Genomic DNA, 57,671 nt, shown 5'->3' with positions numbered 1-57,671 from the left:
ACTCGCCGGCGTCAGCAGCAATCTGCGCATGCAGCACGACCTGCATGAGCACGTCACCCAGCTCCTCGCGCAGGTGAACCGCGTCGTCCGCCTCGATGCAGTCGAGCGCCTCGTAGGCCTCCTCGATCATGTTCTTGCCAATGCTGCGGTGCGTCTGCTCGCGGTCCCACGGGCAGCCGTCGGGCTGACGCAAGCGCCAGACGGTCTGCACCAGATGCTGCAGCTCGGCCGACGCGTCGACCAGCGTGGACAGATTGCGCGAGCCCTCGGCATTTTGCTGAGCCATGTGCTGCGCCATGGCTATTCCTCCTCCAGGATCACGTGGCGGAACGCGCCGCCCTCGTAGATGCCGTAGCTGTGCGAGCCGTCCTTGGGGATGCTCACGCTACCGGGGTTGAAGAGCCACAGGCCCGGGTGCGCGGCGCTTTCCTCGTTGACCTTGATGTGCGTATGACCGTAGACGAGCGCGGAGCCCTCGGGCAACGCGGGCGCGTGGTCGACGCTGTTGTGCATGCCGGCGCCAAAGACATGGCCGTGCGTCAGGAACAGCTCGCGGCCGGTCTCGTCGAACAGCGTGGCGTAGTCGGCCATGACGGGGAAGTCGAGCACCATCTGGTCGACCTCGGCATCGCAGTTGCCGCGCACCGCGATGATGCGGTCGGCCAGGGCGTTGAGCAGCGGGATTACGCGCTTGGGGGCGTAATCGCGCGGCAAGTCGTTGCGCGGACCGTGGTAGAGCAGGTCGCCCAGCAGCACGATGCGGTCGGGCTGCTCGGATTCGATGTCGGCGACCAGGCGCTCGGCCCAGTATGCCGAGCCGTGGATGTCGGAGGCGATGAGGTATTTCATGGGGAGATCCTTTCGAATGGGGTTGATATGGCTGGGCGCAGGATGTCGCCACCAGCCGCGTTATTCAAATCGCAGTGCCACGGCTTGCGCCGCCTGCATCACGCGCTGGAGCGGCACGTTGTGCTCACGGGCAAGGCGGGCGCAGTCCTCGTACTCGGGTGCCGCACGCTCACTGCCGTCGGGCAGGGTGGCCACCTTGACGGACACCTCGCCCCATGGCGTCGTTACGCGCTCAAAGCGGCGTGGCAGGCAAACGCGCTCCATAACCTGGCGACGGATACCATTGGTCGTGGTTTCCAAAAAGATGATCGTCTGCAGACGCTCGATATCCTCGTGAGCACAGATTACCTGTAGCTGCCAGCTGGGGCGGCCTTTCTTGCAATAGAGGGGCAGCCAATGCACCTCGCGCGCACCCGCCTCGCGCAGGCGGTCGGCAGCGTAGGCGAGCACCTCGGGCGACGCGTCGTCGATGTCGCATTCCAGCTTGACGATGGTTTCGGGTGCATCGGTCTCGCGGGACAGTGGGGATGTGCTATCGCATTGCATACGGTCCGGATCCTTTCCGCGCGGGCTCGTTTTGTTCATCCAAACGCTAGCACATCGCGGGCGGCGCAGGGGCGGCGTCATGGGATAGGTGCGACTTTTGCTGGGCGCAAGTGCTGGCGCGCTCCAACGCCGGCCCGCTCCATTCAAACGTGTACGTCAGCCTCCAAACATGTCATTTTTTGCAGCTTTTGGAGGCTGATGCACATGTTTTGAGAGCGCAAGCGAGGCCGCACCGCGCGCCGCGCAGCCTTTCCAATCGATTTCGACCCCCGGCGTGCCCGGCGTGTTGAGAGCTGCGCCATTACAATGGAGCGGATTCGCTTGACGCAAAGGAGCCGCCATGTCTGCTTGCCCGCTGATCGATTGCCATACCCACACCTCGTTCTCGGACGGTCATGCCTCGTTTGAGGACAACGTTCGCGCCGCTGCTGCGGCCAGCTGCCGCGTCATGGTCTCAACCGATCATCTCGCCCTGCCCGCCAGCATGGACGCCAACTGCGAAGTGCAGGTTACTGAGGGCGACCTGCCGGCGCATCGTCTGGCTTTTGAGGACGCCCGCAAGCTCGCCGCGCAGATCACGCCGGAGCTCGAGCTTATCTATGGCTTTGAATGCGACTGGTACGAAGGTTGCGAGCCTTTGGTTGAGCGCTGGTCCGCGGGTGCCATAGTGCGCTTGGGCAGCGTGCATTGGATTGGCAACCCGGGCGATATCATGGCCGGTGCCGCGGGTACGGCGGGAACGGAAAACGTCGCTCGCCCCGATACGCCCGATTCCCTTTGCGGTTGGATCGACGACGACACCGACCTGCACGTTTGGGAAAACCTGGGCGTGCGCGGCGTGTGGGAGCGCTATGTCGACGACTGGTGCCGCGCCTGCGAAAGCTCGCTCAGCTTTGATGTGATGGCTCACCCTGACCTGGTCATGCGCTTTTCGAAGGAAGGCTTTACGCCCGACTTTGACCCCGCACCGTTTTGGCAGCAGATGGCCGAATGCGCCCACGATACGGGCCGCCGCATTGAGGTCTCGACCGCCGCACCGCGCAAGGGCCTCGACGACTACTATCCCACGACCGGATTGCTGCATTGCTTTGCCCACGCCGAGGTGCCGATAACTTTTGGCTCGGACGCACACCGCGCCTGCGACATCTGCTGGAACATCCGTGAGGCCCAGGCACACGCCTACGACTGCGGCTACCGAACCTTCGGCATCCCCCACCTCACCGGAGAATGGGAGTCCACGCCCCTCGCCTAACCATCCCTTCATAAGTTGCGGTGGAATAGGGATTGTTTTGCCTGATGAAGCGCTTAAACAGTCCCTATTTCACCGCAACTTCCATGACCCCGTTACACCAACAAAGACTGTCCCAAACGACTAGTGGCGGCGGGCGTTGAGTTCGCCGGCCAGCTCGTCGAGGGTAATGCCGTAGCGCTCAAGCGTCACGAGCAAGTGGTAGACCAGGTCGCCAGCCTCGTAGCGGATGTGATCGTGATCGTTATCCTTGCAGGCCATGATCACCTCGCTCGCCTCCTCGGCAAGCTTCTTGAGCAGCTCGTCCTCGACGTCGGTCAGCAGGCGAGCGGTATAGCTCTCCTGCGGCGATGCGTCGCGACGGCCGTGAATCACCTCGGCGAGCCCCGTCAGCGTCTCACCGATATTTCCATCCTGAACGTTTGCGGTGCGCACACCCATAGTTCAATCCTTTCTGGTTGGCCGAGCGTCTAATCGAGCGCCCGCCCTACGCGAGTTTCTTAAAGAAGCAGGTACGGTTGCCGGTATGGCAGGCCGGACCCGGCGAGTCAACCTTGACCAGCAGCGTATCGCTATCGCAGTCGGCCCAAAGCTCCTTGACCTCCTGCATATTGCCGCTCGTCGCGCCCTTGTTCCAGAGCTCCTGGCGACTGCGGCTCCAAAACCACGTGGTACCGGTCTTGAGCGTCAGCCCCACCGACTCCTCGTTCATCCAAGCAACCATAAGCACCTCGCCGGTGTCATACTGCTGAACCACACAAGGAATCAGCCCCTTGGCGTCGTATGTAAGCTTTGAAGGATCGGTTATCTCTTCCATTTCTCTTCCCAAGTTCAAACTTCGCAGGTCGGTGAGGGTTGTCCAGGTGCCCGAGATTCCGAGCGACAAGCCCGACGACGCGTACTTAAGTACGCGAGGAGGGTTGGAGCCGGAAGGTCGGGTGCCTGGGCAAGCCGCAGCATTAGAAGTCCAGCCTCACAGGAATACCTTGAGAGGCCATATACTCTTTGACTTCGCGAATGCTGAACGTCCCAAAGTGAAAGACGCTCGCCGCCAGCACGGCATCGGCCTCGCCCTCAATCACGCCCTCGGCAAAATGCTCGAGCGCGCCCACACCGCCGCTCGCAATCACCGGAATCGGCACCGCGCGCGCCACGGCGCGGGTGAGCGCCAGGTCAAATCCGGCCTTGGTGCCGTCGCGGTCCATACTGGTGAGCAGGATCTCGCCGGCGCCGCGACGAGCCGCCTCCTCGGCCCACGCCACCGCGTCGATGCCCGTGGCGTTGCGGCCGCCCGCCGTGAAGACCTCCCACTTGTCGGCACCAGATGCGCCGGGCAAACCGACGCGCTTGGCATCGATCGCCACGACCACGGCCTGGCTACCAAACGCCGCGGCAGCCTGGCTAATCAGCGACGGGTCGCGCACGGCGGCAGAGTTGAGCGACACCTTGTCGGCACCGGCTGCAACCATGGTGCGCATGCCCGCCAGGTCGCGAAAACCGCCGCCCACGGTATAGGGAATGGCTAGCTCCTCGGCCGCATGCGCCGCCATCTCGATGGTCGTCGCACGGTTGTCGCTCGTGGCGGTCATGTCCAAGAAGACGACCTCGTCCGCACCCTCGCGGTCGTAGGCGCGCGCCAGCTCCACCGGATCGCCCGCATCGCGCAAGCTCACAAAGTTGACGCCCTTGACCACACGGCCGTCCTTGACGTCCAGGCAGGGAATCACACGTTTGGTAAGCATGGGCTACTCCTCCCCTCGGGCGGCGGTCAGCGCCTGTACCAGCGTAAAGTTGCCCTCGTAGAGCGCGCGACCGGTAATGGCACCTTCAATCGCGCCCTCACCCACTGCGGCCAGCGCGCGGATGTCGTCGAGCGTCGAGATGCCACCCGATGCCACGACGGGAAAGCCCGCGACCTCGGCCACATGGCGATACGCCGCCACATCGATGCCCGCCTGCATGCCATCGCGCGCAATGTCGGTATACACCAGATGCTTAAAACCCAGCTCGGAAAGCTGCGCCACGGCGTCGTCGAGCGCCACGCCCGCGCCGTCACGCCAGCCATTCACCTTGACCTGGCCGTCGCGTGCGGCAATATCTGCCACCAACAGCTCGCCAAAGCCTTGGGCCGCCACCTCGGCAAAACCCGGCTCGGTCACGAGCACCGTGCCTAGTGCGATGCGGCGCGCACCGTAGCCGGCCAACTCGTCGATGCGCGCGAGCGAGCGGACGCCGCCGCCCACGTCCACGGACAGACCGTTGACGCCGCAGATGGCCTTAATCGCCGCCGAGTTGGCAGCGCATGTGTCCTCGTCCTCGCCAAAGGCAGCGGACAGGTCGACAACGTGCACCCAGCTTGCGCCCTGCTCGGCAAACGAGCGAGCAACGGCCACGGGGTCGTCGGAATATACCTTGCAGCGACTCCGGTCGCCGCGCTCCAGGCGCACGACCTTGCCGCCGATCAGATCGATTGCGGGAAACAGGATCATCGGCCGGCCTCCTCGACGATGTTGACGAAGTTCTTAAGGATGCGCTGACCCAGCGCGGAGGATTTCTCGGGATGGAACTGGCAACCCCACACGTTGCCATGGCGCACGATGCACGGGAAGCTCCGCGTATAGTGCGTGCGCGCCAGCACATCGGCGGCATCGGAATCGTCGGCCACCGCGTAGCTGTGGGTGAAGTACATGTTGGCACCCTCGGCAAAACCAGTAAGCAGCGGATCGGCCGCACCGGCGGGCGTCATGTGCACCTGGTCCCAGCCCACGTGCGGCACCTTCAGGCGGCTCGACTCCAGGCGCGTGCACGAACCGCGCATAATACCCAGGCCATCGACCCAGAGGGCACCGGCCCGCTCGGAGGCGTTGCCGTCGGCGACCGCGCTCTCGCTCGCAGGAACGCCCTCGTTGCCGCGCTCAAAAAACAACTGAAGGCCCAGGCAGATGCCGAGCAACGGAGTTCCGGCGGCAACGGCGTCGAGCACCGCGTCCGCCTCGCCGCCCTCGCGCATAAAGGCGACCGCGTCGTAAAACGCGCCCACGCCCGGGATGACCAGGCCGTCGGCGTTGCGGATCTGCTCCGGATCGTCCGACGTGCAGGCGGCGGCACCGGCGCGCGCAAGCCCGCGCGCAACGCTCGACAAGTTGCCCTTGTGGTAGTCGACCACCACGATCTTCGGTTCGCCCACGCGACCCCTCCCTTATCTCATCGTCCAAAACCACCACAAAGGGGACAGGCACCTTCGTAGTGGTTTTTGCCTTTGTTGCGGTTACAGCGAGCCCTTGGTGCTGGGGATGCCCTGCACGCGGGGATCGAGCTCGCAGGCGTGGCGCATCGTGCGGCCCACGGCCTTAAAGGCGGCCTCGATAATGTGATGCGAGTTGCCGCCCGCCAGCTCGCGCACGTGCAGCGTGAGCTTGGCATCGCGCGCAAAGGCGTAGAAGAACTCGACGGCCAGCTCGGTATCGAAGCTGCCCACGCGCTCGGTCGGCACGGGCAGCTCGCAGTAGGCCTGCCCGCGGCCCGAAATATCAACAGCAGCCATCACAAGCGTCTCGTCCATGGCGATCGCCGCGTCGGCAAAGCGCGTAATGCCCGCCTTGTCGCCCAGCGCCTGGCAAAACGCCTCGCCCAGCACAATACCCGTGTCCTCGACGGTGTGATGTGCATCGACCTCGACGTCGCCCACCGCGTGCACCGTCAGATCGAACAGACCATGGCGGCCAAAAGCGTTGAGCATGTGGTCGAAATACGGCACGCCGGTCGAGATATCGCACACGCCAGATCCGTCCAGGTCGAGCTTTACGACAATGTCGGTCTCGCCCGTCTTGCGGGTTACCTCGGCATAGCGGTCCATCTACATCTCCTCCTTCACCAGCGCGGCAAACGCTGCCAGCACCTCGTCGTTTTCCTGCGGGGTGCCCACGGTAATGCGCAGGCAGTCCGCGAGCCCCGGCGCGTAGCTAAAGTCGCGCACCAAAATTGAATACTCGTCGCGCAGGCGCTCGCGCACGCGCGTGGCATGCGGCGTGCGCACGAGCACAAAGTTCGCCGCGCTCGGCCACGCCTCCACGGGCAAGCCCTCGGCAGCCATCACGCGCAGAGCGGCCAGCTCGCGCTCACGCTCGGATGCGACCTGCGCCACCACAGGTGCGTAGGCATCGCGGGCACGCACGCAGGCAAGTGCTGCCGCCTGGCTCAGCACGTTGACCGAATAGATCTGGCGAATCGCCGCGAACACGTCGATGACCTCGGGCGCCGCGATCACATAGCCCAGGCGCGTGCCGGCGGCGCCGAACGCCTTGGACAGTGTATGCAGAATCACCAGGTTAGGATGCTCGGCAATAAGGCCTTGCGCCGTAGTTGCCGCGCCAAACGAATCGTCGGCAAACTCCACGTAGGCCTCGTCGACCATGACCATGCCGGGGCACGCATCGCACAGCGCCGCGACAAAGTCGAGCGGCGCCACGTCGCCCGTGGGATTGTTGGGTGAGGTCACGATCGCCAGGTTGCACTCGGGTGCGGCCGCGAACACAGCCGCCTGGTCGAGCTCAAAAGTTGCCGGGTCGCGCCACACGTCGCGCACCTCGGTCTGACAGAGCGACGCAAAGAACGCGTACTCGCTAAAGCACGGCGGGCAGTTGAGCAGGGTCCGCCCCGCGCCGCCAAACGCCAGCAGGAAGTTATAGAGTAGCTCGTCGCCGCCGTTGCCCACGCAGATGTTCTCGCGCGTCACGCCATGCCAGGCAGCAAGCTCGTCGCGCAGGTCGTTGGACATGGGATCGGGATAGCGGTTGAGCGGTGCGGCAGCCAAGGCCGCATCAACCGCCTCGCGCACGCCGGCCGGCACGGGATAGGTGTTCTCGTTGGCCGAAAGATTGATGCGCGTGGGCGTAAAGTTGGGATCGTAGGGCTCGATGCCGGTCAAGTAGGGCTGGACGAGCTCCTTCATGCGGGGCGTCAGCTCGGCCATATTAGGCCTCCTCGCCGGTCGCGCCAGCGGCACCGCCCGCAGCCGCCGCCAGGTCCACGCCCTCAGCAACCGTCGCCACGGCGTCGCCCGGCCAGGCGACCTTGGTCAGGTCGGCCGCAGCCAGTGACTCGGCACTCACGGCATCCTCGCCCTGCTCCAGCACGCGACGACGCAGGGCAGCAGAAAGCGCGTGCGCCCACAGGCCCTCGGCCTCGGCTAGACGCTGTGTGGCGGGAGCGTCAGAGAGCAGGCCCTCGGGCGTATAGCAAATGACGCTCGAGCGCTTAACGAACTCTTCGACCGAAAGCGGGTTGGAGAACATGGCCGTGCCGCCGGTTGGCAGCGTGTGGTTGGGACCGGCAACATAATCGCCGAGCGGCTCGGAGCTCCAAGCGCCCACAAAGATGGCGCCGGCGTTGCGAATGCCGCCGAGCAGGCCCATCGCGTCCTTGCAGTGCAGCTCCAAGTGCTCGGGCGCCACGGTATTCACCGCCTCGACGGCGGCAGCCATGTCGGCGGCCACCACGATGGTGCCCTCATTGTCGAGCGAAGCACGCGTGATCTCGGCACGCGGCGACTGCGCCACCAGGATATCGATGCCTGCCTCGACCTCGCGCGCAAACTGCTCGTCGCAGGTCACCAGATAGCAGGCTGCCAGCGGATCGTGCTCGGCCTGGGCCATCAGGTCGGCCGCGACCACCATGGGCTTGGCCGTGGCATCGGCCAGCACGCAGACTTCGGAGGGGCCAGCGACCATGTCGATACCCACGTCGCCCGAGACAATCTGCTTGGCCGCAGCGACAAAGGCGTTGCCCGGGCCGGTGATCTTGTCGACGCGCGGAATAGTCTCGGTGCCGTACGCCAGCGCGGCCACGGCCTGAGCGCCACCCACCATATAGATCTCGTCCACGCCGCCGAGCTTTGCCGCGGCGAGCGTATACGGGCTGATCAGGCCATCTTTCTGCGGCGGGGTCACCATGACCACGCGCTTGACGCCGGCAACCTTGGCGGGAATGGCATTCATGAGCACCGTGGAGGGATACTGCGCGCGACCGCCCGGCACGTAGATGCCGGCCGCCGCGAGCGGGGTCACCTTAACGCCGAGCATCGTGCCGTCCGCACGCGTGGTAAACCAGCTCTGCTCGACCTCGCGCTGGTGGAACTCACGAATCTGGCGTGCAGCCTTTTCGAGCGCCGCGGCAAAAGCGGGATCGAGGCCTTCGAGCGCGGCATCGATCTGCTCTTGCGGCAGACGGAAGCTCTGCAGCTCAACACCGTCAAAACGCTGACAGTAATCGCGCACCGCGGCATCGCCGTTGGCGCGCACGTCGGCCACGATATCGCGGGCGGCGTCGACGATGTTTTGCGGCAGCACACCCTTGCGGTTGAGCTGGTTGGTAACGAGGCGCTCACCGGGAGCAAGCTTGATGGTCTTCATATCGGTATCCCCTATCGGTCGAGGTTGTGTTCGAAAAACGAGAGGCCGGGCGGCGGCGCCAATCGGCCCGCAGCCCAGACGTTGGGACGCCCGTGCGTGCTCGCGCTATTGTGCCGAGCCCGCAACGGGCTCAAAATGCTTGTCCTTCACGGCCGCCGCCAGGCGATCGGCCAAGTTGCGCACGCGCGGGTCCAGGCGCGCGGCACCCGGGTTGACGAAGAATCGCGCCGTGCAGTCCATAATGCGACCGGTAATAACCAGGTCGTTATCGCGCAGCGTGGCGCCCGTGGCGGTGATGTCCACGATACGGTCGGTCATACCGACAATGGGGCCCAACTCGACGTTACCGTGCAGCGAAACGATGTCGGCGTTCACGCCGCGCTCGGCATACCAGGCGCTCGCGATGCGCGGATACTTGGTGGCCACGCGAAGCGACCCACGGCGGGCATAGTTGCGCTCGGCCTGGCCGGCGCGCCACGCGGGCTCCGCCTCGATAAACGTGCACAGGCCGTAGCCCAGGTCGACCAGCTGCAGCAGGTTGAGGTCTGCCTCGATAAGCGAGTCCCAACCGCAGATGCCGCAGTCGGCACCGCCACAGCCCACAAAAGCGGGCGCGTCGCTGGGACGCACGATGACAAACTCGATATCGCCAACCGCACCCTCGCCGGCACGCATGTCGCGGCCGCGCACGATGAGGTGACGGCCGGGGTCACGCAGCTCAGAGACGTCCAGACCTGCGGCCTCGAGCACGTCGAGCGTGTCGACCTTGAGCGAGCCCTTGGGCACGGCAATGCGCAGCGGACCCTCGACGCCACGGCCCACGGCATGGTCACCATCGGAAGCAGCGTCCTCGGCCGAGGTGTGCGCGGCCTCCAGACGCTCGAGCGAAAAGGCGAAGCCCGCCGCCGGCACCTCGATGCCGCCGCCAAATGCACCGGTAAAGATGGAGTCGTAGCGTCCGCCCGAGCCAACCGGATCGGGCAGGCCGCCGGCATAGGCCTTAAAGACCAGGCCCGTGTAGTAATCAAACGAGTTCATGATGGAGAAGTCGAAAGACAGCACCTGGGCATCCTCGGGAGCCAGGCCCTCGACCAGGGCACGCAGCTCGCGCGTAAGCGGCGCGACAATGCCCGCCGCCGCCAGCAGCGCGTCGACGCGGTCGAGCACCTCGGCACCACCGTGCAGGCGCGGCAGCTCGCTAATGGCGACCTTAACGGCCTCGGACTCGGCGCTTTTCGCCACGCGGGCATCGAGGCCCACAAAGTCGTTGGCGTGCACGCAGCGCAGAGCCTCGGCAGCCAGCTCGCGATCCTCGCACGCCGCGAGCAGCTCCTTAAACGGGCGCACGCTACCTGCGATAATGCGCGCATCGGGCAGCGCCAACTTGCGAACGGCCTCGGCCACCAGCGAGACGATCTCGACATCGCCCGCGGTATCGCCCGCGCCGATGAGCTCAAAACCCAGCTGGGTAAATTGACGCGAACCGCCGGCATTGCGCTGGCATTCGCGAACCACCGGCGCCTCATAGCGCAGGCGCAGCGGCAAGTCGGCCGCGCGCATGCGGGTCGAGACCAAACGCACGATCGGCAACGTATTGTCGGGACGAACCACCAACAAGCGGCCGTCATCGTCAAAAAGCTTAAACGGCGTGTCCGCGATACGGCCGCCCTCCTCGAGCGAGCCCTTGTCCTCGAGCAGCGGCGTCTCAACCGGCAGATAATGATGCTCCCTAAAGCAGCCCTTCACCGTCAGCGCGATCTCCTCGCGCGCCTGAGCCTCCTCGGGCAATATGTCCCGGAATCCCCACGGTGTGGCCGTCATCTGGTGAGCCTCCTCATGCTGTGTTGCATACAGAACAAACGACCGGCATAGCTCCGCCGGTCTTTTGGGTACTTTAGCATACTAGAGTGCTTGCGGGGAAAATCCTTGTCCGCAGCTCACACCGTATTCATTTGGAAACATAGGGGCAGACGCTCAGCTAAATCTGACGATTATCTAGGCCAACCAGAAACCATATCCCGTTTTTCGTCTAAAAACTGGGATGCAGTTTCCGCTGAGGACCTTTTCCGAACTGCTTCTGCAGCGGCTGTTTTGGCTCCGGGACCGCGTCAATCGCATATCTTTATGGCGCCTTTATCCTACACATGTTGTATAACTACCAAATGTGGAATATAACAAAGAGCAAAACATAGGCTGAGCGTTATGGAGGATTGAGGTTGAAAGAGAAGCTATTTCGATGGGTCGTGAAGCACCGCAAACCCATCATCGCGTTCTATGCGGTGGCAGCACTGGTATGCCTGTTCCTGCGCCAGTTTGTAGGCGTTAACTACGACATTACGAGCTATCTGCCCGACGAAGCGGCGTCGACCGTCGCTCTGAATACCATGGGTGATGAGTTTGAGGGTGACATTCCCAACTGTCGCGTTATGGTGCCCAATGTCTCGATCGCTCAGGCGCTCAAATACAAGGACAAAATCAAAAAGGTCGACGGCGTCGAGGAGGTCCTATGGCTTGACGACGCGGCAGATATCGATCAGCCGCTTGCCACGCAAGACAAAGACACCGTTGAGACCTATTACAAAAAGAACAACGCCCTGTTTACGGTGACGGTTAATTCCGAAAAGGAGATCGAGGCAACCGACGCTATTCGAGATATCGTGGGCGACGAGGGCGCCATTACGGGCTCGGCCATGTCTAACGCGCTCGCCACCACATCGACCGAGCAGCAGATCAGCATTATCACGGTCGCTGTCATAGCGATTATCTTCGTGATTCTGGTCATCACGACTACCAGCTGGGCCGAACCCATCCTGGTGCTGCTGGGCCTGGGCGTCTCGGTGTTTATCAACTGGGGCACCAACCTCATCTTTGGCGAGATTAGCTTTGTCACCAACTCTGCGGGCTCCATTTTGCAGGTTGCCATCGCGCTGGACTTCTCGGTCTTTTTGCTGCACCGCTTTAACGAGGAGCGTGGCCGCCACGGCAGCGTTGCCGAAGACATGGTGCAGTCGTGCTGTCTGTCCTCGGTCGCCGTGTTTTCGAGCGGTTGCACGGTCTGCATCGGCTTTATCGCGCTTGCCGCCATGCAGTTTAAGATCGGCCCCGACCTTGGTCTTGCCCTTGCAAAGGGTATCGCCATCAGCCTGGTATCGGTCTTTACCTTTGTTCCTTCGATGTTCGTTCAGTTCGATGGCTTTGTGCAAAAATCGCAGCACAGGCCCTTTGTCCCGCCGCTGGGTAAGTTCGCCCGTCTGGTGCTCAAGGTCTGTATCCCCGCTGCCGTCGTGATCCTCGCCGTGGTTTACCCTGCGCGTGTGGCATCGACCTCCAGCGATATCACGTACTACTACGGCACTTCGCACATTTTTGGTTCGGATACGCGGCTTGGTCAGGATATGGACAAGGTCAAGGAGGTCTTTGGCAACTCCGATACCTACGTTGTGCTCGTTCCCCGTGGAGAGGTGAGCGAGGAGCAGGCACTCTCCAATGAGCTCAAGGCGCTCCCCGAGGTCAAGTCCATCCAGAGCTATGTTGACGTTGCGAGTCCCTATATCCCCACGGACATGGCCGAAAAGGACACGCTCGATCTGGTGGAGGGAGAGCACTACAGCCGTTTGGTGCTCACGGTTACCGCGCCCTACGAGGGTCCGAGTACATTTAAGCTGGTCAAGAAGATTCGTTGTATCGCGGACAAACATTATCCGGGTAAGGCAATGCTCGCCGGCGAGGGCGTGAGCACCACCGACCTTAAGGACACCATCACCGTCGATAAGGGCAAGGTCGACCTCATCGCCGTCGTGGCCGTGTTCGCGGTCTTGCTGCTGGCCACCAAGTCGCTGAGCCTGCCGATCATCTTGGTGCTCGTGATTGAGACCTCGATCTGGGTCAACTTTGCTGCACCGCTCTACACCGGTATGCACGAGTTCTTCCTCGCCTACTTAATTGTGAGCTCCATCCAGCTGGGCGTTGCCGTCGACTACGGCATCCTGATTGCTGACCGCTATCGTGAGGACCGCGTGACCATGCATAAGCGCGAAGCGCTACTCGAGACCATGGAAGCTTGCACGATTCCTGTTTTGACCTCTGGATCGGTTCTGCTAATCAGTGGCTTCCTGATCCATGCGATCTCGAGCCACGGCGTGCTCAAGCAGATCGGCTGGTTCCTGGGCGTCGGCGTGAGCATCTCCCTAGTCGCCGTACTCTTTGCGCTGCCGGGTTTCCTGTATGTGCTCGATGGCCTCATCGGCAAGACCACGCTCAAAGCTCATTTTTTGCCCAAGGATGCCCAGGATCCGGTTTCGGATACCACCGAGGCATCGGCTGCGGACGGCTCCGCTCAGTAACGTTTTACAAAGCAGTTGGAAGGAATACCGCAATGCATACCCATACCACTGATACCGCTTCGAAAGAGCTCAAAGCCCAACGCGATCTTGTACGTCGTCCCCATAAGCGCATCGCTGCGCTCGCTCTTGCCGCCGGTCTGACCGTGGCCCTTACCGTTCCCGGTGCCGTTGTGTTCGCCGACGGCGTAGGGTCGACGAGCGCTGCCTCGGCTACGAGTGAACAGATGGCGACGGACTCCGATAACAGCACGCCGGGATATAAGAAAAACCAGGTCGTATACGTCAAAACCGATGCCAACGGCAATCGCACGGGTGTTTACGTGGTCAATAGCTTCGAGGCCAATAAGGGCGTCAAGATCGACGATGCCGGCACCTATAACAAAGTGACCAACCTATCGACGACTCAAAAACTAACGGACGACAGCGGGTCGGTTGCCGTTACGGGCCAGGGAGTGCAGGACTTTGTCTACCAGGGCGATCTGGACAAGAACACTCAGATGCCGTGGAACGTCACCGTGGCATACCAGCTCGATGGCCGCGATATCGACGCCAAGGATTTGGCGGGCAAGAGCGGCAAGCTCACCATGAAGCTCAAGGTCGAAAAGAATGACGACTATACCGGTGGCGATTATGCCGATAACTACCTGGTTCAGATTACCGGTCAGCTTAAGGATGCCGAGGCACACGATATTGAGGCTGAGGGCGCCACGGTTGCTGCCAACGGCTCCAACACGCAGCTTACCTACATGGTGATTCCCGGCAGCACCGGAGACTACACCATTACGACCGATGTTGAGGATTTTGAGTTTGATGGCTGGCAGATTGTCGGCGTGCCGCTGAATCTTGCCATCGATGTGGACTCGAGCAGCATGGATACGAGCCAGCTCGTGGAGCTCTCCAACGGTATTGCTACGGCCAATAGCGGTGCTGGCCAGGTTGCCGACGGTGTCAAGACGCTCGCGGCCTCGCTTGCCACGGCCAATACCGGTGCCGGCACGCTGTCCAGTGGCGCCGCTGCGCTCGCGGCGGGTACGAGTCAGCTCAACGCGCAGGTCCCCACGCTGGTCGAAGGCGTGAGCAACCTTAATGCCGGTGCCGAGGGGGTTAATGCCGGTGCCGTGCAGCTTAAGGGCGGTGCGTCCGATCTTTCGGCGGGCCTTTCCAAGCTGCAGGGGAGCGCACAGCAGATCTCGGGCGGCATAAGTGGAATTGCCGCTGGGTCCGATACGTACGTCGACGCGCTGACGCTGGGCAAGCAGGCTCAGGAGGCAAACCTTGCCAAGGCGCAGGCTGCGGCCAAGGCGGCCCAGGACGCCGTGACCGCTACGTCGGGCAACGCCTACAGCGCGCTGTACGGGCCGCAGGGTCTTACGGCGGCGCTCAGCGGCGAGGGGCAGTACCTTGCCGGTGCACAGCAGGCGCTCGGCGGGGCAAAGCAGGCCGCGAGCGCCATGGGCAACGATGCGGCAAAGGCTAACGCCGAGAGCGCAAAGGCTGGCGCCGAGAGCACCGTTGCATCTATTGCCGCTGCCAAGGCGGCGGTCGCCGATGCTCAGGACGCGCTGGATAACGCGGCCGATCTCAACTCCGCCAAGGCTGCGGCAGCCAAGCTAAGCGAGGCTACGGCACAGCTGGATGCCGCCACCGCAAGTGCCGGCAGTGCTGCTACCAGCGCGGGTGCCGCCGCCACGGCGGCATCGAGCGCCGATGCGACGGGTCTTACCGCGCTTCTCGATTCTGCATCCAATGCCGTTGCGGGCGCGCAGGGTCTTAACACGCAGGTGTCGCAGGGCCTTAAGGGTGCCGAGTCCATGTTTGGCACGCTTACCGATCAGGTTACGACTTTGGCCCAGGCGGCCGGCGCCCAGGGCGGCGCCCAGGGTGCCGTCACCGCGCTCGATAGCGCCATTCAGGGCTACACCACTGTCCAGGATGGCCAACAGCTGAGCCTGGCCGGAGCCATCGCCTATATGAACAGCGCGATCAACCCGGCAAACCCCACGGCCGTGAACCCCGGTCTTGTCGCCGGTGTTGGCTCTGCAGCAACGGGCGCGGGTCAGCTGAGCGATGGCGCCGCGGCTCTTGCCGCGGGCACCGACCAGCTTGCTGCGGGCACACAGCAGCTCAACGGTGCCACGCCCGCGCTTGCCAACGGCGCATCACAGCTCAACAACGGTGCGGCGCAGCTCAAGACAGGTGCTGCTAGCCTTGCTAGCGGCATGAATCTTCTCTCCTCGGGTGCAGGTACGCTTGCCAGCGGCGCATCCGAGCTCGGCAACGGCATGCAGGAGCTTACCGACCGAACGAGCAATCTCGATACTCAGGTCATCGACACCGTTAAGGACAAGATCGAGGAAATGCTCAACCCCGGCTTTACGCCGACGGACTTTGTCAACGGCGAGCAGGGCGGACATATAAATCGCGTGCAGTTTATCTATATGACGGGCGCGATCAGCAAGTAGGCAGCCGCGCCCTTGTGGCGATTGGCATCGATAGCAAGTTATGAGGGGAGGGGCCGTCGGGCATTGTCTCGGCAGCCCCTCTTTGCTGTCAGCGGCCACTTCGCGTCTTTGCAGAAGCTGTACCGCAAGATTTGTGTTTGGAAGGAGACGCGCTTTCTGCAAGGGGCGGAGCGCGGAAAGCATGTCCCGGATTTGATGCTCGGAACGGGATGAGCTTTCCGGATCGGACCCCAAGCGGAAAGCGCGTCCCGTTTCGGGGCTTCAGAATGGGACGCATCCGGAAACCGCATCCCACTCTGAGCCGAAATTCCGGGATGAGATTTCCGCCGAGGACACCCTGCGCCGACGGCAACGCAAAAAGGGCGCCCGCGCGAATGCGGACGCCCTTGTGTAGGGTCGAGATATCAACCAGCCAAGATATCGGCCCTGCGGCCAGCTCTTAGTAGTCGAACTGGTGGTAGTAGCGGCGGTACTTGAGGTTGTGCTTGGTGACCAGCTCGTAGTTGCGCGCGAGGCGGTCGGTGGTCAGCACGGACAGGATCCAGGGGGACACGATGACGCGGAAGTCGTCGTCCAGGCCCGGGATCGCGTACTCGGCGGTGTCGATGATGACGTAGTCCTCGTCGCCGGTCACGCCGCTGGTGAGGAAGGCGCGGACGCGCTCGTCGAGGGCGCGGCACTCGTCCTCTCCCATGAACAGGAACACCGGGACGCCGGGCTCGAGCAGCTCGAGCGTGCCGTGGAAGAAGTCGTGCGAGGTGATATGGCGGATGCGCTTCCACTGCATCTCCTCGAGCAGGCACATGGAGTACAGGATGGTCTCGCCCCACAGCGCGCCCGAGCCGATGAACATGGTGTAGTCGGCCAGCGCGTACTTCCTGGCGAGCTCCTCGGCGCGCGGCTCGAAGCGCTTGCGGATGTCGAGCATGTCCTTCCAGACGTCCTTCGTCTGCTCGATGAACAGGTCGAACTTGGGGAAGCAGCCGCGGCGGTTGAGCAGGCGCAGGCCGAAGCAGTCGGCGAGGTAGTAGCCCTTCTCGCAGCCGCCGGCGCCGTGGTCGGAGGCCATCATGACGCAGTTCTCGGCGCCCACGGCCTGCCCGATCTTGCCCTCGGGGTTGGTCATGGCGAAGACGCGCACGCCCATCTCCCTCATCTTGCCGACGGCCTCGAGCACCTCGGGGGTGGTGCCGGACTCGGAGGCGGTCAGCACGACGGACCTGTCGGTCATGCGCTTGTGGCCCATGACGTTCCACTCGGCGGCGTGGATCAGGTAGACCTCGAGGTCGCGGTCGCCGAACTTGTTCATGAGGTACTCGAGCTGCATGAACTCGTCCCAGGTGCCGCCGACGCCCATCAGGAAGACGGCGTCGTAGCCCTCCTCGTGCACGCGGTCGGCCAGGGCGGTCATCTTCTTGCCGGCCTCGTAGACGTTCCTGCCGTCCTCGAGGTAGCCCTCCTGGTCGAAGTGCATGATCTCGATCTTCTCGGTCTCCTTCATGTGTGTCCTCCCATCACATGTGCGCAATTCTATACATCGCGCTTCTTGCTGATACCAATTATAGCCATACGATTGCTTGTTATTTAATACCAATCCAAACTCACGGAGATTTGCGGCGAACGGTCGGTTTCCTCGCCCGAGTGGTATTACAACGCCAATAGTTGTCTATTTCGAGCGCTACTGCCAACGGGTTCCCCACAACTCGCCAGCTATAAAAGCGTTGCGCCAGACCCGCCCAAGCGTTTCCGGCGCAACCGCGCAGTTTAGTTATTCGGCTTCCATCTCCGCTGTCACACGGCGATACATCTCGATAACCTGAGTCGTCGCCTTGGACGGATCCTGATAGTAGCGGCCATCACACGTCTCGGCCGAGACATAGCCCGTATAGCCGTGGCGCATGAGTGCCTCGAGGTCGGCACGCATATCACGCTCGCCGTCGCCCCAGGCAAGATGCGTCGTGCCACCGCCCACATCTACAAAGTGGGTGTGAACGATCTTGTCGCCCAAAACCTCAAAGTAGCCGTCGATCGTGTCGCCGGCAACTTCCATGGCGCCAAAGTCGATACAGGCCTTCAGGTTGGGACGATCGACCGCCTCGAGGATGCGCGCGACATCCTGTGCGGTGTTGACCAACACGGACTCCGACGGCTGCAGGGCCTCGAGCGCGACGCGAATACCGCGCGTATCGGCGTAGTCGCACACCGAGCGCAGCATGGCAACGCTGCGGGCCCAGGCGTCCTCAGCCGGCTCGTCCAGATAGGCCCAACCACTCGTCACCAGAATCTGCGGCACGCCCAACTCAACGGCAACGTCGATCACATTCTTAAAGTACGAGAGGATGCGTTTTTGGCCCGCCTCACCGCGCACCGCGACGTTCCACGGCTTGGGGTTGTTCTGCTCGGGGCACACGCACACGATCTTGATACCGTATTGGGCGGCAAGATCACGAATCTTATCCACCGAATCGTGCTCATGGCAATCCACATACAGGTGCATCGAGCCGGTCCACAGCTCGATATTGCGATAGCCGGCCTCACCTGCAGCCTTAAAAAACGTCTCGATGCTGTAGTAACGATGGTTGATGTTCATGAGCGAAAGCTCGGGTACGACCATAGCCCTCCCCTTTCGTACGGAGTTTTAAAAAACAGGGGGCCGCCGCAGATGCGACAAGCCCCCCAAAGATCGACGCAACCGTTAGACGCGATGGAAGCGCGATTCGAACATATTAGGCAAGCACGCCAAAGTAAGCGCCGATGATGCCCACGACCATGGTGCAGAGGATCAGGACCATCGGGTTGATCTTCTTGGAGAGCAGCCAGTAGTAGAGCCAGAAGGCGGCCATACCGAGCATACCGGGCATGATGCCGTCCAGGATGTCCTGGAGAGTTTGGGCGGAGTCGCCCTGACCAATGGCGATGGGCAACGAAGCCCAGAACATGTCCTTGCTCATGGCGCCGACGACCATAACGCCGACAATGCCGACGCAGGCCATGATCTTTTGCATCAGGCCGGTCTTCTGAGCCTCGTCGAGGAAGCCAATGCCTAGCTCATAACCCTTGATAGCGCCAAAGATACGAATCAGGAACGCCGGGATGTTGTAGACGAGCAGGAAGGCGATGGGGCCAAAGACGTTGCCGGCCTGGCACAGGCTGATGCCCACGGCAGCGGCGACGACGCGCAGGGTGGACAGGAAGAAGGAGTCACCCAGGCCGGAAAGCGGACCCATGAGGGCGGCCTTGATGTCGTTGACGCTCTCGGGCTCAACCTCGCCACGAGCGACCTTTTCTTCCATGGCCATCGCGATGCCGCCCACGAAGGGAGCGAGCTGCGGGGTGATGTTGAAGAATGCGCTGTGACGGTGCAAGGCCTCGGCGTAATCATCGGGACGGCCGGCATAGATCTTCTTGAGCATGTTGGCGACCATCAGGCAGAAGGCAATGTTCATCTGCTTGTAGTAGGTCCAGGAGAATTCCATGCCCAGGGCGCCGGTGTTCACGGCGCTCTTAATGAGGTCGGAGCGAGTAATCTGGTTCTCGGAATTAGAAGTCATCGTCCTCATCCCCTTCCACAGAAAGCTGGGACTGGGCGCCACCAAGGCCCAGCAGGTCGTACTTGTCGATGCCGATGATGATTGCGATCAGGGCGACGCCGAGGACGGGCACGTTGGCATAGGAGCACAGCAGGAAGCCCAGGAAGTAGAACGGCACGAGCTGCTTGGTAAGCACCAGACGGCCGAGCATGGCGAAGCCCATGGCAGGCAGGATGTTGGCTGCGACGCCAAAGCCATCGAGGACGAACGTCGGGATGAAGTCGAGCAGGCCCTGAACGGCGTCGGCACCCAGATAGAAGGAGACCGAGCACAGGATAAAGGCCAGGACGACAATCACGAGACCGATAATCCAGTGCATAGCGTAGATACCCTTGAGGTTACCCTTGCTGGCAAAGACGTCGGCACGGTCGACCAGAAGGGGCATACCGGCGTTGACGACGTTCTTAATGGCCAGGCACAGAGTGGCGATGGGCATCGCGAGCGCGATAGCGGCCTCGGTGCTCTGACCCAGCTGAATAGCGAAGGCGCAGGCGAGCACACCGCCAATACACTCATCGGGCGGCACGTAAGCGCCGATGGAGATTGAACCCATGAAGAGCAGCTCGAGGCTCGCACCGATGGCGAGGCCGGACTGCAGGTCCCCGAGGACTATGCCGACGAGCGGGCACAGAACGATCGGGCGGAACGCATAGAGCGTACCGAGCTGATAATCGAGCTTACCGAAGGCAGCGATAAGTCCGATGAGGATCGCTTGAACAAGCATTGTTCCTCCCTTTGATCCCTCTTGGATCCGCGCGGCGATTCCCGACTTGTCAGCGCGCCCTTTTCCATGCCGACAATCGCCCAGACAGATCCAGCTTGTACCGGTGTGCCGTTAACACCTAAACCGGTGCAAATGATTTGATACCAATTATATAGTCATGCGAAAACTATTTAATACCAATCGCTCAACGGGCGTGTACTCCCGGTGAACGGTAGATGGGGGTAACGGGTAAAGCGTTTATCCGGTACGCCCACGAATAGGGGCGGCGCCGTGCGCGCCGCCCGTAGTTCCCAATTAGAGGGCGCTTAGGGCATCGACCTTGGGGTCGTCGGCCAGAGCGCGAATCTCGACCTCGACACCGCGGCCGACGAGCTCGCGAATGTCCTCTTCCTCGGCAGCAGTCACAAAGATCTGGCGGGAGATCTTACGGGCATCGGGACGCTGCTCGTCCTTGGACTTGGTGTTGCCCAGGTTGATGGAGGTGATCTGCGGGCAGCCGTCGACAAGCTGCTTGGCCTCGGCGATGCTGGCGACGCAGATGATCATCTTGTACTTATCGGTAACACCGGAGTTGATGGCCTCGATGGCGTGCTCCATGTCCTTGATGACGAGCTTGACGTTGGCCGGCTTTCCCATCTTGAGCGTAGTCTTCCAGACGGGATCGTTGGCAACCTTGTCGCCAACGCAGAAGATGCAGTCAGAGTCCAAGCCCTGGACCCAAGAGACGGCCACCTGGCCATGAAGCAGACGATGGTCGACGCGAAGCAGTTGAATCATGATTGACCCCCAAAGGTCTCATGCCGGAAACCCGGCCCCATTAATAGCAGGCGGTGACTAGAACTCTTCCTCGTCATCCGCATCGGTCAGCAGGTCGTTGACAAACTTGACGCGCGTGTCGTCAGCCGCGAGGATCTCGCGGATAACCTGATCGGCGGGAGCCTCCTGGTCCGAAAAGAGCAGCTGGATCAGCAGCGGCAGATTCATGTTGGCAACCAGGTAGGTGTTGGGGCGCGTCTGGACGATCTTGGTGAACTCGTTGTTGACGCTGCCGCCAAACAGGTCGGTGCACACGATTATGTCGTCGGCGGGGTCGAAGGTCGCCAGGAGCTTGGCGGCCTCCTCGGCGACGTCGGTGCGGCCGTCGACAAACATCGACAGGTCGTGGACGTTATCGCGCGCGCCCGAGAGCAGCTCGGTGCTCTCTTTGATGCCGGTCGCAAAATGCGCGTGGCTGGCAAAGATGTATTGCCTCATTGCGGTTTCCCCCAAATGAAATTAGTAGTCGAACTGGTGGTAGTAGCGGCGGTACTTGAGGTTGTGCTTGGTGACCAGCTCGTAATTGCGCGCGAGTCGGTCGGTGGTCAGCACGGACAGGATCCACGGCGACACGATGACGCGGAAGTCGTCGTCCAGGCCCGGGATCGCGTACTCGGCGGTGTCGATGATGACGTAGTCCTCGTCGCCGGTCACGCCGCTGGTGAGGAAGGCGCGGACGCGCTCGTCGAGGGCGCGGCACTCGTCCTCTCCCATGAACAGGAACACCGGGACGCCGGGCTCGAGCAGCTCGAGCGTGCCGTGGAAGAAGTCGTGCGAGGTGATATGGCGGATGCGCTTCCACTGCATCTCCTCGAGCAGGCACATGGAGTACAGGATGGTCTCGCCCCACAGCGCGCCCGAGCCGATGAACATGGTGTAGTCGGCCAGCGCGTACTTCCTGGCGAGCTCCTCGGCGCGCGGCTCGAAGCGCTTGCGGATGTCGAGCATGTCCTTCCAGACGTCCTTCGTCTGCTCGATGAACAGGTCGAACTTGGGGAAGCAGCCGCGGCGGTTGAGCAGGCGCAGGCCGAAGCAGTCGGCGAGGTAGTAGCCCTTCTCGCAGCCGCCGGCGCCGTGGTCGGAGGCCATCATGACGCAGTTCTCGGCGCCCACGGCCTGCCCGATCTTGCCCTCGGGGTTGGTCATGGCGAAGACGCGCACGCCCATCTCCCTCATCTTGCCGACGGCCTCGAGCACCTCGGGGGTGGTGCCGGACTCGGAGGCGGTCAGCACGACGGACCTGTCGGTCATGCGCTTGTGGCCCATGACGTTCCACTCGGCGGCGTGGATCAGGTAGACCTCGAGGTCGCGGTCGCCGAACTTGTTCATGAGGTACTCGAGCTGCATGAACTCGTCCCAGGTGCCGCCGACGCCCATCAGGAAGACGGCGTCGTAGCCCTCCTCGTGCACGCGGTCGGCCAGGGCGGTCATCTTCTTGCCGGCCTCGTAGACGTTCCTGCCGTCCTCGAGGTAGCCCTCCTGGTCGAAGTGCATGATCTCGATCTTCTCGGTCTCCTTCATTCCCGCTCCTTTCACGAGCAGTTTGAATTGTCGCACGGAATGAACGGGCTTGCCGCCCCGTCGCACCGCTTAACCTTGTGGACATCTTGGCCCCAAGCTCAACAATTCAAAGGTTCTTAATACCAGTGAACGATTACAGGTTAGCCGTTTTTAATACCGATTTTTTGATTTCGTCCTCCCATCTCGGTAGACGGTCAGTTTTTGCCGCTCATCGGTCAAGCGACATATATCCGTAAAAACGAGCGCCCCCGCCGTGCGCAGGGACGCTCTAGACGCTAATAGTTGTAGGTATATCCGCCGGCGTCGCCGCGGGTAAAAGAATTGGCATGCTCGATTGCCTGCCCACTCGAGTCATAGGTCAGGCCTTCCAGCACGAGCGCCAGATCGCCCGGCTCAAGATTGAGCAAACTCGCATCGCGTGCGCCCAGCGCCTCGATATCGAGTTTCTCTACCGACTGATCTGGCTTGCGTCCCAACATATCGTAGGTCTCGAACAGGCTGAAGACCGAAATGTCCACGCCTTCGATGCCCGGAAACAGCAGGCACGGAATCAGTGTCATCTCGATCGATACGGGCTCACCATCGATGCAGTTGAGGCGGCGCACCGAGTAAAGCAGATCGTCCTCAGCGATGCCAAACAAGTCGGCATAATACGGGCCGGCGTAGCGTTTGGAGCGCGCCAGGATGCGCACCGACGGCGTCGCGCCCGATGCCAGAACCGACTGGCGGAAGCCGCCCTTGCGTTCGTGCTCGTCAAACCACTTATGTCCCACAAAGGCGCCTTTGCCCTGCACGCGACGAATCTGGCCACTTTTGACCAGCTCGTCCATGGCGCTTCGGATTGTCAGGCGTGTCGTGCCAAACTCCTCGGCCAGCTCGTTTTCGGACGGAATCATCGAGCCCGTCGGGTAGTCGCCGCGCTCGATTCGCTCCGCAATGCAGCGGCGAATTTGTTTGTAAACCGGCAAGTCTTCTACTGCATCAGCCATTCGACACCCACCTTCGTCGCAACGCCGTCTGCCTCGCCGTTATCGGCAAAACGATACTTGGTCGGCAGAATCACGGACTTACAATACTCGACAAAGCCATCGGTCTCGTCGCGCTCGTGCGAAGCCTTGTAAAACACCGGCGTGCCCTCCTGAGCATTCAGCAACTTGGCCTCGTCGGCGTTCAGACGGCTGATGGAAATATGCTCCTTGCCGTGCGTCACATGGACATTCCCCTCCTTGAGCAAAACGTCGTAGAGGCTTTCCTGCTCAAAATCGTGATCGGGAAGCGAGGGGCACAAAGACAGATTGACGTAAGCCGTCTCGATCGATGCCGGGGAACCGTTGACCACACGCACGCGCCGAATGCAGAAGAGCGGCATGCCCAGGTCGATCTGGGCTTTTTGGGCAAGATCGATATCGGCATACACGACCTTGGACCAAACCAGGCGCGCGGTCGACTTTGAGCCAACCCTCTCCACCGCCTGCGTATAGTTCCATGTTTCCTGAAAGATGTTCAGCGGTTTGGGAGGACACACATAGGTGCCCGAACCGCGGCGGCTTTCCAAAGTTCCGCACGAAATAAGGCGCATGATCGCAGCACGCAACGCCGTGCGCGACACGCCCAGCTCTTCACAGAGCACACGCTCGGCGGGCAGCCGGTCGCCGCTCTGCAGGTCATAATGTTTGATATACCAAAGAATACCCTCAAAGGCGCGATCTTTGGGCGGAATCGCATATGGTTCACTCGACATGGGCAAGACTCCTCAACCGCTTGATGCTGCAGGAATCATTGCTCCGGACGCCTCATGGCGTCGAAGGCTTCTTTGATCTGCTCCGCAACGTTCCGATACGACCGATATAGGCCGGAGTCTCGCTTGACTTCGCCCGCGGTCACCGGAATCTCAAGCTTCGAAATCTCATCCTTGCCGGTTTGCACGGCAACGATGACACCCATACCAAGGCACATATTACGCTTGGCAGCGTTGTTTTTGGTAGCCTGAGCTGGATTAATCAAAATCTGCTGAGCCAGTTCGCGTTTGCTGAGCTCCGGCACATCCTCGGGATTTCCGGTCTCGGCAATCTCGCACTGCAGCACATCCGCATAGTCAAAAATCTTCGGCTCGCCGCCGCGCTGATGCACGGCCCACTTGCGGCGCGTGGCATCCTGGTAGATAGCCGGCAAAAACGTAAACCGCGGTGGGTCCAAAATCGTATCCGTGATGGTAAACACATCGGGATCAAAGGCATCCTGCGGGTTTTTCTTCTTGAACAGCCCCATATCACCCTCCCGTACTAGCATTAAACAACTCAAGCTGAATATAGCACCAATTTCAAGCCGCCACTTTACCGTATCGGTACGCGGCGTCTATGGCTCGCCCAGCGGAAGAGTTTACGGACGAGGGCCGGGGTGCCTGCCTTGTTTTGAGAAGTTCGCGGAGCCCACTTTTCAAAACAAGGCAGGCACCCCGGCCCCGCCGGCAAATAGCGGACACTCCGCATGCAATCTATGCAAACAAACAAGTACGCTTAGCTACATTCGGTAAGCTCGAGCACGCTGCCCTTAACGATAAGCGCCGGCTCCAGGACGACCTCTTCGGCACGCCTGCCGCCCCTACCGGCAAGACGCTTGGACATGCAGCCAAAAGCATGCTCCGCAAGGACACCAGGATCCTGCTCAATCGCGGTCAGCGCCGGCTCAAAGAGAACGTCGGCCGCCGAGTTGTCATAGCTCACCACCGAGATATCGCCCGGGATGCTCTTCCCCATCTCGTGCAAGCGCTTGAGCAGACCGAGGGCGATGTTATCCGAACTTGCGAACACAGCGGTGGCATCAGTTGCGAGCACCGCCTCCGAGGCCTCATAGGCACTCGGAATGTAGTACTCGCTCTCAAACTCCAAACGTGCGTCGATAGGCAGGCCAACCTCGCGCAGCGCGCGCTCATAGCCGGCAAGTCGCTTACGCCCCGTATTGGAACGGCGCGCGTTAACCAAGCAGGCAATGCAACGGTGGCCCTGCTCGATCAGATAGCGAGTGGCCATGTAGCCACCCATCTCGTGGTCGAACATCACCTTGTCGCACTCGAGCCCCTCAATGGCACGGTCGACCATCACGGCAGGGATAGGCAGATGGCTGACTTCTTCGCGCAGGGCGCGGTCGTCGGAGAACTCGTCGCCTACGACCAGGAAGACGCCATCAACGCCGCGCGTCACCAGCTGGCGCAGCAGCTCCAGATCGTCATCGGCGCTTCCGCCCGAGCTGGTAATGAAGAGCGCATAGCCGTCCTCGCGGCAGCGCTTTTCCAGGCTACCGGCGAGCGAGGCAAAAAAGCGGCTCTCGATGTTAGGGACGATAAGGCCCAGGGTGCGCGACTCGCGCATGACCAGGCTGCGCGCGATCTGGTTGGGAACATAGTGGTTGCGCGCCGCGACCTCTTTGATGAGCTTGCGGTTTTCTTCCGAGATGCGACAGGGCCGATTATTGAGCACAAGCGAGACCGACGAGGGGGAAAGCCCCACCTCCTGGGCGATCTGCTTGAGGGTGACTTTGTTGGCCATCTCGCTCCTTCCGGGTTTACGCGCAATCTCTTGAAAGTATAGCGACTACCCCTCTACCTCGGTGATAAACACTTTACCAATCCGGTAGACGGCTGTTTTATCGCCGCCAGCGCACCAAATCCGTCCGGGTGGGGTATATTGCAATCGATTGATGACAACGACCACCAAAAGGCGGATATTCGTATGCACGAGAACGACTTTTTTAACGAGGACCTGCTGTGCGCGCTTGCTGGCGTTGCCGGCGAGGACAACGTACTGATGAGCGAGCCCATGCGCGAGCACACCACGTTTAAGATCGGCGGCCCGGCCGACGTCTTTGTCACGCCCGATACCGAGCAGGGCCTCGTCGCCACGCTCGATACCTGCTATCGCTGCGATCTGCCCCTCACCATCGTGGGCAACGGCTCCGACCTACTCGTCGGCGACAAGGGCATCCGCGGCGTCGTCGTGGCGCTGGGCGAAGGCCTCTCCGACATTACGATCGACGGCACGCACGTCACGGCGGCAGCCGGCGCGCTGCTTTCCGATGTCGCAGCCGCGGCAGCCGAGGCCGGTCTCACCGGCATGGAGCCCATCTCGGGCATCCCCGGATCGGTCGGCGGCGCCTGCTACATGAACGCCGGTGCCTACGGTGCCTGCATGGCCGATGTGCTGGAGTCCGTGCGCGTCTACAAACCCGCTCGCCAGCTCGACGACGGCACCCGCGGCAGCGGCAATATCATCGAGTTCGATGTCGACGAGCTCAACCTGGGTTATCGAAAGAGCCGCATCGCCGATGACGGCTTTATCGTGCTTTCGGCCACCTTCAATCTCGCCCCGGGCAACGCCGCGATGATCAAGGCCGACATGGACGACTACCGCCAGCGCCGCGAGGACAAGCAGCCGCTCGACATGCCGAGCGCCGGCTCCACTTTCAAGCGCCCCGAGGGTTACTTTGCCGGCAAACTCATCATGGATGCCGGCCTGCGAGGACACGCCGTTGGCGGCGCGCAGGTGAGCGAGAAGCACTGCGGCTTCATCGTCAACGCCGACCACGCCACCGCCGCCGACGTCGACGAACTCATCCGCCACATCCAGGCAACCGTCAAAGACCAATTCAACGTAGACCTAGAACCCGAAGTCCACCGAGTAGGCGAATTCCTCTAAAAAAGAAGGCCCCGAAAGGGGCCTTCACCATATTTATTCAGATAACCCAGTCCGGTGTGTCGCGCTCAGGACCCGAGAGGGCCGCGTGCCCGCCCGCAATATATTTGATTGATCGCGAGTTCCGCACGCAAAGAAGGCCACTTAATGTGGCCTTCGTCTTGCGCAGGACTGCCCGAGCAGGCAATCAAATATATTGCGGGCGGGCACGCGGCCTAGTCGGCTTTACGACAGCGCAATACCGCCAAGCCAGCCCCAACGCACGCCAGAGCCAGTACCATAAAAGCTAATGAACGAATCGAGCGACTTCGATGTAATGGCACCCTCGTTGCTCATAACGATGCCGCCGCCAACGTAGATACCCACATGACCGTAGATAAGGCCCGGAGCACCCGTGCCGCTGTGCGAGGAATCGGCCACGATCATGCCCACCTGCAGCGCCGAGCGGTCGGAGCTATAGCACCAGGCGTTAAACATGTCGCACGCATTGCCTCCAAAGTAGCCAACGCCGGCGTTACGGAAGACATTGGTGACCCACGCCGCGCACCAGTTCTGACCCGGCGAAGGCGTGGAGTAGCACGCGTTGACGACAGCCTGCTGCTTGCCCGAGCCGGCATTCTGCTGCGGAGTTCCGGGCGCGTACGATCCACCACCCGAGCTCGAACCACCCGAGTAGGAATTGTTCTTGTTCGCGGCAGCCGCGGCAGCGGCAGCCTTCCTAGCGGCCTCCTCAGCCTGGGCGGCAGCGAGGATCTCGGAATCGCGCTGAGCCATGAGCTCCTTGACGTCGTCGGAAAGACCGTTCAGCACGGTCTGGACTTCTTGCTGCTTGGCCTGCATGTCCTGCATCTGGGCAGTCTGCTGGTCCTTGAGCTTCTCTAAGTCGGCCTTCTGCGACTCGAGCTCGGTCTTTTGCGCATCGAGCTCTTCCTGGATGGTCTGAATGTCCTCGATGGCGTCGCGGTCGCTCTTGTTGATCTTCTCAACGTAATGCGCGTTGGCGACGAGTTCCTCAAACGAGCCAGAGGCCAGCAGCAGCGACAGGATGTTCGTGCCGCCGGACTTGTAGCTGGCGGCCACGCGATCGGAAAGGTCGTTGCGCTTCTTCTTGAGCTCGGCCTTCTTTTCATCGATCTGGGCCTGCGTGTCGTCAATCTTGCCCTGGACATTCTCGATGTCGTTGAGGGTCTGGGCATTCTTGTTGGCCAGCGCCGCATACTCATTTGCGATGCTGTCGAGCTGGGCCTGAACCTCGTCGAGCTGGGCCTGGGCGGCATTCAGTTTATCGGTGGTTTCTTTGGAAGCCTCCGCCGCATGGGCGCGAGTGGGCAGGCCAAAAAGAACTGCCGCAGAAGCGGCGCCGAACAGGGCCTTGAGGGCAGTGCGGCGCGAGAGCTCCTGGGAAAGGATGGAATCGCTGTTTGGTGACATATGTACTCCGTTACATGCTTATTTATATGTCGCTCAACTCATACATATTAGCGTACATATGGCGCGTCCCAACGATTTCCACGAACGGCAGGAAACTACAAGGTCGGCGGCTCGTAAGCAAATGTCAAAGATCAGGTTATGCGTACGCAAGCTCTTCTATGAGTACGTTAGCACAATCCTCTGCTTTTCCTACAGCGCACGATTTGGGCGTCCCTGCCTGCGCTATACTCCCCTGAAGAAGTGTTCCTGATTCGATAGGAGACTACATGTCCAAAGCACTCGACCCCAAAGACACCTGCGTCCTCGTTACCGGTGGCGCCGGCTTTATCGGCTCGCACACCGTCGTTCAGCTGCTCGAGGGTGGCTACCAGGTCGTCATCGTCGATGATCTCTCCAACTCCAGCGCCGTCGCCGTCGACCGCGTCAAGACCATCGTGGGCGACGAGGCCGCCAAGAACCTCACCTTCTACGAGGCCAACGTGCTCGACCGCGATGCAATGAACAAGATCTTCGATACCCATCAGATCGACCGCGTCATCCACTTCGCCGGTTTTAAGGCCGTCGGCGAGTCGGTGAGCAAGCCCGTCGAGTACTACCACAACAACATCGAGAACACCCTGGTGCTCATCGACGTCATGCGCAGCCATGGCTGCAAGTCCATCATCTTCTCGAGCTCCTCGACCGTCTACGGCGACCCGGACAACCCGCCCGTCACCGAGGAGGATCCTAAGAAGCCCGCGACCAACCCCTATGGTTGGACCAAGTGGATGATCGAGCAGATCCTTATGGACGTCCACACCGCCGACCCCGAGTGGGACGTCGTGCTGCTCCGTTATTTCAATCCCATCGGCGCCCATCCGTCGGGCCTGATCGGCGAGGATCCCAAGGGCATCCCCAACAACCTGGTGCCCTATGTCGCCCAGGTTGCCGTGGGCAAGCTCGAGGCCGTTCAGGTCTTTGGCAACGATTACCCCACCCCCGACGGCACCGGCGTGCGCGACTACATCCACGTGTGCGATCTGGCCTCTGGTCACGTTGCCGCCCTTAACTGGATGAACGGCAAGACCGGCGTCGAGATCTTTAACTTGGGCACCGGCACCGGCACCTCGGTACTCGAGGTCGTCGCCGCCTTCTCCAAGGCTTGTGGCAAGGAGCTGCCCTACGTGATCCGCGAGCGCCGCGCCGGCGACATCGCTGCCAACTGGTGCGATGCCTCCAAGGCCGAGCGCATGATGGGCTGGAAGGCCCAGTACGACATCGCGGACATGTGCCGCGATAGCTGGAACTGGCAGAGCCACAACCCCAACGGCTTCGCCGACGCCGAGTAGCAAAACCTACATACCGCTCTTGCCCCGATCTCACGTTGTGAGGTCGGGGCTTTTTCATGGCATGTAACCATTCGCCGAAAATCGACCAACTTTTTTATCTTGCCTGTACATGTTTAAACAACATGTTTTACAATAGGCGTATCGAATCAGAACATCGGAGGCGGACTGCACACCCATCGGCAGGCCGACCCCACAACAAGAAGGTTGGTGAGCGCATTCATGGAGCGTGCAAGCGGCGTCCTCATGCCCGTCTCATCTCTGCCCGGACCATACGGAATCGGCGGCTTTGGCTGGAATGCCTACGACTTCGTCGATTTTCTCGCCTCGTGCAAACAACATTACTGGCAGATTCTGCCCCTTACGACGACCAGCTATGGCGATTCGCCCTATCAGTCGTTCTCGGCCCGCGCAGGCAACCCCAACTTTATCGACTTTGCCGAGCTTATCGAGGCAGGGTATCTGGAGCAGCGCGATATCGATGGCGTGTATCTGGGATCCGACCCCAGCAATGTCGACTACGGTGCTATCTTTGGCGGCCGCCGTCAGATTCTCGACCGCGCCGCTGAGCGCTTTGCTGCCGACAAGCCGGCCGATTTCGATGACTTTATCCAGGCCAACGAGGACTGGCTCATCCCCTACTGTGAGTTCATGACCGTCAAAGAGGAGTGCGGTCTCAAGGCGTTTTGGGAGTGGCCCGCGGAGCTCCGCACCCGCGGCGAGGCTTCCGCCAAGGTCTGCGCCGACCATCCGGCGCGTATGCTCTACCACCAGATGACGCAGTACTTCTTCGATCGCCAGTGGAGCCGTCTCAAGGCCTATGCCAACGAGCGCGACATTCTCATCATCGGCGACCTGCCCATCTATGTCTCGCGTGACTCCGTCGAGATGTGGGCGACGCCTGAGCTCTTTAAGATCGACGCCGCCGGCAATCCCGTGAGCGTCGCCGGCACGCCGCCCGACCAGTTCTCGGCCACCGGCCAGTACTGGGGCAACCCCATCTACGACTGGGACGCCATGGAGTCCGACGGCTTCTCCTGGTGGGAGGGCCGCATTCGCGCCGCCCTCGACATGTACGACGTCATCCGCCTGGATCACTTCCGCGGCTTCGAGGCCTATTGGGAGGTGCCGTTCTCCTCGCCCGATTCGTCCTACGGTTCGTGGACGCAGGGTCCCGGCCTCAAGTTCTTCAAGACGCTCGAGGAAAAGCTCGGCACGCTGCCCATCATCGCCGAGGACCTGGGCTTCCTCACCCCCGGCGTCATCGACATGCGCGACAACTCGGGCTTCCCCGGCATGAAGATCCTGCAGTTTGCCTTTGAGGGCACCAACTCGTACTACCTGCCGCATAACTACATCGCCAACACCGTCGCCTATGTGGGCACCCACGACAACGAGACGGCGCGCGGTTGGTTTGAGGGAACGGCCACCCCCCGTCAGCGCGAGCAGGCAGCCCTGTACACCCATCAGCAGGCCGGCGAACCCATGGCAGATGCACTCAACCGCACCATCGCCGCCAGCGTGAGCGACACGTGCATCTACACCATGCAGGACCTGCTCAACTTGGGCAACGAGGCGCGCATCAACACCCCTGCCACGCTGGGCGGCAACTGGACCTGGCGCATGCTCGACGGCGCCATCACCCGCGAGCTCGAGCACAAACTCACCGACTGGACCGAGACCTACTTCCGCATCCCGTCGGAAGCCGAAATCGAGCTTCCTCAATAGGAGCTACCGCGCCCGACCCCTCCCCACCGTGCGGACGCGCTTGCTTTTCCCGCGCGAGGCCACCCCAATCCCCTCGCGCGGGCTTCTTATGAATTGCAGACATGAAACAACCCATCACAGGAGAAAACATGCCCCAAATTAACCTCATGGAACTCGCCGAGCAGTCTTTTGGCACCTCGCTCGAGCAGCTCGACGACCGTCGCATTTACAAGCTGCTGGTCAAACTCGTGCAGGAGCGCTCCGCCGCCTGCCCGCTCAACAACGGCAAGAAAAAGCTCTATTACATTTCCGCCGAATTTTTGATCGGCAAGCTGCTCATCAACAACATGATCGACCTCGGCATCTACGACGAGGTTAAGGACCAGCTCACCGCCGCAGGTCACGACCTCAACAAGATCGAGGAATTCGAGGTCGAGCCGTCACTCGGCAACGGCGGCCTGGGCCGCTTGGCCGCATGCTTCCTGGATTCCATCGCCACGCTGGGCTTGACCGGCGATGGCGTGGGCCTCAACTATCACTACGGTCTGTTCCGTCAGCGCTTTGTCGACAACCAGCAGAAGGCCGTCCCCGACGAGTGGCTCGGTGAGCAGGACATCCTAGTCGACGATGACCGCTCCTACACCGTCGAGTTCGGCGATTTTGCCGTTACTTCCAAGCTCGTCAACATCGATGTGCCCGGTTACGGCCAGCCCACCAAGAACCGCCTGCGCCTGTTCGACCTGGCAAGCGTCGACGACGGCCTGGTCCCCGGCAGCTCCATCGACTTCGACAAGACCGAGATCGCCAAGAACCTCACCTTGTTCCTCTACCCCGACGATTCCGACGAGCAGGGCCGCCTACTTCGCATCTATCAGGAGTACTTCATGGTGAGCAACGCCGCCCAGCTCCTGATCGACGAGGCCGTCGAGCGCGGCAGCAACCTGCACGATCTGGCCGACTACGCCGTGGTCCAAATTAACGACACGCACCCCACCATGGTCATCCCCGAGCTCATTCGCTTGCTCACCACCGAGCATGACATCGAGTTTGACGAGGCCGTGACCATCGTACGCTCCATGGTCGCCTACACTAACCACACGATTCTTGCCGAGGCGCTCGAGAAGTGGCCGCTCGCCAGCCTGCAGAAGGTCTCCCCTGCCATCGCCGACATTATCGTCAAGCTCGATGAGATCGCGAAGGCCGAGCACGATGACCCGCGCGTCGCCATCATCGACGAGCACGACACCGTCCACATGGCCCACATGGACATCCACTTTGGCTTCTCCATCAACGGCGTAGCCGCCCTCCACACCAAGATCCTGGAGGACACCGAGCTTCATCCGTTCTACGAGATCTATCCCAAGAAGTTCTCCAACAAGACCAACGGCATCACCTTCCGCCGCTGGATCCATGGGGCCAACCCCGCGCTCGCCAGCCTGCTCGACGATGTGATCGGCACCGACTGGCGCAGCACCGGCGATCTGAGCAAACTCGCCAAGTTCGCCGACGACAAGGACGTTCTTGAGCGCCTGGCCGCCACCAAGGTCGAAGCCAAGGCCATCATGCGCCAGTTCATGGCGCTCGAGCAGGGCGTGACCATTCCCTCCAACGCCATCATCGACGTCCAGGTCAAGCGCATCCACGAGTACAAGCGTCAGCAGATGCTCGCGCTCTACATCATCTGGAAGTACCTCGATATCAAGAACGGCAACAGACCTAAGCACCCCGTCACCATCATCTTTGGCGGCAAGGCGGCGCCTGCCTACACTATCGCGCAGGACATCATCCATCTGATCTTGACGCTGTCGCAGTGGATTGCAAACGACCCCGACGTGGCTCCCTACCTGCAGGTCGTCATGATCGAGAACTACAACGTCACCGCCGCCGAGCGCGTGATCCCCGCCGCTGATATCTCCGAGCAGATCAGCCTGGCCTCCAAGGAGGCGAGCGGCACCTCCAACATGAAGTTCATGCTCAACGGCGCCCTAACCCTGTGCACGCTCGACGGCGCCAACGTGGAGATTGCCGAGCTCGTGGGCGACGAGAATATCTATACCTTTGGTGCCTCGTCCAAACAGGTCGAGCAGCTCTATGCCGACGGCACCTATGACGCCGGTGTGCTCTACCGCAAGCCCGGCATTAAACTGCTGGTGGACTTCATCACCAACCCGGCCTTTATGGCGACCGGCAACGTCGAGCGCCTGCAGCGCCTGCACGATGACATTAAGGGCAAGGACTGGTTTATGGCCCTGCTCGACATCGAGGAGTACATCCAGACCAAGGAGCGCGTGTTGGCCGACTACGAGGACCAGGACGCCTGGATGCGCAAGACGCTCATCAATATCGCCAACGCCGGCACCTTCTCGTCTGACCGCACGATCTCCCAGTACAACGACGAGATTTGGCACCTGAGCTAATTTCGCTTCCCTTACCCATCCTCTTGAGAAACGGAGTCGTGGCAACACGGCTCCGTTTTTTGTGCCCGCACGTTACCCTGCGACCCAACTCGGCCAAACAATCTCGATCTGTAACAACTACTCGGTAAAAACGGTCCCAGCTGTTACAGATTGAGACATACCGGCCCCTCCCCTTGGGTTTATCTCGATCTGTAACATCTAGCAGCTGAAATTCACCTTTGGTGTTACAGATTTAGATGAAATGGTTAGCTCAGCGGAACCGTCTCGATCTGTAACATCTAACGTCCGAAATCAGCCTCACCCGTTACAGATCGAGACAAACGACCGGTCAGACAGCCCCAACACAAAGAAAGGCTCCCCCTCTCGCCCAGCGGACGGGAGGGGAGCCTTATATGTGACCGCGGCAAAAGGATGGCAATACCGCAGTCGCCCAAAGGGAGGGCCTGGATGCACCGGGCCTAGATAAGGTTCTTGCCAGAGACCTTATCGAAGAGGTGGGTCGCGTTCTTCTCGAACTTGAACCAGATGGTGTCGCCAGCCTTGAGCGCGCCCTTGGCCTCGAGGTCGACGACGGGGATAATCAGGACAAACTGGCCGTCGGGAGCGGTCACGTGGACATGCTCGGTCGAGCCCATGAGCTCGGTCACCTCGACGGTACCCTGGAGCGCGCCCTCCTCGCCCTTGTCGGCAAGCAGGATCTGCTCGGGACGCACGCCGGCCGTAATCTCCTTCACGTCGCCGCCGTCCCAGTTGAGGGCAAGCTGAGCGCAAGTCTCGGGAGCGAGCGCCACGTTCATATCCTCGGTCTTGACGGTAAAGCCGTTGCCCGAGCGCACCAGCTGGGCATCGAAGAAGTTCATCTGCGGCACGCCGATGAAGCCGGCAACGAAGATGTTCGCGGGATGGTTGAAGACCTCCTGCGGCGTGGCGATCTGCTGGACAACGCCGTCCTTCATGACCACGATACGGTCACCGAGGGTCATAGCCTCGGTCTGGTCGTGAGTAACATAAATGAACGTGCCCTTGATCTCGTGGCGCAGCTTAATGAGCTCGGCACGCATCTGGTTACGAAGCTTGGCGTCCAGGTTGGACAGCGGCTCGTCCATCAGGAAGACCTTGGGGTCACGCACGATGGCGCGGCCGATAGCGACACGCTGGCGCTGGCCGCCGGAGAGCGCCTTGGGCTTACGGTCGAGGTACTCGGTAATGCCCAGAATCTCGGCAGCAGAGCGAACCTTGCGGTCGATCTCGTCCTTGGGAACCTTCTTGAGCTCGAGCGTAAATGCCATGTTCTCGTACACCGTCATATTGGGGTACAGAGCGTAGCTCTGGAACACCATGGCGATGTCGCGGTCCTTGGGCGCCACGTCGTTGACACGCTTGCCGTCGATGAGCACATCGCCCGAGGTAATGTCCTCCAGGCCGGCGACCATGCGCATCGTCGTGGACTTACCGCAGCCAGAGGGGCCAACGAGGACGACGAACTCCTGGTCGTGAACGGTGAGGTTGAAGTCCTCTACAGCGAGCACACCGTCCTCGGTAACCTTGAGGTTGTGCTTCTTCTCCTCGGTCTTCTTCTTTTTGCCAAAGAAGCCCTTCTTTTTTGACTCGTTGTTGGGATACACCTTCTGAACATGTTTGAGAACGATCTCGGCCATGTCTCTACCTTTCGATATGCGGCGCCGCGCTGAGGGGCGCCGCAGAAACTTGCAAAACAGTTACGGCATCAGCCCTTGACGGCACCTGCCACCACGCCGTCGATGATGTACTTCTGACAGAGGATGTACATGATAACGATGGGGATAACGACCATCATGATGCAGGCCATCATGGGGCCGAGCTCGACGTGGCCGTAGCCGCCGCGGAAGTACTGGATCAAGATAGGAATGGTCTTGTACTTGGTGGAGTCGAGCGTAAGGTAGGGCAGCAGATAGTCGTTCCAGACCCACATGGTCTCGAGGATGCCGACCGAAAGATAGGTGGGCTTCATGATGGGAAGGACGATCTTAAAGAACACCTGGACCGGGTTGCAGCCATCAATCATGGCCGCCTCCTCGATCTCGAGCGGGATGTTCTTTACAAAACCGGCGAACATAAAGACCGCCAGGCCCGCGCCAAAGCCGAGGTAGATAAAGCAGATGTTGAACGGCGTGTTGAAGCCGATGCGGTCCGCCAAATTGGACAGCGTGAACATGAGCATCTGGAACGGCACGACCATCGAGAACACGAACAGGTAATAGAAGAAGTTCGAGATCTTGTTGTTGACACGAACCACGTACCAAGCGCACATGGAGCAGCACACCAAGATCAGCACGACCGACGTGACCGTGATGATGAGCGAGTACATAAATGCCGAGGCAAAGCCCTGCTCGTTAAGGGCGTGCATGTAGTTTGCGAGGCCGTTGAACGTCTCGGGCGTGAGCAGATCGAATGCCGTGGTGGTGCTGATTGCGGTCGCTTTCTTAAAAGAATTAAGCGCAATCATGAACACGGGGTAGATCCACGCGAGCGACAGGATCGTAAAGAAAATCGAGAGCGCGCGGTTGATAACCTTATCGCGTTTCATTACTGCTGCACCTCCTTGGACCTCGTGGCCTTAAGCTGGATCATGGAGATGGCCACGACCAGGATGCAGAAGATAACCGCCTTGGCCTGACCAATGCCCTGCCATGCGATACCGGCACGCGAATAGAACGTGTTGTAGATGTTCAGGGCGAGCATCTCGGTGGAGTGCGCGGGGGCGCCGCCGGTAAGGGCGAGGTTCTGGTCGAACAGCTTAAAGCCGTTGGTGATGGACAGGAACAGGCAGATGGTGATGGTCGGCATCAGGTTAGGGATCTTAACCTTCCAAAACGTCTGCCATGCCGTAGCGCCGTCGACCTTGGCGGCCTCGATGTAGTCGGACGGAATGGACTGCAGACCAGCGATGTAGATGATCATCATGTAGCCGACCTGCTGCCACAGGGTCAGGATGATAAGGCCCCAGAAGCCAGCAGCAGAGTTAAGAGCGATGAGCTGGGCGCCCACGTTGGAGAGCAGGCAGTTGATCAGAATCTGCCAAATGTAGCCCAGCACGATGCCGCCGATCAGGTTAGGCATAAAGAAGATCGTACGGAAGATGTTGGTGCCTTTGAGCGCCTTGCGGGTGAGCGCCTGCGCAATGGCCAGGGCGATCACGTTGATGAGCACCGTCGACAGGAAGGCAAACGCCACGGTAAAGAAGAACGACGTGGAGAACTGCGGATCGGACAGCGCGCGCACGTAGTTCTCGATACCGACAAAGTGCGCGTTACTAATGATAATAAACTGGCAGAACGAGAGATAGAAGCCCTGGATAAAAGGGATCACGAACCCGATCATAAACGCCAGGCACGTGGGCAGCATAAAGAGCGGCCACCAGCGCTTGAGTGCTTTGCCCATAAAAGGGTCCTTTCAATATGCAGGGGGCGGGCAAACCAACGTCTGCCCGCCCCCTGTCGCTAATCAGATAGCTTGGGCAGCAACTGCTTACTCGGAAGCGGCCTTCTCGGTCTTCCAGCCATCGACGAAGGCGTTCTTGACGCCGTCCCACTTGCTGTTATCGGCAGCGTAGGCAATCAGAGCCTGCTTGAGGTTCTTCTTCCACTCCTCGGAGGGAATGTAGACGAAGTCCCAAGCGACGGTCTTCTTGCCGTCCTTGGCCATGGCAACGGCCTGCTGCGAGAAGACGTTGGTGGTCTCCTTGGCGCTCTTGAACGGAGCGGTCAGACCCATCTTGTCGGCGATGATGCTGGTCGGGGTGTCAGCGGTGACGCACCAATACATGAAGTCCTCGGTGGCCTTCTGGGCATCCTCGGAAGCCTGGGAACTGACGCACCAGTAGTTCTCGCCGCCGGAGCACAGGCCCTGGTTCTCCTCGCCGTCAACACCGATGTAGATCGGCATCATGCCAATCTGATCGTCGGTCATGCCGGCCTTGACGAGGTCAGAGTAGGCCCAAGAGCCGTTCTGGTAGAAGACGGCCTTGCCGGTTGCGAACTCGTTGGTGGCGTCGTCGCCGGTCTTGGAAGCAAGCTGCGAAGGATCGCAGGTGGAGTCGGTGATGTACAGGTCGAAGATCTGCTTGTAGTTGTCGAGGAACTCACCCTTGATCTCGTCGTCCTCCTGGTTGTGCTCCTTCTCAAACTCGTAGTAGAGCGGCATGTTGGCAAGGTGGGTGGTGTAGCGCCAGCTGGAGGAGTCGTCCATGCCGGCGGAAGTGAAGGCACCCTCGACACCAAGCTCGTCCTTGCGGGCCTGGATGTCATCGGCACAAGCCTTCAGCTTGTCGAAGGAGTTGATGTCCTCGGCCTTGTAGCCAGCCTTCTCGAGCAGCTGCTTGTTGTAGATGATGCCGAAGCTCTCCTGGACCCAGTCGATGCACACATCCTTGCCGTCGGACTGCAGAGCCAGGGAGTCGTCAATGAGCTCACCGCGGAGCTTGGTATCGGACAGGTCGGCGCAGTAATCCTTCCAGTTCTTAAGACCGGTGGGGCCGTTGACCTGGAACAGGGTCGGAGCGGAGCTCTTGGACATCTCGGACTTAAGCTTCTCCTCGTAGGTGTTGGAAGCGGCGGTCACGATCTTGACCTCGACGCCCTTCTCCTTCTTATAGGCCTTGGCGATCTCCTTCCACTCCTTGTCGACCTCGGGCTTGAATTGGAGGAAGTAGACCTCGGCAGCGTCACCAGAAGCAGAGGAGCCGGAGCCGGCAGAACCACCGCAACCCACGAGGCCCAGACCAAGAACTGCAGCCGCGGAACCAGCAAAGCCCAGGAACTGCCTTCTGCTCATTTCGTTCTTCATTACAATCCACCCTTTCACACCGTGGCGGCACCCTTTGCCGCCGCCTTCGGAGATTGGCTCGGGGACTTTGCCCCTTTTGCTGATTTGAACGATACGCTATTTGGCTAGTTGTTTGAACAAGTATTACTAGAGCGGTAGAAAACCTTCGGTGAACGGTAATTTCAACTTGATACTTGACAAGTTTTGTATAAACAATTATTTGTTATCGAATGCAGAGAAAACGCCCGGTCAAGCCGATGTACCGTCGGTTTGACCGGGCGTTTTCTCTTTGAGGCCATGAGTCTCGTCAGGCTGCGAGCTAGCCGGCTATCGCTTGGAATTGACACGGTAATGGAAGATCTCGGGGTGTGTGCGAGTGTGCGTCACCTCAAACAAGATGCCATCCGAGGTGTACGACTGACTCTCCATGACGGCAACGCAGTTGTATTTGCCGAGGTCAAGATAGCTGCAGTCCTCATCGTTGGCGAGCTCGACACTCACCGTACGACGGCTCGCCATCACTTTGACACCGCGCTTGTGCTCCAGATAGCCGTAAATAGAATCTGCCGCGATCTCGGGAGTCAGGCCCTTGGCGATCGACGCCAAAAAATAGCCATGGTCCACTTGGCGCGCGTTGCCGTTGAGGCTTCGGACACGCACTACGCGAATCAACTCCTCGCCCACCTTAAAGCCCAGGTGACGAGAGAGTTGCTCGGTGCAAACCAGATGTTCGAAAGACTTAACGTCCGTCGATGCAACGGCATTGTTGCGCTTTGCAAACTCGCCAAACGACTCAACCTCTTCGAGTGCGCCCAACATGTCGGTTTCGCCCTTAAGCCAAATAACGCGCACGCCCTTGCCGTGTATGGGCTGCACAAACATCCCGTCGGCCAGCATACCCAAGGCGCGACGGACGGTATTGCGAGTGCATCCGAACTCCGCGGTCAGCTCGGCTTCGGTTGGCAGCATCTCCTGAAACGCATAGGTCCCATTAATGATGCGCGAGCGTATTTCTCGGTAGATTCCTTCGTATATCGCTTTTGGCATTGTTTCACCTCTACATTATTCATTTCCGGCTAGGCACGATAGCATTTCTTAAAGTTGTTTAAACCGAATATCGGTAAAGCGACAGGATTTAACCGTTGACGGTTTCTGTCATGCCCAAATCGGTTTCGCTCAAAACTGCCGGTACGACAATCGTCTGGTCCTCTACAATGAATCCATTGTTTAAACGTTTCCCCACGCGCAACGCGCCTCGATATTCGGAAGGCAGAACATGCTGCAAAAAATCCAACGCTTTGGCGGGGCAATGTTCGCGCCAGCCATGCTGTTTTCTATATCAGGCCTCATGGTCGGCGTCTCCGCTCTCGCAACGACTGCGGACATCGTCGGCGATCTCGCCGTATACGGAACCCCTTGGTACGCTTTTTGGACCATCATCCAGCGCGGCTCGTGGACGGTCTTTAAACGCCTCCCGCTCCTTTTTGCCGTAGCGCTGCCCATCGGTCTTGCCCAAAAACAACCGGCTCGTTGCTGCCTCGAGGCTCTCGTCGCCTATTTTGCCTACTGCTTCTTTTTGAGCGAGATCATTAAGCTGAGCGGAGACAATCTTGGACTTAAGTACCCGTCGTCTTTGACCTCCGCCAGCGGTATCACCATCATCGACGGCATCAAGACGCTCGACACCGGCATTATCGGCCCGCTGGCGGTATCGGCAACCGTCGTCGCCATCCATGACCGCTTCTACGATGCCAAGGTTCCCGATTGGCTCGGCACCTTCTCGGGCTCCTCGCTGGTCTACCTCATCAGCTTTTTTGCCGTGTTTGCCCTTGCTGCTATCTCGGCCGCCATCGTGCCCTACGCATACGATGTAACCGATACGCTGCGTCACGCGCTTGCAGGCGTCGGTCCTTTTGGCGTGGGCATCTTTGTCTTTTTAGAACGAGCACTCGAGCCCTTTGGCCTGCACCACCTGCTCTACATGCCGATCTACTACGACAACCTGGTCATTAACGACGGCATCTACGCCACGTGGAGCAGTTTGCTCCCCATCCTCTCCCATAGCACGCGCCCCCTTAATGAACTTGCGCCGTGGGCCGGTTTTACCGCCACCGGCTGGGTCAAGCTCTTTGGCCTTCCTGCCATCGCAGCTGCGTTCTACTCCACCGCAAAACCCGAGCGCCGTGCCGGCCTCAGGGTCATCCTTGCTCCCGCCATCATCGCCTCGGTGGTTTGCGGCGTTACCGAGCCACTCGAGTTTCTCTTTATGTTCACCCACCCCGGGCTCTTTTTGCTCTACGCCGTCTTATCGTCTTGCCTTGCCACAACCATGAATCTCTTTGGCATCGTCGGCATCTTCTCGGGCGGCCTGATGGAGATGGCAGCCTTCAACTTTATTCCGCTCATGCGCACGCATGCCGGTGCCTATCTTTTGGCGCTCGGTATCGGCCTTGCCTTTAGCCTCATCTTTTTTGTTAGTTTTCGAGCACTCATCTTGGTCTATGACCTTAAGACACCGGGCCGCGAGGATCATGTTGCCAATCGCGCGGCAATCGATTGTTTAACGGGAAGCGACTTTGCCAAAGAGCAATCCCCCAATGACGAGGTCGATAGTCGATCCGATCAAGATCACGTCCTCGCTGAGCGGGTAATTCAGCTTTTAGGTGGCGTTGGCAATATCGTGGGCGCAACCAACTGCGCCACGCGCCTGCGCGTCGAGGTCGCAGACCCTTCCATCGTTGCAGATAACGCGTCGTTTGTCGCGGTGGGCGCCAAGGGCCTCATCATTACGGGCAAGACCGCCCAGGTGGTCATCGGCATCTCCGTTCCCCGCGTTAAAGAGCATTTTGACCAGATCATGGGCCTCGAGCCGGAATTTGTGCCCACCACCTCGGCCTCCCCTGCCGCCAGCGCAGCCCATAAGCGCGGCGCTATTTGCTTCTTCGATATCGACGGAACGCTCGCCTGGCAAGACCCCAGGCTCGCCCAAGACCTTCCCGAAGACGAGCGGGACCTCTCCCCCTATCCCAACGAGGCGGTTTCGCAGGCAATCCGCGAGTTTGTCGCCAACGGCAACATGGCCTTTATCTGCACGGGACGCACCCTGAGCTGCATCCACCCCAAACTTCTTGAGCTGCCCTGGACCGGCATCGTCTGTCTTGCGGGCGGTTACGCCGAGATCAACGGACACGCAATTCGCGATCTGTCGATGACGCCCAGTATGCTGCAGCGTCTTGCCCCCTACCTTGAGCAATCGGGCGAGGTCATCCGCTTTGAGGGCCTCAACGGCGTCGTGCGCATGAGTGCCGATGCGCCCGATGCTCCCGGATACGCGCGCACCCTGGGCGACGCAGTCACGCAGCTGCAACATTACAGTGTCTACAAGATCTTGATGTCTACATCGCTCGCCAACCACATCGCTCAAGATAAGGCACTTGAGCCGCTGCTGTGCTTTAATGAGCTCGAACTCGAGGTAACCGAAATCTCGCCCCGCGAATGCACGAAGCGCGGGGGCATCCAGTCTGTACTCGACGCCCTCGACCCCCACCACGGAACCGTATACGGCATTGGCGACGCCAGCAATGACGTCTCGCTGATGAACGCCGTCGATGTCGGCATTGCGATGGGCAACGCACCGGACTATCTCAAGGATAAGGCCGATTACGTGACCGACACCGTCGATCATGACGGTGTCGTTGCGGCGCTCGAGCATTTTAGGCTGATTTAGGCACACTCCATCAAACGCACGCCCGTTGTCCTAAATCGCCAAAACTGCCGCGCCAAACGCCCTGATGTGGCAATATGTTGTCTGCATATTGCATCAATGCAACCTCAGAAAGAATGCGAGAACCCGTGTCCAGTCCGTTTACCAGCTTTTTAGCCCAGCACTTTGACCAGATTAACGACTATCTGGCCACGTTCTTTGACGGACAGGCGACCTCTGCCGATATCGAGCGCTACCTGTACGCGCCGCTCTCGGCTTTTACGGCCAACGCCGGCAAGCGCCACCGCCCGCTTATCTGCATGCTCGCCGCAACCGCAGTGGGCGGTAGCTTTGAGAGTGCCCGCAGCGCCGCGGCAGCCATCGAGCATTTCCAGTCGGGCGCGCTGATCCACGACGACATCGCCGACAACGGACAGCTTCGTCGAGGCAAGCCCTGCATGCACCTTACCGAGGGCACGGGCCTTGCCATCAATTGTGGCGACCTGGCGCTCACCATGGTCACCAAGACGGTTCTCGACGACCCTACGCTGGAGTCCGACGTGAAGCTGCGCGTGCTCCACGAGCTTACCGAGATGATCGTCCGCACCATTGAGGGACAAGCACTCGACCTGGGTTGGGTCCGCGACGGGCGCTTTGATATCTCGGTTGATGACTACCTGGACATGGCGACGCACAAGACCGCGTTTTACAGCGGAGCCACGCCGCTTGCCGCCGGAGCCATTATCGGCGGCGGCAGCGATGAGCAAATCGAAGCGCTGCGCGCCTTTGGCCTGCACACAGGCCTTGCCTTTCAGATTCAGGACGACCTGCTCAACCTTGTCGGCACTAAGGAAGCCGCCAACAAGGACTTCCGCACCGACATCACCGAGGGCAAGCGCACGCTTGTCGCCGTACACGCCCTCTCTGATGAGCGCCACCACGACGAGGTCGAGGCGATTCTTTCCTCAGGCACCGATGATCCCGCGCAGCTCGCACGCGCCGTGGAGATCTTCCAGGAGACCGGCTCCATCGATTACGCCCACACTTACGCGCTCGACCTGACCGCTAAGGCCAAAGCGGCCATCGAGAACGTTGAGCTTGATCCGCACGCACGCGAGCTGTTCCTCTCCATGGCAGATTTCTTTGTGGAGCGCCTTAACTAACGGGGGTTATAAAACCTGTCAGCAGCGTATTTAGGCACAACTTGCTACACTGTTGAGTGCATGTTTATGCATCCCTTTGCGTTGTCTATCCGACAGACGCTCAAATAGTACGAATGGTACGCCGAAAGGGGTTCGTTCATGGAACCTATTACAACGGGCATGCAAGGAGCAGCCGTCGAGGACGTGCAGTCTCGTCTCCTGCAGCTCGGCTACACGATTGATGCCGCCGAAGTCACCGACAAGTACTTTGGAGCCACCACTGAGCAGGCCGTCAGCACCTTCAGGCTCGACAGCGGCCTTGCTGCCGGTCATGCCGTCGATATCCCCTGTTGGAGCGCCCTTGTAGACGCTTCGTATAAGCTGGGCGACCGCACCCTCTATCTGCGCATGCCCAATTTCCATGGCGCCGATGTGCAGGCCCTGCAGCGCGCTCTCAACGTTTTGGGCTTTGCCTGTGGCGAAGACGACGGCTACTTTGGTCCGCATACCGAGGCCGCCCTGCAGCAGTTCCAGGAAAATGTCGGCCTGTTTGCCGACGGCATGGCCTTCCAGGACACCTACGCCTACATCAACCGCCTGCACCATGTGTGGGAGGGCAAGCCCTCGGTCACCGAAGCCGAGTCCCGCATCGGTTTTGCTCGCGCCGCCAACGTGCTCGAGCGCTTCCAGATTGCCGTTATCGGCGAGGACCCCATCGCACGCAGCGTTGCGTCGCGCATGTGGAATATCGCCACGGCAACGACCGACAACAGCGGCATGATGCTCTGCGACTCCGAGGTCCCAACCGACGTTGACCTAGTGCTCGAAATCGCAAGCGATGAGCTGCCCGCCGACGCCGCACCGCGCGCCACGATCGCCCTCGCCGAGTGCCACAACCTGGCCCAGCGCATCCGCACTGCCAATGTCGCCGCGCAGCAGAAGCCGGCACGCATTCGCATTGAGCTCACGGGCATGACGCGCTACAACGGCACCTTCACGGCCAGCGACGCGCAGACACTCGCCGTACGCCTGCTCGATGGCGTTTGCGATGCCCTCGCAGATTAGGTAAACTAAACGAGTTGCTTTTGGGCAACACCACACATTGGGACGTAGTTCAACGGTAGAACTCCGGTTTTTGGTGCCGGCTGTTGGGGGTTCGAATCCCTCCGTCCCAGCCATTAAAATTGAGCGCCCTGAGCCCATAACGGCCCAGGGCGCTTTCTTGTGGGCAAGCGGAGGGATTCGAACCCGCAAGGGTGCAGAGCTGAGGAAACGCGAAGGCGCCCCAAGCCCATTAGGACCAAGAGCGCCTAACATCAAGAAAATATCAGCCCAGTTCCGAAAAGCGAGCCGCATGCAACAACCAGGTAACCACAGGCCCCGGGAGAGCGGGGACACCGGCTTAGGTTTATCGCGAGTTCCGCACGAACAGGAGGCCACTTAATGTGGCCTCCGTCGTGAGCAGGACTGTAGAGCAGGAAACCTAAGCCGGTGTCCCCGCTCTCCCGGGGCCGAACGCCCTAGTTGTTGAGCATGCGGTCGAAGCTTCCCGAGTCGCCATCCCGATAGTCTGCGGTCATCAGAATCTCCTGCGGAATGCGCCCGCCCTCGCGCAGTACGTTGCGGAACTGCACGCGCGTAACCATGGGCAGATCCTTGATCGTCGCCGCCAGGTTCTGCGGCACGCCCTGGTTGGCAGCCGCGGGCTCGCACGCGCCGCCGGCCTTCACGCGGCGCTTATGCTCGGCAAGCATGGCGCGATACATACCGGCATGCAGGCGAATCTCAACGACGTTAGCGTTGCGGGCCTGCTCGACGATGCGCGCACCCTCGCGATCGATGTCGCCCACGTAGTAGATATAGGTAAAGCGATAGCCAATCTCGGCCAGATAATCGTCCAGGGCATGCGAGACGCTCGCCTTGCATCCGCCGCCAAAAATCACGCCGCCCACCTTGATGCCAAAGAGCTTGGCGTGCTTGCGGCCACGCAGCAGCTTGACGATCTCGTCGTAGGTGTCCAGGTTCTCGACCATAATGAACGGCTTGTCGGCGCCCAGCGTAAAGAAGCCCGTAAAGTGCACGGGGCGATTGGGGGCGACCTTGATCGCCTGCATGCTGATGCCCTTTTCGGTCATACGCCTGATCAGGCGCTCACCGTGCTTGCCGTCAAAAGCCTTCTCGTCGTTAAAGATCTGGTAGGCACGCTGGCGGCGCGAGGCAACCGGCGTATCGGCACCTCGATTCTGCTCGATCCAAGCCTGGATGATTGCAATTTCCTCGGCAATCTTGCGGTTGGACATCTCGTTATGCTGAGTGCGCTGCGGAGCCTTTTTGCCGTCCTTGCCCTCGACCTTTACGATCTGTGTCTGCTGCTCCTTGATCTTAGAGAGCGCCGTAGGCGTAGGGACAACTTTGAGCAGCTGCCTGCCTAAAACGCGGGCAAGGGCAAACGCCGATACCTCACCGTGGACGGCCGACTCGGGCTGCTGGGCAGCAGTACCTGCTGCGGCAGACTCCGGCTTCTTCTGAGACTTGCGCTTAGAATCGCCTTGGGAATTGCGCTCGCGCTTCGGCATAGACGCCTGCTTCTGCGGACGATCGGACTTGCTCTCCTTCGCCGGCTGGCGCTTAGGCTGCCCCGAAGAAACCTCGGCCTTCGCATCCTCGTCCTGCGGCGTGGTCCTCTCGGCTGCAGCCTCGGCATGGGAACTGCGGCCCCCACGATGGCGACGACGGCGAGGCTTGCTCGACGCGCCCTGCTCCGTCTGCTCATCAGTAGGCTGCTGGCCCTTGGCCTCGACATCAACCTCAAGCTGCGGCTCAACAGGCTTCTGCTCGCGAGCCGCCGGCTCAACGGCCTTCTCGTCCTGGGTGGTCGAAACCGACTCGCCCTTCTCCTGATGCTTTACGGGATACGCGCGTCCCGCAAAACCGCGGCCGGGACGACACGAACCCGGAGCCTTCTTGGCAGACTCCTCAACATCGTCTGCAACCTCAGAAGACTCTTCAACCTCACGCGCGGCATCCTGCTGTGCAGCCTTAAAGTGAGCACCGCGACGGCGCTTGGGCTCTTGGGCCTCCACGGGCTTTTGCCCCTTCGTGGGCTTCTGCGACTCGGCAGCGACCTCGGTCTCAACAGCCTCAGCATCCGTCTCACCCTTTTGAGCAACGGCGCGACGGAAGCGCTCCTGCTGGGCGCGGCGCTGCGCATCGCGCTTGCCACCCCCGCCAAAACCGCCGCGTCCTGCCTTGGCCGTAAAGGCACGCACGACGTTCTCATCGAGCAACTCATCGGTATCGACATGCTCACGCGGAGCAGCTTCTTCCACAGCAGGCACGTCAGCGGAATCCTCGACGACAAAACCCTCGACGGACTCGGCAGGCTGCTCCTGGGCATCGCGGATCTCGGCATTGATGGTATAGAACGCCGGGCGCCCGTTAATGCCGCTACCCTCGATCTTGGTCACGATCTTTGCCGCGATAAGCTCATCGCGCATCGCCTTGGTGTCGCACTCCTTATCGACGGAGCGGAAAATCTGCGCCAGCGCACTCGACTTAATCTTGAGCGCCTTGCGGCAGAGCAGGTCGTAGGCAACCAGCTTGGCGCGCTCAGCAGAAAGCGACGTCTGGCTGCTCAGGCGCTCAGCCAAAGCATCGACATTGTTTTGATTATCGGAATATACCGTCTTGGCCACGGGGCCCCTTTCATATGTACACATATACGTTTATATGGTACAACGCACGCCCTTATCCACGCAAAACATCTGCGAGAACACTCGAGCGTCACCCGCTTTCGCATGAAAAAAAGACCGAGTCCGCGTCGTTGCGGACCCGGTCTTTCCGAGTCATATGGATGAGAGATTCAACTCGTCCGACCGACTAGGCCTTGACGGCCTCGGCGTCGGCAGGAGCCTCAGCGGCAGCGGCGCGACCGTACTCGGCCTTGCCCATATCGGACCACTCGGGCTCCTCATCAGGCATGGAGCCAGCCTCCTTGCCGAAGAACTCCTTGAGGCAGTTGACGGCGACGATGAGGCCCAGGACCATCAGCAGGACGGCAAAGACGAGCTGCAGGCCCTTGGTGGCGGCGACGGAGACGGCGGCCGTGGTGGCGGTAGCCGGGATGGTACCGAAGAAACCGTAGGCCTGGACGGCGGTCATGCAGCCCATGGCGCTCTGGACCAGCGAGGTGAAGGTGCAGCAGAGCAGGAAGACGACGGGCACGTAGAGCATCCAACCCTTGCGGCCGGTGCACTTGCAGAACACGGCGAGGGTGATCATGGTCATGCCGCCGAGCAGCTGGTTGGAAGCACCAAAGAGCGGCCAGATGTTGGCATAGCCACCAAAAGCGAGGGCGAGACCGGGAAGTAGGGTAACGACCGTGGCGAACCAGGGGTTGCCGAGGACCTTCATGTAGCCGGCCTTGGACTCGATGGCCAGGGCATCGTTGGTCTGGGCAAAGAACTCGGAGAACGAGGTGCGGGCGATGCGGGCGACGGCGTCGAGCGAGGTCAGGGCCAGAGCGGAAACGTTCATGGTCATGAAGACGGTAGCGAGCGTGCCGTCAACACCGAAGGCCTGCATACCGCGGGAGATGCCAGCGGCGAAGATCTGGAACGGGGTGGAAGCGACACCGGCGTTGAGGGCGCCGGTACCGGCGGTGTTCATATCGGAGAACATGATGCCGGCAACGATGACGGCAAGGATGCCGACGAAGGACTCGACGATCATTGCGCCGTAACCGACCTTGACGGCGTCCTGCTCCTTCTCGACCTGCTTGGAAGAGGTGCCGGAAGAAACGAGGCTGTGGAAACCGGAGAGAGCACCGCAAGCGACGGAGACGAACAGGACCGGGAACATCATGCCGGAGGCAGTGGAGAAGCCGGTGAAGACCGGAGCGGTGATAGTGGCCTGACCGTTGACGCCCAGGACGACGATGCCGAGGACAGCGCAGACGATCATGACGATCATCATGATGGAAGTGAGGTAGTCACGCGGGGTCTTGAGCATCTGGATGGGCATAGCGCCAGCGAAGACCAGGTAGACCATGACGACGGCGAACCACTGGAACTTATCCAGGTAGACCGGGAACTGCATACCGACGGCGAACATGAGAACCATGAGGACCACGCCGGTGACGAACTCGGCAGCGCCGGTGAGGTTGAACTTCTTCTGGGCCCAACCAAAGGCGATAGCGACGAAGGTGAACAGGATGGAGATGGTACCAGCGCAGCCGGCGGCATAGGACTTGGTGAAGTCGATGGCACCGGTAGCAGCACCAGAAGCGTCAACGGCCGGGGTGAACATGAACGTCTTGCAGACCATGTCGGTGAAGGCGGCGATGACGATGATGCAGAACAGCCAGCAGAACAGCAGGAACAGGCGACGGCCGGTCTTGCCGATGTACTTCTCGATGAGCTGAGCGAGCGACTTGCCGTTGTTCTTCATCGAGGCGTACAGGGCACCAAAGTCGTGGACGGCGCCAAAGAAGATGCCGCCGACGAGGACCCAGAGCACGACGGGCAGCCAGCCAAAGGCCATGGCGACGATCGTACCCGTGACAGGGCCAGCACCGCAGATCGAGCTGAACTGGTGCGAAAACGCGGTGAAGGCGGAGACGGGCGAGAAGCTGTTGCCGTCCTTCATGCGCTTGGCCGGCGTGAGGGCCTCTTTGTCAACGCCCCACTTGTTGGCCAGCCAGCGGCCGTAGCCCAGATAGCCGCAGGCGAGCACCGCCGCGGCCACAACCATGAGCAAAACTCCGTTCATTACATTTCCTCCTCTAAAAAGAACTTCCCAGACATAAAAAAAATGAGGGCCGTCGGTTGCGCTCGACGGCCCTCATCTTCATCAGCCGCCCGTTATCGTACGGGCTAGCTGTATGTGCTAACCCGCATCAGATAATTACTACGCTGATAATGTTTAGCTGATGCGTGAACATGTCTAAGAAATCCTCTTCAATCATGATGCGAACGATCCGTGCGTGTTCACATCCCCCAGTGGTTGAAAAGGAGTATGAAACTTTAGTTGCCTAAAGTCAACGCAAATTTGTAATGAATTTTCAACTTTTTTGGATTTCTCGGTATAAAACGCCACTGACCTCGGACTTTACCCCACGACAGTTTTTGCATGAGAGATGCCCCTGAGAGCCGCGGGAGCCGGGCGGCGCATATGAACTTTCCTGCTCTACAGTCCTGCGCAAGACGGAAAGCACATTAAGTGCTTTCCTTTGCGTGCGGAACTCGCGATAAAGTTCATATGCGCCGCCCGGCTCCCGCGGCTCTCAGGGGCTCCCATCCCAAATGCGGAGCAAAGCTCCGCACACCATCTTTTTCTTTCAGCTAAAGCACGCCGGAAATTCGACGCTAGCTTGTTAACCTTGCTGGACATTGTCGACGCCGAACCAACTCAGAAGCTATATCGATACAGAAAGGTCCCCGGACGGAGGGGCCGGATATAAGGTTTATCGCGAGTTCCGCACGCAAAGAAGGCCACTTAATGTGGCCTTCGTCTTGCGCAGGACTGTAGAGCAGGAAACCTTATATCCGGCCCCTCCGTCCGGGGACCGCGCCGTACCAGCTACAGCGTCATGTTTGGATCGGCGTCGACGTCGAACGGCGAGATTTCACCTCGGTCGAATTTACGGCGGGCGACCTCCGCGATCATGGCTGCGTTATCGGTACAGGCAGACAAGGGCGGCACCGTTACGCGAATCCCCTGACGCCCAAGCTTCTTGATCATCATCTCGCGCAGATGCGGGTTGGCCGAGACGCCGCCGCCGATGCAGTATTCCTTACATCCGGTAGCGTGCAATGCGTTTTTGGCCTTCTTGTACTGCACGTCAAAGACAGCCGCCTCAAACGAAGCCGCCAGATCGGGCAGGTGAATCGTGCGCCCGGCCTTGGTCTCCTGCTCGATGTAGAGCGTCACGGCCGTTTTAAGACCCGAAAGCGAGAAACGATAGTCTCCCCTGCTGTTAAGCGCACGGGGGAAATCGATCGCGCGGGGATTGCCCGTCTCGGCCAGCTTGGAAATGATGGGGCCACCGGGATAGCCCAGGCCCAACGCCTTGGCCACCTTGTCGAAGGCCTCGCCCACGGCGTCGTCGAGCGTCTCACCGAGCACCTCGTAGTCGCCCCACGCCTTCACGTGCACGAGCATGGTGTGCCCACCCGAGACAAGCGTGAAGATAAACGGCGGTTTGAGGTCGGGCTGCGCCAACAGGTTGGCGAACAAGTGGCCCTCCAGATGATTGACGCACACGAGCGGCTTGCCGGCAGCATACGCAAAGCCCTTGGCAAAGGCAACGCCCACCACGAGCGCGCCCACCAGGCCCGGACCCTGCGTCACGCCCACGGCGGCAAGCTCGCTGGGGGCAATGGCTCCACCCTCAAGACCAAGCGATGCTGCGGCATCCTCGAGCGCCGCATCCACGACACTCACAATCACCTCAACGTGTTTGCGCGAGGCGATCTCGGGCACCACGCCGCCAAAGCGGGCGTGAAAATCAATCTGTGTCGACACCTGGTTGGCCAGCATATTGCCATCCGCATCGATAATCGCCACGGCCGTCTCGTCGCAGGAACTCTCGATAGCGAGCACTAGGCGGCGGCGCTCAATTTCGGCACGCTCCCCCTCGGAGCGCCCAGGCGCAGGCAGCGGCCATACGCGCTGCTCTGCCGCCGTCGGCTCGGGCGAAGCATTGTCGACCGGAAGCACCAGGGGCAGCGGCGCCGTCATGACGATGGCATCTTTGCCAACACCGTAGTAACCGCGGCGACGGCCAGCCTCGGTAAAGCCCAGAGCGTTATAAAGCGCGATCGCTCCCTCGTTGCCGTCCTCGACCTCGAGCGAAGCCGTGGTGCAGCCGAGCATCTGGGCATCATAGCTCACATGCGACAGCAGCTTGCGGGCAATGCCCTCACGGCGATGTGCCGGGTCGACGGCGACATCCAGAATCTGCACATCACCGTCCACGACCATACCGCCGGCAAGGCCCAGCAGCTTGCCGTCGTCGTGTGCCACCCACCAACTACGCGGCGCAGCAACGTCCTCGCCCAGTTCGGACAGGAACATGCCCGGCGTCCACGCCTCGTGTCCGACACCTTCAAAGCAGGCAGCCTCCAGCGCGCTCGTGCCCTCGGCATCCGCCGCGCCCATGGGACGGAACTGCAGATGACGACCGGCGAGCTCATCGGCAACACCCGTAATTTCGCTCTGCGCACTCTCGGCAAGACCAAGACGCTTGCGCTCGTTTTCCTCGGCATCCGAAAGGCGCGTGTAAATCGGCAAGACGCGGGCCGGATCGCCGTCACCCGCAGCGTGCGCGAGCAGCAAGCCCTCGCCCGAAGGCCACCACAGGTCGCGCTCCACGCAGCGGGCGGTCTCGTCCTCACCCAGCAGCTTGCCATAGCGCACGAGACCGTCACCGGTCAGCTGAACCTGGTCCCAGTCCGCTGCTTGGCGCCACTCATCGAGCGCCACGGCGGCCTTGACCACGTGTTCGCGCTCAAATTGACGCTCGGGACCCTCATCAACCAGCATATACAGCGCCGGATATACCTCACCGCGCATAGCATCGGCCAAGATACCAAGCTTGCCGCGCACGCCAGCCTTCCACGCCGTCCAAGCGCAAGCGTCGAGCGTCGACACGCCCAGCAGCGGAACATTGGCACCACGCGCGAGGCCCTTGGCAGTGGAGATGCCGATGCGCACACCCGTAAAGGACCCCGGGCCGCGGCCGACCACATAGCAACCAACATCGCTGCGATCCAGACCGGCTTGAGCCAGCACGCCATCAACGGTATTCACGAGCTCAACGTTGGCGTGACGGCGACACATGTGGTCGCCACTCACGAGCTTCGTCTCGCCCGTCTGCCCATCAATCCAGCTTGCCGCGCAGGCAAGCATGTCGGTCGAAGTATCGAGCGCCACCACCAGCGCGTTGTCGTTATGCAAGCTCATCTTGTACAGCCTTATCAATCAAATGGGAAAGCTCCATTGCGCGGTCACCGTGCGCCTCGAGCGTTATCGTTCGCACATCACTGTCGCCCTCATCACGCTTGAGCGTCACCGAAAGATACTCATCCGTCAGCTCGTCCTGGAATTGTTCGCCCCATTCCAGCAGGCAAGCACCCTCATAGCCCAGCACATCGAAAATGCCCGTATCCTCGAGCTCGTAGGCATGCTCCAGGCGGTATAGATCAAAGTGAAACAGCGGAATACGGCCTTGATCGTGAACGGCCATGAGCGCAAACGTAGGGCTCGTAACCATATGCCCATCGCCCAGCCCGCGCGAGACGCCCTTGGTAAAGTGAGTTTTGCCCACCCCCAGGCCACCGGTCAGGATGAGCACATCGCCGTCCTCAAGGCACGGTGCAATTAGCTCGCCAAAGTACTCCGTATCGGCAGCGCAAGTCGTTTTGTAAGTACCTACCCCCAGGCGCTCCAGGGACATATATGCTCCTTATTATTCCGAGGCGTCCTCTGGTGCGGGATGTCGCTCCAGATAGTCGCCCAGCATCTTAAAGTCTTCCTCCAGCAGTTCCTGCCACGCCGGATTGCGTAGCGCTGCTGCCGGATGGAACGTGGGCATTACTACAAAATGCCCCATCTGGTGGAACCTGCCGCGCAGCTTAGTAATGCCAATCTCGGTCTTAAGCACAAAGTGCGTCGCGGGGTTGCCGAGCGTCACGATAATATCGGGCCAGATGCTTCGAATCTGCTCACGCAAAAACGGCGAGCAAGCCAGCACTTCCTCGGGACGTGGATTGCGGTTTCCCGGCGGGCGGCACTTAAGCACGTTGGCAATGTAGACGTCTTCGCGTTTGAGCCCCGCCAGCGACAAAATGCCGTTGAGGTCCTCGCCTGCCGCCCCCACAAAGGGCTCGCCCTGCAAATCCTCATTGCGGCCCGGCGCCTCGCCAATAAACATCACACGGGCGCGGGGGTTTCCCACGCCAAACACGATATTGTGACGCGACTGGTAGAGCTGGCAGAGGTGACAATCGCCCAGAACGGCCTCAATTTCCTCGAGTGCGACCTCACGTGGTGCCTGATGGGTATGGCCGGGGATGTGCATGACGCCCATAGCGGCTCCTACACGTAGACCTTGTCGAGACGCATGCCAAAGCCGCAGGCGACCTCGTAGTTAATCGTTCCGCGCAGTCGGGCCATCTCGTCCATAGTGATCTCGGCATCGCCATCGCGGCCGACAATAATCATCTCGTCACCATACTCGGCCTCGGGAATCTCGTGTGCCGGGTTGGACTGAATGGCGACCATAAACTGGTCCATGCAGATATTGCCAACCTGATGCACGCGCTCGCCGCGATACAGCACATCCATACGATTGGAAAGCGTACGCGATAGGCCATCGGCATAACCGATCGGCAGCGTGCAGATCTGAACGCGCGTACGCGGTACGCGGTAGGTAAAACCGTAGCCCACGCCCTCACCCATCGCAGGGTGTGCCACGCGCGTCACACGTGCATGGACGCTCATAACGGGATCAAGCTGCATCACGCGGCCACTCAGCTCGCACGGCTGCATTCCATACAAGCCAACGCCGGCGCGAATCATATCAAAATGCATCGAAGGGTCGAGCATCGAGGACGGCGTGTTGGCGCAGTGCACGATACCGCACTCAAAGCCCGCATCCTTAATGGCCTGAACGGCCTCGGTAAAGCGCTGACACTGCAGTTTGTAGTCCCAGCCCGAAGGTTCATCGGCCGTGGCGAAGTGCGTAAATACGCCGTCGCACTGAATACCGCGATGGAAATTAATACCGCGGACAAAGTCAAGCACCTGCGTGTAGTGAACGCCGATACGATTCATGCCCGTCTCGATGGCGAGATGATACTTGCCCACCTTGCCCGCCGCGACGGCACATTCGCCATACGCAAGAGCAAAGTCAGACGTATAGACCGAGGGCATGATATCAAACTCGAGCAACGTCGGAATGGCCTCGATAGGCGGCTCGCTTAGGATGAGGATGGGTTTCGTAATCCCGCCCTGTCGGAGCTCAACGCCCTCGTTAACCGTCGCCACGGCAAACATGTCGGCACCGGCCGAATACATGATCTTGGCGCACTCAACAGCTCCATGACCATAAGCATCGGCCTTAACCACGCAGCACAGGCGCTGACGTGGATTCAGCAAATTCTTATAGGCCCTCGTGTTGCGACGGAGCGCCCCGCGGTCGATCTCGACCCAGGACCAGCGCGTCAAATCGGCTTTATTCATGATTAGTCATCCGACCCTTCGTCCATGATTCCCAGATCTTCGAGCGCATCCTTTGCCGCCAGTTCCATGGCAGGACCGATCAAGTCGATAAGATCGGTCGCGATGACGCTCTTCTCACCATACTCCGTCGCCGCGGCAAAACCGGCGTAGCTGTGAAGTGCGACGGCGTACGAATACAGCAACTCCCAACGATCCATCTCGTCGCGCATGGTGGCAAGCGTGCCGGCCAAAATACCCGCGAGAACATCACCCGAACCGGCAGTTGCCAGAGAAGCCGGACCCGAGAGCGGCAGCAGCACACGCTCAACGCCACAGATAGCCGTCGTCGGCCCCTTGGCAATGACAACCAGGTTGTCGGAGCCTGCAGCCCAGACGACCTTCTGCGCGGCCGCAATCGCGGTACCAAGGTCGTTCACCTCGTCACCGGCAACCAGACGCGAAAGCTCACGATAGTGCGGCGTCATAACCAACGGCTGCTCGCGACGATACATCTCGGGGTTACTATCAATACCGTCAATGGCAATCTTAGCAAGGCAGTTGAGTGCATCGGCATCCAAAATAAGCGGTACATCAAGCTCGAGCAAGCCCGAAACCACCTGCATAGCGCCGGCAGACGTCGTCATACCGGGACCGCACAGTACGCAGCTGTACTTCTTTGCAATCTCGCACACCGTCATGCGCGCAGCGGCGCCAAAGGAGCCGCGGGAATCAGACGGAATAGCAAAGACGGGAATCGAAGGAAGTGCCATGCGAATAAGATTGGCGCAGGCGTCAGGAGTCGCGACTGCCACGTAACCAGCACCCGCGCGAGCTGCAGACTTGGCCGCCATAATGGCAGCACCAGGATATTGCGCAGATCCGGCGACAATAAGCACAGAACCACGGGAATACTTATCGATATTCGTAGGTAGCGGAGCAAAGTAATCAACTAAGTCACCGGGCTCGACAATCTCGGCGGCGTGGTCAACATCATCGATAACCTCGTCAAGACGGTCGTAAAGATTGCCGCAGATCAAATCGCCAGCATACTCAGGGCCATCAGCGCTATACAGACCAATCTTGGGCGCAATCATCGTCACCGTATGTTCGGCACGAATGCAGTCGTCATCAACAACGCCCGTCTCGGCATTCAGGCCCGAGGGGACATCAATGGATACGACACAATCGGCGCATTCATTGACCGTAGGAATCCAGATGGAGAACGGCGCACGCAGATTCCCATGGAAACCGGTACCAAAAATGGCATCGACAACAACATCGGCCTTATCGATCAAAACCTCGAGTTCGTCACGCGAGGGGCCAACGCAAACGTGCACATCGCGGCCGGCAGTACGACGAGCAACATGACGTGCCAGAGCAGCAGGAATCTCATCCGGCTCAACCGGAGAAACGATATCGACGTCCACGCCCTTATGGCTCAGGATATCGGCGGCAACCCAACCGTCGCCGCCATTATTACCAAAACCGACCAGAACGAGAACCCGATCGGGATTGAGCTTCAAGACCTCGTTGGCGGCAAACTCACCCGCTAGCTCCATAAGCTCGGCCTTCGAAGTCCCTTCGCGTTCGATGATATCCTCGAGACGAACGACTTCTTCGGTACTCAAAACCGGTTTCATCTATGCTCCTAGCGTACCTTGCGAAGCATCGCCCAGGTGCTCCGTCAATGCTGAATTCTGCAGCTGCTCAAGCTCATCTAAAACAGAGCGAGCCTCTTTAAATGTCTGCGCTACGCGTTTCTTGGTGCTCACCTTTTCATCTTTTGGCTTAGGCCGAGCATCTTCGGTAATCGCGATGGCATTCGCAACGGCTAAGTCTCCTGTAAGCGTAATGGAAAGAGCGACCTCAACAACACCCAGCTCATGAGCGATCTCGAGTGCACGGCCCGAAAGCAGCGCCTTCGGTTTGCCGAGTTTATCACGCGTAACCGAAACATCCTTGCGACCAACGCCTTGACTAAAACCCGTGCCGAGAGCTTTAAGTACCGCCTCGCGCGAAGCAAAGCGGCTGGCATAGTGAGCAGCGGGACGCGATGATGCATCACAATACGCACACTCTTCTTCGGTAAACACACGCCGAGCAAACGACGGCGTCTTTTCAAGAATTGATTTCATACGGGAAATCTCGACGATATCAACGCCGATACCAGCTTCAGCCATGTTCACCTCCATATCGCACAGACTAAGTTATTGTAGCCCGTTCAGAGAAGATGCGACAAACGAGGGTTATAAAACACAGCTACTATGTGAGACAAAAGCCCGTAAACGCAAAAAGGGGGAGGCCGCGAGGCCTCCCCCCTTCTCAGTTCAAGCGTACGGCTCGGTGCCGTCCACCGGTCAGCGGCGCCCTGGCCTCCCACGGGCTGACCCCGCAGTACTCTCGGCGCGATGGGGCTTAGCTTCCGGGTTCGGAACGGGACCGGGCGTGCCCCCCATGCTCTGGCCGCTGACCGGTGGGCGGCGCCCACCGTTACGGTGTCCGGTGTCTCTCTCACGTGCCCTGGGGGCCGCATGGCGTATAGGAAAGGTCTGACTCGGGGGCATCCTCGTGCCCGGACCGCGCCTAAGAGCGCATGTCCCGCGGGCCGCGAGGTGCGGTTCCGGAAGAGCTCGGGCGATTAGTGCGGCTCGGCTGAGGACGTCGCCGCCCTTGCACCTGCCGTCTATCGACCAGGTAGTCTACCTGGGCCCTTACCGGAAGG

Annotated in this window: 47 protein-coding genes, 1 tRNA gene and 2 rRNA genes (1 of these 50 running past the window's edge); 11 read left to right on the top strand and 39 right to left on the bottom strand. The window is 60.3% G+C overall.

Translation table 11 applies throughout. The features are described from left to right. The 3 genes in view from mazG to larC are tightly spaced (at most 60 nt apart) and all read right to left on the bottom strand, a layout consistent with a single transcriptional unit that may run on beyond the window. Positions 1 to 298, bottom strand: the 5' portion of a protein-coding gene (mazG, locus tag AAAX72_RS07660; protein WP_152067989.1) for a nucleoside triphosphate pyrophosphohydrolase. It extends 563 nt beyond the left edge of the window; 298 of the gene's 861 nt are visible here — the first part of the coding sequence; its start codon is at positions 296 to 298; its stop codon lies beyond the left edge, outside the window. 2 nt (positions 299 to 300) lie between these two features. Continuing rightward, positions 301 to 849 carry a phosphodiesterase gene (gene yfcE / locus AAAX72_RS07655; protein WP_349129819.1) on the bottom strand — a complete coding sequence of 183 codons (549 nt, stop codon included), beginning with the start codon at positions 847 to 849 and terminating at the stop codon, positions 301 to 303. Between the two features lie 60 nt (positions 850 to 909). Beyond that, positions 910 to 1,395 carry a nickel insertion protein gene (gene larC, locus AAAX72_RS07650; protein ID WP_226812481.1) on the bottom strand — a complete coding sequence of 162 codons (486 nt, stop codon included), beginning with the start codon at positions 1,393 to 1,395 and terminating at the stop codon, positions 910 to 912. A gap of 340 nt (positions 1,396 to 1,735) precedes the next feature. Here larC and AAAX72_RS07645 point away from each other — a divergent pair, with 340 nt between their 5' ends. After that, the gene (locus AAAX72_RS07645; RefSeq protein WP_152067992.1) at positions 1,736 to 2,647 is read left to right on the top strand and encodes a PHP domain-containing protein; all 912 of its coding nucleotides are present in this window, start codon (positions 1,736 to 1,738) and stop codon (positions 2,645 to 2,647) included. Positions 2,648 to 2,767: 120 nt separating this feature from the next. On the opposite strand, the gene hisE is transcribed toward AAAX72_RS07645, so the two are convergent. From hisE to hisG, 9 genes are all read right to left on the bottom strand, one after another. Further along, on the bottom strand, positions 2,768 to 3,085 hold the full coding sequence (gene hisE / locus AAAX72_RS07640; RefSeq protein WP_006235893.1) for a phosphoribosyl-ATP diphosphatase: 318 nt from the start codon (positions 3,083 to 3,085) through the stop codon (positions 2,768 to 2,770). A gap of 46 nt (positions 3,086 to 3,131) precedes the next feature. Next, entirely contained in the window at positions 3,132 to 3,461 is a 330-nt protein-coding gene (gene hisI, locus AAAX72_RS07635) for a phosphoribosyl-AMP cyclohydrolase (protein ID WP_055285578.1), read from the bottom strand. Between the two features lie 142 nt (positions 3,462 to 3,603). After that, complete coding sequence (gene hisF / locus AAAX72_RS07630; protein WP_349129818.1) at positions 3,604 to 4,386, bottom strand: imidazole glycerol phosphate synthase subunit HisF; 783 nt, start codon at positions 4,384 to 4,386, stop codon at positions 3,604 to 3,606. Between the two features lie 3 nt (positions 4,387 to 4,389). Continuing rightward, on the bottom strand, positions 4,390 to 5,133 hold the full coding sequence (locus AAAX72_RS07625) for a HisA/HisF-related TIM barrel protein (protein ID WP_349129817.1): 744 nt from the start codon (positions 5,131 to 5,133) through the stop codon (positions 4,390 to 4,392). Continuing rightward, on the bottom strand, positions 5,130 to 5,831 hold the full coding sequence (locus AAAX72_RS07620) for an imidazole glycerol phosphate synthase subunit HisH (RefSeq protein ID WP_195361817.1): 702 nt from the start codon (positions 5,829 to 5,831) through the stop codon (positions 5,130 to 5,132). Before AAAX72_RS07620 ends, AAAX72_RS07625 begins: the two co-directional genes overlap by 4 nt. A gap of 81 nt (positions 5,832 to 5,912) precedes the next feature. Beyond that, positions 5,913 to 6,500: an imidazoleglycerol-phosphate dehydratase HisB gene (gene hisB / locus AAAX72_RS07615; protein WP_152067997.1), complete on the bottom strand. Its 588-nt coding sequence runs from the start codon at positions 6,498 to 6,500 to the stop codon at positions 5,913 to 5,915. Further along, on the bottom strand, positions 6,501 to 7,616 hold the full coding sequence (hisC, locus tag AAAX72_RS07610; protein WP_349129816.1) for a histidinol-phosphate transaminase: 1,116 nt from the start codon (positions 7,614 to 7,616) through the stop codon (positions 6,501 to 6,503). 1 nt (position 7,617) lies between these two features. Next, positions 7,618 to 9,054, bottom strand: coding sequence for a histidinol dehydrogenase (gene hisD / locus AAAX72_RS07605; protein WP_349129815.1), 1,437 nt, complete (start codon positions 9,052 to 9,054; stop codon positions 7,618 to 7,620). A 105-nt stretch (positions 9,055 to 9,159) separates the two neighbouring features. Continuing rightward, positions 9,160 to 10,875, bottom strand: a complete 1,716-nt coding sequence (hisG, locus tag AAAX72_RS07600) for an ATP phosphoribosyltransferase (protein ID WP_349129813.1) — start codon at positions 10,873 to 10,875, stop codon at positions 9,160 to 9,162. Positions 10,876 to 11,270: 395 nt separating this feature from the next. Between hisG and AAAX72_RS07595 the strand changes: the two genes are divergently transcribed. Both AAAX72_RS07595 and AAAX72_RS07590 read left to right on the top strand, forming a co-directional pair. After that, positions 11,271 to 13,397: an MMPL family transporter gene (locus AAAX72_RS07595; protein WP_349110699.1), complete on the top strand. Its 2,127-nt coding sequence runs from the start codon at positions 11,271 to 11,273 to the stop codon at positions 13,395 to 13,397. Between the two features lie 32 nt (positions 13,398 to 13,429). Next, positions 13,430 to 15,859 carry a hypothetical protein gene (locus tag AAAX72_RS07590; protein WP_349129812.1) on the top strand — a complete coding sequence of 810 codons (2,430 nt, stop codon included), beginning with the start codon at positions 13,430 to 13,432 and terminating at the stop codon, positions 15,857 to 15,859. A gap of 439 nt (positions 15,860 to 16,298) precedes the next feature. On the opposite strand, the gene AAAX72_RS07585 is transcribed toward AAAX72_RS07590, so the two are convergent. The 11 genes from AAAX72_RS07585 to AAAX72_RS07535 all read right to left on the bottom strand — a co-directional run bounded on the left by AAAX72_RS07585 (position 16,299) and on the right by AAAX72_RS07535 (position 26,055). After that, complete coding sequence (locus tag AAAX72_RS07585; RefSeq protein ID WP_117770657.1) at positions 16,299 to 17,360, bottom strand: SIS domain-containing protein; 1,062 nt, start codon at positions 17,358 to 17,360, stop codon at positions 16,299 to 16,301. 267 nt (positions 17,361 to 17,627) lie between these two features. Next, on the bottom strand, positions 17,628 to 18,473 hold the full coding sequence (locus AAAX72_RS07580; RefSeq protein WP_117770651.1) for a sugar phosphate isomerase/epimerase family protein: 846 nt from the start codon (positions 18,471 to 18,473) through the stop codon (positions 17,628 to 17,630). 112 nt (positions 18,474 to 18,585) lie between these two features. Then, on the bottom strand, positions 18,586 to 19,410 hold the full coding sequence (locus AAAX72_RS07575; protein ID WP_197032845.1) for a PTS system mannose/fructose/sorbose family transporter subunit IID: 825 nt from the start codon (positions 19,408 to 19,410) through the stop codon (positions 18,586 to 18,588). Continuing rightward, on the bottom strand, positions 19,400 to 20,173 hold the full coding sequence (locus tag AAAX72_RS07570; protein WP_006235882.1) for a PTS sugar transporter subunit IIC: 774 nt from the start codon (positions 20,171 to 20,173) through the stop codon (positions 19,400 to 19,402). Before AAAX72_RS07570 ends, AAAX72_RS07575 begins: the two co-directional genes overlap by 11 nt. 294 nt (positions 20,174 to 20,467) lie before the next feature. Next, positions 20,468 to 20,950 (bottom strand): PTS sugar transporter subunit IIB, encoded by a 483-nt coding sequence (locus AAAX72_RS07565; RefSeq protein WP_349129810.1) that lies wholly within the window; start codon positions 20,948 to 20,950, stop codon positions 20,468 to 20,470. Between the two features lie 57 nt (positions 20,951 to 21,007). Continuing rightward, complete coding sequence (locus AAAX72_RS07560) at positions 21,008 to 21,427, bottom strand: PTS fructose transporter subunit IIA (protein ID WP_349110697.1); 420 nt, start codon at positions 21,425 to 21,427, stop codon at positions 21,008 to 21,010. A gap of 21 nt (positions 21,428 to 21,448) precedes the next feature. Continuing rightward, a complete protein-coding gene (locus AAAX72_RS07555; RefSeq protein ID WP_117770657.1) occupies positions 21,449 to 22,510 on the bottom strand; it encodes an SIS domain-containing protein in 1,062 nt (353 codons plus the stop codon). Between the two features lie 275 nt (positions 22,511 to 22,785). Then, entirely contained in the window at positions 22,786 to 23,499 is a 714-nt protein-coding gene (locus AAAX72_RS07550) for a GntR family transcriptional regulator (RefSeq protein ID WP_349129809.1), read from the bottom strand. Then, a complete protein-coding gene (locus AAAX72_RS07545; RefSeq protein ID WP_349129808.1) occupies positions 23,484 to 24,251 on the bottom strand; it encodes a GntR family transcriptional regulator in 768 nt (255 codons plus the stop codon). Before AAAX72_RS07545 ends, AAAX72_RS07550 begins: the two co-directional genes overlap by 16 nt. 35 nt (positions 24,252 to 24,286) lie before the next feature. After that, a complete protein-coding gene (locus AAAX72_RS07540) occupies positions 24,287 to 24,778 on the bottom strand; it encodes a hypothetical protein (RefSeq protein WP_349110692.1) in 492 nt (163 codons plus the stop codon). Positions 24,779 to 25,026: 248 nt separating this feature from the next. Further along, entirely contained in the window at positions 25,027 to 26,055 is a 1,029-nt protein-coding gene (locus AAAX72_RS07535) for a LacI family DNA-binding transcriptional regulator (protein WP_349129807.1), read from the bottom strand. A 183-nt stretch (positions 26,056 to 26,238) separates the two neighbouring features. Between AAAX72_RS07535 and murB the strand changes: the two genes are divergently transcribed. Further along, complete coding sequence (gene murB / locus AAAX72_RS07530) at positions 26,239 to 27,201, top strand: UDP-N-acetylmuramate dehydrogenase (protein ID WP_349088208.1); 963 nt, start codon at positions 26,239 to 26,241, stop codon at positions 27,199 to 27,201. Positions 27,202 to 27,423: 222 nt separating this feature from the next. Here murB and AAAX72_RS07525 read toward each other — a convergent pair whose 3' ends face one another. Beyond that, on the bottom strand, positions 27,424 to 28,629 hold the full coding sequence (locus tag AAAX72_RS07525; protein WP_349129805.1) for a hypothetical protein: 1,206 nt from the start codon (positions 28,627 to 28,629) through the stop codon (positions 27,424 to 27,426). Positions 28,630 to 28,895: 266 nt separating this feature from the next. Here AAAX72_RS07525 and galE point away from each other — a divergent pair, with 266 nt between their 5' ends. The 3 genes from galE to glgP all read left to right on the top strand — a co-directional run bounded on the left by galE (position 28,896) and on the right by glgP (position 34,078). Next, complete coding sequence (gene galE, locus AAAX72_RS07520) at positions 28,896 to 29,957, top strand: UDP-glucose 4-epimerase GalE (protein ID WP_271744562.1); 1,062 nt, start codon at positions 28,896 to 28,898, stop codon at positions 29,955 to 29,957. 219 nt (positions 29,958 to 30,176) lie between these two features. Further along, positions 30,177 to 31,682 carry a 4-alpha-glucanotransferase gene (gene malQ / locus AAAX72_RS07515; protein WP_270253519.1) on the top strand — a complete coding sequence of 502 codons (1,506 nt, stop codon included), beginning with the start codon at positions 30,177 to 30,179 and terminating at the stop codon, positions 31,680 to 31,682. Positions 31,683 to 31,810: 128 nt separating this feature from the next. After that, positions 31,811 to 34,078 (top strand): glycogen/starch/alpha-glucan family phosphorylase, encoded by a 2,268-nt coding sequence (gene glgP, locus AAAX72_RS07510; RefSeq protein WP_252200052.1) that lies wholly within the window; start codon positions 31,811 to 31,813, stop codon positions 34,076 to 34,078. Positions 34,079 to 34,536: 458 nt separating this feature from the next. On the opposite strand, the gene ugpC is transcribed toward glgP, so the two are convergent. From ugpC to AAAX72_RS07485, 5 genes are all read right to left on the bottom strand, one after another. Further along, on the bottom strand, positions 34,537 to 35,736 hold the full coding sequence (gene ugpC / locus AAAX72_RS07505) for a sn-glycerol-3-phosphate ABC transporter ATP-binding protein UgpC (RefSeq protein WP_035137764.1): 1,200 nt from the start codon (positions 35,734 to 35,736) through the stop codon (positions 34,537 to 34,539). A gap of 68 nt (positions 35,737 to 35,804) precedes the next feature. Then, on the bottom strand, positions 35,805 to 36,644 hold the full coding sequence (locus AAAX72_RS07500) for a carbohydrate ABC transporter permease (RefSeq protein ID WP_022095055.1): 840 nt from the start codon (positions 36,642 to 36,644) through the stop codon (positions 35,805 to 35,807). Then, complete coding sequence (locus AAAX72_RS07495) at positions 36,644 to 37,498, bottom strand: sugar ABC transporter permease (protein ID WP_006235864.1); 855 nt, start codon at positions 37,496 to 37,498, stop codon at positions 36,644 to 36,646. The genes AAAX72_RS07500 and AAAX72_RS07495 overlap by 1 nt, the downstream gene beginning before the upstream one ends. Before the next feature lie 87 nt (positions 37,499 to 37,585). Further along, positions 37,586 to 38,902, bottom strand: coding sequence for an ABC transporter substrate-binding protein (locus tag AAAX72_RS07490; RefSeq protein ID WP_006235863.1), 1,317 nt, complete (start codon positions 38,900 to 38,902; stop codon positions 37,586 to 37,588). Positions 38,903 to 39,208: 306 nt separating this feature from the next. Continuing rightward, positions 39,209 to 39,928, bottom strand: a complete 720-nt coding sequence (locus tag AAAX72_RS07485; protein ID WP_035137765.1) for a GntR family transcriptional regulator — start codon at positions 39,926 to 39,928, stop codon at positions 39,209 to 39,211. A gap of 229 nt (positions 39,929 to 40,157) precedes the next feature. Here AAAX72_RS07485 and AAAX72_RS07480 point away from each other — a divergent pair, with 229 nt between their 5' ends. The 4 genes from AAAX72_RS07480 (at position 40,158) to AAAX72_RS07465 (ending at position 44,904) form a co-directional block, all read left to right on the top strand. Beyond that, a complete protein-coding gene (locus AAAX72_RS07480) occupies positions 40,158 to 42,608 on the top strand; it encodes a PTS transporter subunit EIIC (protein ID WP_349129804.1) in 2,451 nt (816 codons plus the stop codon). A gap of 125 nt (positions 42,609 to 42,733) precedes the next feature. Further along, entirely contained in the window at positions 42,734 to 43,747 is a 1,014-nt protein-coding gene (locus tag AAAX72_RS07475; RefSeq protein ID WP_260699342.1) for a polyprenyl synthetase family protein, read from the top strand. A 138-nt stretch (positions 43,748 to 43,885) separates the two neighbouring features. Continuing rightward, positions 43,886 to 44,791, top strand: a complete 906-nt coding sequence (locus AAAX72_RS07470; protein ID WP_022094145.1) for a peptidoglycan-binding protein — start codon at positions 43,886 to 43,888, stop codon at positions 44,789 to 44,791. 38 nt (positions 44,792 to 44,829) lie between these two features. Further along, positions 44,830 to 44,904, top strand: a tRNA-Gln gene (locus tag AAAX72_RS07465). A 342-nt stretch (positions 44,905 to 45,246) separates the two neighbouring features. Here AAAX72_RS07465 and AAAX72_RS07460 read toward each other — a convergent pair. The 10 genes from AAAX72_RS07460 to AAAX72_RS07415 all read right to left on the bottom strand — a co-directional run. After that, a complete protein-coding gene (locus AAAX72_RS07460) occupies positions 45,247 to 47,421 on the bottom strand; it encodes a hypothetical protein (protein WP_349129803.1) in 2,175 nt (724 codons plus the stop codon). A gap of 184 nt (positions 47,422 to 47,605) precedes the next feature. Further along, positions 47,606 to 49,495 (bottom strand): carbon starvation CstA family protein, encoded by a 1,890-nt coding sequence (locus AAAX72_RS07455; RefSeq protein ID WP_349129801.1) that lies wholly within the window; start codon positions 49,493 to 49,495, stop codon positions 47,606 to 47,608. Positions 49,496 to 50,305: 810 nt separating this feature from the next. Further along, positions 50,306 to 52,690: a tRNA (adenosine(37)-N6)-threonylcarbamoyltransferase complex transferase subunit TsaD gene (tsaD, locus tag AAAX72_RS07450; protein ID WP_349129800.1), complete on the bottom strand. Its 2,385-nt coding sequence runs from the start codon at positions 52,688 to 52,690 to the stop codon at positions 50,306 to 50,308. Then, positions 52,677 to 53,183 carry a tRNA (adenosine(37)-N6)-threonylcarbamoyltransferase complex ATPase subunit type 1 TsaE gene (tsaE, locus tag AAAX72_RS07445; protein ID WP_006235849.1) on the bottom strand — a complete coding sequence of 169 codons (507 nt, stop codon included), beginning with the start codon at positions 53,181 to 53,183 and terminating at the stop codon, positions 52,677 to 52,679. The genes tsaD and tsaE overlap by 14 nt, the downstream gene beginning before the upstream one ends. 12 nt (positions 53,184 to 53,195) lie before the next feature. Further along, on the bottom strand, positions 53,196 to 53,816 hold the full coding sequence (locus AAAX72_RS07440; protein ID WP_006235848.1) for a uracil-DNA glycosylase: 621 nt from the start codon (positions 53,814 to 53,816) through the stop codon (positions 53,196 to 53,198). 8 nt (positions 53,817 to 53,824) lie between these two features. Further along, positions 53,825 to 54,970, bottom strand: coding sequence for an alanine racemase (gene alr / locus AAAX72_RS07435; RefSeq protein ID WP_035137770.1), 1,146 nt, complete (start codon positions 54,968 to 54,970; stop codon positions 53,825 to 53,827). 2 nt (positions 54,971 to 54,972) lie between these two features. Then, entirely contained in the window at positions 54,973 to 56,589 is a 1,617-nt protein-coding gene (locus AAAX72_RS07430) for an NAD(P)H-hydrate dehydratase (protein WP_349129799.1), read from the bottom strand. Next, a complete protein-coding gene (gene acpS / locus AAAX72_RS07425; protein WP_349129798.1) occupies positions 56,590 to 57,129 on the bottom strand; it encodes a holo-ACP synthase in 540 nt (179 codons plus the stop codon). A 175-nt stretch (positions 57,130 to 57,304) separates the two neighbouring features. Continuing rightward, positions 57,305 to 57,420: ribosomal RNA gene (gene rrf / locus AAAX72_RS07420) — 5S ribosomal RNA — on the bottom strand. A 147-nt stretch (positions 57,421 to 57,567) separates the two neighbouring features. Then, positions 57,568 to 57,671: ribosomal RNA gene (locus tag AAAX72_RS07415) — 23S ribosomal RNA — on the bottom strand; the annotation flags it as partial.

This window comes from Collinsella sp. CLA-ER-H8, assembly GCF_040092335.1.
Classification (GTDB): Bacteria; Actinomycetota; Coriobacteriia; order Coriobacteriales; family Coriobacteriaceae; genus Collinsella.
This window is presented reverse-complemented; position numbering and strand designations above follow the sequence as displayed.

Bases quoted from the DNA above. Each gene is read 5' to 3' on its own strand.
- yfcE (WP_349129819.1), bottom strand. From the start codon at position 849: ATGAAATACCTCATCGCCTCCGACATCCACGGCTCGGCATACTGGGCC.
- larC (WP_226812481.1), bottom strand. From the start codon at position 1,395: ATGCAATGCGATAGCACATCCCCACTGTCCCGCGAGACCGATGCACCC.
- AAAX72_RS07645 (WP_152067992.1), top strand. From the start codon at position 1,736: ATGTCTGCTTGCCCGCTGATCGATTGCCATACCCACACCTCGTTCTCG.
- hisE (WP_006235893.1), bottom strand. From the start codon at position 3,085: ATGGGTGTGCGCACCGCAAACGTTCAGGATGGAAATATCGGTGAGACG.
- hisI (WP_055285578.1), bottom strand. From the start codon at position 3,461: ATGGAAGAGATAACCGATCCTTCAAAGCTTACATACGACGCCAAGGGG.
- hisF (WP_349129818.1), bottom strand. From the start codon at position 4,386: ATGCTTACCAAACGTGTGATTCCCTGCCTGGACGTCAAGGACGGCCGT.
- AAAX72_RS07625 (WP_349129817.1), bottom strand. From the start codon at position 5,133: ATGATCCTGTTTCCCGCAATCGATCTGATCGGCGGCAAGGTCGTGCGC.
- hisB (WP_152067997.1), bottom strand. From the start codon at position 6,500: ATGGACCGCTATGCCGAGGTAACCCGCAAGACGGGCGAGACCGACATT.
- hisC (WP_349129816.1), bottom strand. From the start codon at position 7,616: ATGGCCGAGCTGACGCCCCGCATGAAGGAGCTCGTCCAGCCCTACTTG.
- hisD (WP_349129815.1), bottom strand. From the start codon at position 9,054: ATGAAGACCATCAAGCTTGCTCCCGGTGAGCGCCTCGTTACCAACCAG.
- hisG (WP_349129813.1), bottom strand. From the start codon at position 10,875: ATGACGGCCACACCGTGGGGATTCCGGGACATATTGCCCGAGGAGGCT.
- AAAX72_RS07590 (WP_349129812.1), top strand. From the start codon at position 13,430: ATGCATACCCATACCACTGATACCGCTTCGAAAGAGCTCAAAGCCCAA.
- AAAX72_RS07585 (WP_117770657.1), bottom strand. From the start codon at position 17,360: ATGAAGGAGACCGAGAAGATCGAGATCATGCACTTCGACCAGGAGGGC.
- AAAX72_RS07580 (WP_117770651.1), bottom strand. From the start codon at position 18,473: ATGGTCGTACCCGAGCTTTCGCTCATGAACATCAACCATCGTTACTAC.
- AAAX72_RS07575 (WP_197032845.1), bottom strand. From the start codon at position 19,410: ATGACTTCTAATTCCGAGAACCAGATTACTCGCTCCGACCTCATTAAG.
- AAAX72_RS07570 (WP_006235882.1), bottom strand. From the start codon at position 20,173: ATGCTTGTTCAAGCGATCCTCATCGGACTTATCGCTGCCTTCGGTAAG.
- AAAX72_RS07565 (WP_349129810.1), bottom strand. From the start codon at position 20,950: ATGATTCAACTGCTTCGCGTCGACCATCGTCTGCTTCATGGCCAGGTG.
- AAAX72_RS07560 (WP_349110697.1), bottom strand. From the start codon at position 21,427: ATGAGGCAATACATCTTTGCCAGCCACGCGCATTTTGCGACCGGCATC.
- AAAX72_RS07555 (WP_117770657.1), bottom strand. From the start codon at position 22,510: ATGAAGGAGACCGAGAAGATCGAGATCATGCACTTCGACCAGGAGGGC.
- AAAX72_RS07550 (WP_349129809.1), bottom strand. From the start codon at position 23,499: ATGGCTGATGCAGTAGAAGACTTGCCGGTTTACAAACAAATTCGCCGC.
- AAAX72_RS07545 (WP_349129808.1), bottom strand. From the start codon at position 24,251: ATGTCGAGTGAACCATATGCGATTCCGCCCAAAGATCGCGCCTTTGAG.
- AAAX72_RS07540 (WP_349110692.1), bottom strand. From the start codon at position 24,778: ATGGGGCTGTTCAAGAAGAAAAACCCGCAGGATGCCTTTGATCCCGAT.
- AAAX72_RS07535 (WP_349129807.1), bottom strand. From the start codon at position 26,055: ATGGCCAACAAAGTCACCCTCAAGCAGATCGCCCAGGAGGTGGGGCTT.
- murB (WP_349088208.1), top strand. From the start codon at position 26,239: ATGCACGAGAACGACTTTTTTAACGAGGACCTGCTGTGCGCGCTTGCT.
- AAAX72_RS07525 (WP_349129805.1), bottom strand. From the start codon at position 28,629: ATGTCACCAAACAGCGATTCCATCCTTTCCCAGGAGCTCTCGCGCCGC.
- galE (WP_271744562.1), top strand. From the start codon at position 28,896: ATGTCCAAAGCACTCGACCCCAAAGACACCTGCGTCCTCGTTACCGGT.
- malQ (WP_270253519.1), top strand. From the start codon at position 30,177: ATGGAGCGTGCAAGCGGCGTCCTCATGCCCGTCTCATCTCTGCCCGGA.
- glgP (WP_252200052.1), top strand. From the start codon at position 31,811: ATGCCCCAAATTAACCTCATGGAACTCGCCGAGCAGTCTTTTGGCACC.
- ugpC (WP_035137764.1), bottom strand. From the start codon at position 35,736: ATGGCCGAGATCGTTCTCAAACATGTTCAGAAGGTGTATCCCAACAAC.
- AAAX72_RS07500 (WP_022095055.1), bottom strand. From the start codon at position 36,644: ATGAAACGCGATAAGGTTATCAACCGCGCGCTCTCGATTTTCTTTACG.
- AAAX72_RS07495 (WP_006235864.1), bottom strand. From the start codon at position 37,498: ATGGGCAAAGCACTCAAGCGCTGGTGGCCGCTCTTTATGCTGCCCACG.
- AAAX72_RS07490 (WP_006235863.1), bottom strand. From the start codon at position 38,902: ATGAAGAACGAAATGAGCAGAAGGCAGTTCCTGGGCTTTGCTGGTTCC.
- AAAX72_RS07485 (WP_035137765.1), bottom strand. From the start codon at position 39,928: ATGCCAAAAGCGATATACGAAGGAATCTACCGAGAAATACGCTCGCGC.
- AAAX72_RS07480 (WP_349129804.1), top strand. From the start codon at position 40,158: ATGCTGCAAAAAATCCAACGCTTTGGCGGGGCAATGTTCGCGCCAGCC.
- AAAX72_RS07470 (WP_022094145.1), top strand. From the start codon at position 43,886: ATGGAACCTATTACAACGGGCATGCAAGGAGCAGCCGTCGAGGACGTG.
- AAAX72_RS07455 (WP_349129801.1), bottom strand. From the start codon at position 49,495: ATGAACGGAGTTTTGCTCATGGTTGTGGCCGCGGCGGTGCTCGCCTGC.
- tsaD (WP_349129800.1), bottom strand. From the start codon at position 52,690: ATGAGCTTGCATAACGACAACGCGCTGGTGGTGGCGCTCGATACTTCG.
- tsaE (WP_006235849.1), bottom strand. From the start codon at position 53,183: ATGTCCCTGGAGCGCCTGGGGGTAGGTACTTACAAAACGACTTGCGCT.
- AAAX72_RS07440 (WP_006235848.1), bottom strand. From the start codon at position 53,816: ATGGGCGTCATGCACATCCCCGGCCATACCCATCAGGCACCACGTGAG.
- alr (WP_035137770.1), bottom strand. From the start codon at position 54,970: ATGAATAAAGCCGATTTGACGCGCTGGTCCTGGGTCGAGATCGACCGC.
- AAAX72_RS07430 (WP_349129799.1), bottom strand. From the start codon at position 56,589: ATGAAACCGGTTTTGAGTACCGAAGAAGTCGTTCGTCTCGAGGATATC.
- acpS (WP_349129798.1), bottom strand. From the start codon at position 57,129: ATGGCTGAAGCTGGTATCGGCGTTGATATCGTCGAGATTTCCCGTATG.